The organism is Polaromonas jejuensis NBRC 106434 (genome assembly GCF_001598235.1).
In the GTDB taxonomy this organism is placed as follows: Bacteria; Pseudomonadota; Gammaproteobacteria; order Burkholderiales; family Burkholderiaceae_C; genus Polaromonas; species Polaromonas jejuensis.
Genome location: NZ_BCYO01000004.1, coordinates 112,425 through 168,563 on the forward strand (window position 1 = coordinate 112,425; position 56,139 = coordinate 168,563).

Here is a 56,139-nt window from a genome sequence, read left to right on the forward strand (position 1 = left end):
TCACCAGTCTGCTGGGCGTCGAGCGGCTGGAGGTGATGATTGCCTTGCTGCTGCTGGGCTACGGCTTCCTCGGCCTGGTGCTGCCGACGACGGCCGTGCTGGCGCTGGAGGCGCATGGCAGCATTGCCGGAACGGCTTCGGCCCTGATGGGCACCGTGCAGTTTGTGAGCGGCGCGCTGGTCATGGCTGTGGTGGGCCAGTTTGTGGATGGCAGCGCGCGCCCCATGATTGCCGGCATCGCCGGCTGCGCACTGATGGCGTTTGTCGTGGCGCGCAGCACGCTGGGGCGGGCACGGTCTGCCGGTCTGCGATGACGCCTTGGGGCCCTTGAATGGCAGTTGTCGCCAGCGCAGGCAGAAATGACTCTCTCCGTGATCTTGATGGGCTGATTGGCCTCTGGGGCCTGAGCCGTGGGCGCAAGCAGCTATGAATTTGGTAGCGACTTAGGCCGGGCGGCCTTGTCCATGCGCTGGCCTTTAGCCCAAACCCAGGGCCTTGTACACGCGCAGCGCCGCATAGGCATCGTTCGCCGCATAGACGGCCTGGGCTTCCGACAGGCGGGCGTTGGCCCAGTTGGAGGTGGCGGCCTTTTTGGACTTGATGAAGCGCTTGTTGAACAGCACCGCCACGGCGCCACGCACGCCCATGTCCTTGCGGTAGCCGCGCTCCTTGAACACATGGTTGAGATCCAGCACGCCTTGCGGCTCCACCCCGAGTTTGTGGATGATGCGCCGGCGGTCATCGCCCAGGCCAAAACCCGCCTTGGTGATGGCCGGCGCCTGCAGCAGTTGCGCCACGGCGCGGCGGCAGTCGGCGTCTTCCAGCTGGAAGATATAGGCTTTTTCGAGCGTGGAGAGCTGCACGATATGCGGTCCGCCGGAGGCCTCGTTTTTGGTAAAAGTGGGTTTGGACTCGGTGTCAAACCCCAGGGCCGTGACGCCGGCCAGCGCTTGCAGGGCCGTTGCGGCCTGTTGCGCCGTTGAAATCACCTCGATCTGGCTCAAGCCGAGGCGGTCAAAAGGCTCGAGCAGGGCGATTTGCTCTTTACCGGGGGTCAAATGGCGCTCGGTCATAGGGTTCCATGCATGAAAATAGGGCTAGAGCTTACAGCCCAATGCTGTAGCGTCAGCACGGACAGCACGATCCATCATGGCCACCGCAAAAAGCATCACCACCGACGACTACAAGTTGTTCCCCTCGCCGCGCAACCGGCATCGCACGATTTTCCTGTACCAGGTGTTTGTGCCTTACCCCTACATGCTGATCGACCTGGAGAGCTACGGCTTTCAGGGCAAGTACAGCCTGTTTGCGGCCTGCCGGCTGTCCGACATGAAGATGGGGCAACTGGTCACGCTGGAGCTGCCCGGGGACGAGGCGAAGTTCAAGGCCCAGTTTGTCCCGGATTGAGCATGAAAAGTGCTGCTAGCCCTTATAGGGCGGGCATTTGAAGCTATTGATTCGATAGCGATTCATGCATAGACCAGGCCGCATTCAAGGTGCGGCCCATGACTCAGATTGCTGCCGCCAGCCGCGTTCCCTGGTCAATCGCCCGCTTGGCGTCCAGCTCGCTGGCGCCGTCGGCGCCGCCTATCAGGTGCGGCTTGACGCCTGCGGCGCGCAGCGGCTCCAGCAGTTCACGCAGGGGCTCCTGGCCGGCGCAGAGCACGATGTTGTCGACGGCCAGCATGGTGCCGTCCTGGCGCTTGTCGCCGAAGGTGATGAACAGGCCCAGGCCCGAGCCTTCCTCGCCAATGCGCTCGTAGTTCACGCCGGCGAGCATGTCCACATTTTTCATCTTCAGCGCGGCGCGGTGGATCCAGCCGGTGGTCTTGCCCAGGCCCATGCCCAGCTTGCCGGGCTTGCGCTGCAGCAGCGTGACCTGGCGTGCCGGTGGCGTGATCACCGGGCGCACGACGCCGCCGCGCACCTCGCCCGGGTCGGCCACGCCCCATTCGGCCAGCCAGGCGGGCAGGTCAAGCGCGGTGGAGTGGCCGGTGGGCGTGACCAGAAACTCGGCCACGTCAAAGCCGATGCCGCCCGCGCCAATCAGCGCCACGCGCTGGCCCACGGGCTGGCGGCCCAGCAGCACGTCGATGTAGCTGAGCACCTTGGGATGCTCCTGGCCGGGGATGCGCGGGTTGCGCGGCGTGACGCCGGTGGCGAGTATGACTTCATCGAACTTCTGCGCCAGCAGGTCGGCGGCCTGCACGCGGCTGTTCAGCTGCAGCCTGACGCCGGTGCGGGCGATGCGCTGGCCGAAGTAGCGCAGGGTTTCTTCAAACTCTTCCTTGCCGGGCACGCGTTTGGCCAGGTTGAACTGGCCGCCGATCTGGGCCGCGGCGTCGTACAGCGTCACCTCGTGGCCGCGCTGGGCCATTGTGGTGGCGGCGGCCAGCCCGGCCGGGCCGGCGCCGACCACCGCCACGCGTTTCCTGGCCAGGGCGAAGTTGATGATCAGTTCGGTTTCGTGCCCGGCGCGCGGGTTGACCAGGCAGCTCGCCAGCCTGGCCTTGAAGGCATGGTCCAGGCAGGCCTGGTTGCAGGCGATGCAGGTGTTGATCTCGCTGCTGCGGCCCTGCGCGGCCTTGTTGACGAATTCGGGGTCGGCCAGGAAGGGGCGGGCCATGCTGACCATGTCGGCGCAGCCCTCGGCCAGCACCTGTTCGGCCACTTCGGGCATGTTGAGCCGGTTGCTGGTGATGAGAGGAATCGTGAGGCCGGCGGCGCGCAGCTCTTCCCGTAACTTTTTCGTGACCCAGGTGAAGGCGCCGCGCGGCACCGAGGTGGCAATGGTGGGCACGCGGGCCTCGTGCCAGCCGATGCCGCTGTTGATGAGGGTGGCGCCGGCCGCTTCCACCGCCTTGGCGAGCTGCACGACCTCTTCCCAGCTGCTGCCATCGGGGATTAGATCGATCACCGAAAGGCGGTAGATGAGGATGAAGTCGCGCCCCACGGCCTCGCGCGTGCGCCGCACGATCTCGACGGCCAGGCGCATGCGGTTGGCGTAGCTGCCGCCCCAGTCGTCGCTGCGCTGGTTGGTGTGGGTGACGAGGAACTGGTTGATGAAATAGCCTTCGCTGCCCATGATCTCGACGCCGTCGTAGCCGGCCTCGCGCGCCAGCAGGGCGCAGCGAATGAAGGCGCGGATTTGCCGCTCTATGCCGCCCACGCTCAGTTCACGCGGCGCAAAGGGCGAGATCGGGCTCTGGAGGCGAGAGGGTGCGACGCACAGCGGGTGGTAGCCGTAACGGCCGGTGTGCAGGATTTGCAATGCGATCTTGCCGCCCTCGGCATGCACGGCATCCGTTACCTGCTTGTGGCGCCGCGCCGCGCCCGAAGTGGCCAGCATGCCGGCAAAGGGCTTGGTCCAGCCGGCCATGTTGGGGGCAAAGCCACCGGTCACCATCAGGCCCACGCCGCCGCGCGCACGCTCGGCAAAGTAGGCGGCCATGGCCGGAAAATGCTTGCGCCCGTCTTCCAGCCCGGTGTGCATGCTGCCCATCAGTACCCGGTTTTTCAGGGTGGTGAAGCCCAGATCCAGCGGCGCCAGCAGGTGCGGATAGGGACGCGAAGAAGAGGGTAGAGGCGCGGCCAAATGCAAGTCTCCGGGTCAGGTTTGACTGCATGGTAGTCGCAAGCTGCGCGGTTCGTGGCCGCACCGTGCCCTCTAGGTGACAGCCTCTAGCACGCCTGCGGGCAAACCCTGACAGACCGCCCAGGTCCGCTGGGTACTATGAATTTAATAGCTGCCTGTGCCCGAAAACATTGGGCTAGCGGCTCTTTTTTATTGCAAGCGCGGCTTCGGCCACCAGCTCCGGGCCCTTGTAGATCAGGCCGGTGTAGATTTGCACCAGGTCGGCGCCGGCCTTGATTTTGGAGACCGCGTCCGGGCCGCTGAGCACACCGCCCACGCCGATGATGGGAAAGCCCGCACCCAGTGCGGCGCGCAGCTGGCCGATCACGCGGTTGCTGGCTTGCAGCACCGGCGCACCGCTGAGCCCACCGGTTTCCTCGGCGTGGCGCAGGCCCTTGACGGCTTCGCGGCTCAGCGTGGTGTTGGTGGCGACCACGCCGTCCATGGCGTGGCGCTTCAGGGTGGCGGCAATCACGTCGACTTGGGGCTGGTCGAGGTCGGGTGCGATTTTCACGAAGATGGGCACGCGCTTGCCGTGCTGTGCGGCCAGGGTTTCGCGGCGCTCGGCAATCCGACCCAGCAGGGCATCGAGGGCTTCGTCGCTTTGCAGGGCGCGCAGGTTTTTGGTGTTGGGGCTGGAAATGTTGACCGTGACGTAGTCGGCATGCGGGTACACGCCGCTAAGGCAGATCAGGTAGTCGTCCACCGCGTTTTCAATCGGCGTGGCGGCGTTCTTGCCGATGTTCAGGCCGAGCAGCAGCGGCGCCTGGCCGCCTTGCTTACGAACGGCGGACTTTTGCACATTGGCCAAAAACGCATCCAGGCCTTCGTTGTTAAAGCCCAGGCGGTTGATCAGCGCGTTGGCTTCGGGCAGGCGGAACATGCGCGGCTTGGGGTTGCCGGGCTGCGCCTTGGGCGTCACGGTGCCGACCTCGACAAAGCCGAAACCCATGGCGGCCAGGCCGTCGATGCAGCGGGCGTTTTTGTCGAGCCCGGCGGCCAGGCCCACGCGGTTCGGGAATTTCAGCCCGGCCAGCTCGATCGGGTCGCTGATCCGGCTGGTGCAGTAGGCCATGGCCAGCGGCGTGCCCTGGGTGCGCGCCAGCGACGACATGGTCAGTTCGTGAGCGGTTTCGGGGTCTAGCCCAAATAAAAAGGGGCGGGCCAGGGCGTAGGGGAGCAGGGACATTGGATAATTCGGGCAGATTGCAGTGGATGGCGCGGGCCGGTCAGGCTCTCGGGTCCGCGAGTCATGAGTGCCGATTGTCGCAAAAAGCAGTTCCTCCCTTTCCAACCCTTTAAAGCCTCCTATGACCCAAGACGAACTTAAAACCCTGGTCGGCCAGGCCGCCCTGCATTACGTCGAGGCCGGCAGCATTGTCGGCGTCGGCACCGGCTCGACCGTCAACAAATTCATCGACGCGCTGGCGACCATGAAGGACCGCATTGCCGGCGCTGTCTCCAGTTCGGTGGCCTCGACCGAACGCCTGCAGGCGCTGGGCATCAAGGTGTTTGACGCGACCGAAGTCGATGAGCTGGGCGTCTACATCGATGGCGCCGACGAGATCGATCACGCCGGCCACATGGTCAAGGGTGGCGGCGCGGCGCTGACGCGCGAAAAAATCGTGGCCGCGCAATCGCGCAAGTTTGTCTGCATCGCCGACGAGTCCAAGCTGGTGCAGGCACTGGGCCATTTCCCCTTGCCGGTGGAGGTGATTCCCATGGCGGCCAAGCGCATTGCGCGCCAGTTTGCGGCCATGGGCGGCACGGCCACCGTGCGGCTCAAGAACGGCGCGCCCCTGGTCACCGACAACGGCCAGCACATCCTGGACGTGACCGGGCTGAAGATCACGGACCCGCTGGCGTTTGAGTCGCAGGTCAACCAGTGGCCCGGGGTGGTCACGGTGGGCGTATTTGCACACCAGAAGGCGCAGGTCTGCCTGCTGGGCACGACCGACGGCGTCAAGACCTTGACCTTCTAAGGCGGGGTCGTGATGCAACAGCAACGCTCGCGCGGCACGACACGCAGTGTTGAGGAGTTTTCCAGGCTCACCCACCTCATCTACGAAGCGGCGGCCGAGCCCCAGAAGTGGAGTGAGGTGGTCGGGGCCCTGGCGGATTCCCTCAACGCCTCCAAGGGCTTGCTGTTCACCCCGTATGTGGGGCCCCAGGAAGGCGGGATGGTCTTCCCGTGGAAGATTGCCGAGCAGCAACTGCAGCTGTGGGCCACGCACTACATCGGGCACGACATCTGGTCTGAACAAGCCATGCAGCGCGGCCTGTTGATCGAAGGTACGACGGTGGTGGACGAGGAGATGGTGAGCCGCGAAACCTTGCGTGAGTCGATCTTCTACCGCGAGTTCCTGAGCACGATGGGGATCGGCAGGGTCTGTGTCGGCGTGGTGTTCGAGGGGGCGCCGGGGCTACCTGCAACCAGCTTGTCCGTGTTTCGCGACTTCCACGAGCCCGCGTTCAGCGCGGCTGACAAGGCCTGGCTGCAGTTGCTGGTGCCGCACCTGTCGCGCGCGCTCGGCCTCATGCACCGGCTCAACGCGGCGCGGCTGAAGGAGGCCTCCCTGCTTTCGGCGCTGGACCGCCTGGCCTTCGGCGTCGCACTGCTCAACGAGCGCACCGAAGTCCTGCACCTCAACCTGGCAGCACAGGACGTGCTGGGACGCGGTGACGGACTGGTGCTGAACGCCTTGAAGCAGCTGGAGGCGCCAGGCAGCCATACCAACTCGGCCAGCCTGCCGCATTGGCTGGCCAGCATCGCGGCCCTGGACGCTACCGATCCCACGCATTTTTCCGAAAGCCTGCTGCTGCCGCGCAGCGACGGCGTGAACAGCTATGCCCTGCAGTGTTCCGCGCTGCCGGTTTCCGATGCCTGGCAGGCCGAAGGCGAGGCGGTGCGCTTTGTGGTGTTCATCACCGATCCGGCGGCGGTACAGTTGCCCGACACGGCGCGGCTGCGCAAGCTCTACGGATTCACTGAAACCCAGGCCCGCGTGGCGCGTCACCTGGCCGGCGGGGCCAGCTACAAGCAGGTGGCCAGCGAGCTCAACATGGCCGAGGAGACCGTGCGCGCCCACATCAAGGAAATCTATCCCAAGGCGCGGGTCAACCGCCAGTCGCACCTGGTCCGCATGATCATGTCGCTGGGCCAGGTGGCGGTGTAGCGGGACGTCAGAAGCGGATCCCGGCCGGGTTGGGGCTCGCCGCTGGTTCAGGCATAGGCCGCCCCGGCGCAGGCGACGCGTTGACAGCCGGGACTGTGGCTTCTGCCGGACGCTGGACCGCCACCAGCGGCGCGGCGGCTGGCTGGCGGTAGCCGGACGGCAGACGCGAGGTCTTGGGATAGCCCGCCGCGTCGAGGAACTGGTCCCATTCGGCATCCGAGAAACCCTTGAGCTGCTGGGCGCCAATGGTCAGAAAAGGCAGCGAGTTGTCGCCGCTCAGACGTTGCAGGGCTTGGGCGTCCTCGTTGGTGGACACCGTTTTTTCGGCAAAGGGGATGCCGCGGCTGGTCAGCAGGGAACGGGCCGCGCCGCAAGGGCCGCAGTTGTCGCCCGAGTACAGGGTGACCGGGTATTTGGCGGCGACCTGCCGCAGCTCGAAAGGCAGGCTGGCCGTGGCCGGGCCGCCTGCCGAACCGGCGCTGGTGGCGCTGACCCTGGCGTTGCTGCTGGGCGGCGGAGGCTGGTCTGAAAATGTCACCTTGCCGTCGGGTCCCACGATGCGGTAAACCTGTTGGGCTTGCGATTGCGCCGGGAAAAGACTGCCCGCCATGATCAGAGTCAACAGGGTCAACAGGGCCAAAGGCGCTTGAGGTGTCAAAGATTTAACAAGATTTGAGCTCATGGGTTCCCCAGTCGGTCTTGCGCACAGGTTTTATGTGTTCACGCCATGCCCTGATGGCGCAACAGCGCATCCAGCGAAGGCTCGCGGCCCCGGAAGGCCTTGAAGGACTCCATGGCCGGGCGGCTTCCGCCGGCTTCCAGGATGGCCTGGCGGTATTTTCTACCGGTTTCCACCGTCACAGTCGTTTTGCCGGCATCTCCGCCCACGTCTGTCGTTTTTGCCGCAGCGGCGGTTTCCTCGAAAGCGGCGTAGGCATCGGCGGACAGCACCTCGGCCCACTTGTAGCTGTAATAGCCGGCCGCATAACCGCCGGAAAAAATATGGCTGAAGGTGTGCGCGGTCCGGCTGTAGGCCGGCGCTGGAATCACCGCGACTTCCTTGCGCACTTCATTGAGCAAACCCATCAGGTCGTCCGCAGGGTTGTGCGAGGTGTGCAGCAGCATGTCGAACAGCGAAAACTCGACCTGGCGCAGCGTCTGCATGCCGCTCTGGAAGTTTTTGGCGGCCAGCATTTTGTCAAACAGGGCGCGCGGCAGGGGTTCGCCGGTGTCGACATGGGCTGTCATGTGCCTGAGCACCTCCCATTCCCAGCAGAAGTTTTCCATGAACTGGCTGGGCAACTCGACCGCGTCCCATTCGACGCCGCTGATGCCCGAGACGTCGTGCTCGTTGACCTGCGTGAGCATGTGGTGCAGGCCGTGGCCGAACTCGTGGAACAGGGTGGTCACGTCGTCGTGCGTCAGCAGCGCGGGCTTGCCGCCAACGCCCTCGGCGAAGTTGCAGACCAGATGCGCCACCGGGGTTTGCAGCTGGCCGGTGTCGGGGCGCAGCCAGCGGGCGCGCACGTCGTCCATCCAGGCGCCGCCGCGCTTGCCGGTGCGGGCGGGTTGGTCGAGGTAGAACTGGCCCACCAGCTCGCCATTGCGTTCAATGCGGTAAAACGCCACGCCGGGTTTCCACACCGGCGCCGAGTCCTTGCGGATGGCCACTTCAAACAGGGTTTCCACGATCTTGAAAAGGCCGGCCAGCACCTTGGGCGCGGTGAAGTACTGCTTGACTTCCTGCTCGCTGAAGGCGTAGCGGGCTTCCTTGAGCTTTTCGCCGATATAGGCGTAGTCCCAGGGCTGGGGATCGGGCTGTTTCAGCGTGTCGGCGGCAAAGGCGCGCAGGTCGGCGACGTCTTTTTCCGCATAGGGCCGGGCGCGCCGGGCCAGATCGCGCAAGAACTTGATCACTTCCTCCGGGGATTGCGCCATTTTGGGCACCACCGAGACTTCGCCGAAATTTTTGTACCCCAGCAACAAGGCTTCTTCGAGCCGCAGCGCCAGAATCTCCTGCATCACGGCGCTGTTGTCGAACTGGCTGAATTCGGCCGGGGCCTGGTCGCTGGCGCGCGTGGTGTAGGCCTTGTAGAGGGTTTCGCGCAGCGCGCTGCTCTCGGCAAATTGCATGACGGGCAGATAGCTCGGCATTTTCAGCGTGAGTTTGTAGCCGGCCTTGCCTTCGGCTTGCGCCTGTGCGCGGGCGGTTTGCAGCACGTCCTCAGGGATGCCGGCCACGTCGGCGTCGGTGGCGTAGTAGGCAAAGGCATCCGTGGCATCCAGTGCGTTTTCGCTGAATTTCTGGCTCAGTTCGGCCTGGCGCTCCTGGATTTTGGCAAAACGCTCCTTGGCGGCGCCGGTGAGCTCGGCGCCCGAGAGCACGAAGTTGCGAATGGCGTTTTTATGCGCCTGGCGCTGCTCGGTGTTCAGGCTCGCCGCATCGATGGCTTTGTACTTGGCGTAGAGGCGTTCATCCGCGCCCAGGCGGGTCCAGAACTCGGTCACGCGCGGCAGGGCGGCGTTGTAGGCGGCCCGCAACTCGGGGGTGTCCGCCACACTGTTCAGATGGCTGACGGCACCCCAGGCCCGCCCCAGGTTTTCCGTGGCGACATCCAGCACGCGGGCTATCTCGCCCCAGGAGGCCGGAAATTGCGGCGCGGTAACCTGTTCCAGTGCGGCATCGGCCTTCGCCAGCAACTCATCCATCGCCGGGCCAACGTGCTCGGGCAGGATACGGTCAAACAGCGGAAGGTCAGAAAAGTCGAGAAGTGGATTGGTCATGACGTCTAGCTGTGGGCGGGTGGGGCGAATCTAAAGGGGCCCTAAAGGGCTGTAAAGGCCCGGATGCGCAAAACTGGCCGGTCGAAGTGAGCGGCTCAACCGGCAAGAGGCCTGGTTCAGCCCTGCGAGCGCTTTTTGATGCTGCGCTGCTTGGGCTTGGCACGCTTGACGGTGCCGCCCGGTGTCAGCCGCTGGTTGCCGAGCACGCGCAGCGTCTTGACTTCGGGGCGCTGGCCGTAGCGCGAACTGTTTTTCAATACCTTGATATCGCGCGGGCCGGGCATGCGGTCTTCATTGACCTTTTTTTCCTTTTCCGGCATGGGGCGCCACAGCACCAGCAGCTTGCCAATGTGCTGGATGGGGGCGGCATTCAACTCCTCGGCCAGGGCCTGAAAGATTGCTTCGCGGCCGACCCGGTCATCGGACTGCACCCGCACCTTGATGAGCCCATGGGCGTTGAGCGCCGCATCGGTTTCCTTCTTGACGGCAGCGGTCAGGCCGTCGGAGCCAATCATCACGACCGCATTGAGGTGATGGGCATCTGCGCGGTGTTCTTTGCGCTGGGCGGGGGTAAGTTGTATTTGAGCCATGTCCCAATTATCGGTGGAGTCCGGAAGAGGACAATAGACGCTATGAAAGTAAATGCCAAGACAGACACCAAGCCGAGCACCAAGACCAGCGCGAAGGGCAAAAAGGTGAACAAGGCGTGGCTGCACGACCACATCAACGACCCCTATGTGAAATTGGCCCAAAAAGAGGGCTTCCGCGCCCGTGCGGCTTATAAATTGAAGGAAATCGATGAAACCCTGGGCCTGATCAAACCGGGCCAGTGCGTGGTCGACCTGGGCAGCACGCCGGGCGCCTGGAGCCAGTATGTCAGACGCAAGCTCTCGCCCACCGGGGCCGCCGTCGGCGCGCTCAATGGCCGCATCATCGGGCTGGACATGCTCCCCATGGAGCCGATCGAAGGCGTTACCTTTATCCAGGGCGATTTCCGGGAACTTGACGTGCTCCAGAAGCTCGAACAGGCGCTTGCTTCCGAGAATGGGCCTGTCAAGGTGGACCTGGTGATTTCGGACATGGCGCCCAATCTGTCGGGGATCGAGTCGGCGGATGCGGCGCGCATTGCGCATCTGGTCGAGCTGGCGGTGGAGTTTGCACAAAACCGGATGAAGCCGGAGGGCACGCTCGTCGTCAAGCTGTTCCACGGCAGCGGCTATGACGACCTGGTCAAGTTGTTCCAGGCCTCCTTTAAAGTGGTCAAGCGCATGAAACCCAAGGCTTCACGACCCAATTCGTCGGAAACCTTTCTGGTCGGCATGGGGCTGAAAAGGCGCGCCGAGGTCGCGGAATAGGCCGCAGGACGGCGTGTATTGGGGGCAGGAGGCGCTAAAAATCACCAAAAACCGCTTCAAATCAAGGGGCAGGTTTGTTACATGCTGTTTTTGCCCTTGAAAGGCCTAAAATCAGTCACATGTGCCATCCCATCGGCTTTGGGTTCTTACATCGGAGTAGTCCTTGAATAATCAGTGGTTTTCAAAAATTGCAATCTGGCTGGTGATTGCCATGGTGCTGTTCACCGTATTCAAGCAATTTGATACACGTGCCGGCTCCGGCTCCAACTACCTGGGTTATTCCGAGTTCCTGGAAGAAGTGCGCGGCAAGCGCATCAAGACAGCGACCATTGCGGAAGGCCAGGGCGGCACGGAAATCTCTGCCACCACCACTGACGATCGCAAAATCCGCACCACGGCGACTTACCTCGACCGCGGCCTGGTGGGCGACCTGATCGCCAACGACGTGAAATTTGACGTCAAGCCGCGTGAAGAAGGCTCCCTGCTCATGACCCTGCTGGTCAGCTGGGGCCCCATGCTGCTGCTGATTGGCGTGTGGGTTTATTTCATGCGGCAAATGCAGGGCGGCGGCAAGGGCGGCGCCTTCAGCTTTGGCAAATCCAAGGCGCGCATGCTCGATGAATCCACCAATCCCGTGACCTTTGCTGACGTGGCCGGCTGCGACGAGGCCAAGGAAGAGGTCAAGGAAGTCGTTGATTTCCTGAAAGATCCGCAAAAATTCCAGAAACTGGGCGGCCGTATTCCGCGTGGTTTGCTGCTGGTTGGCCCTCCGGGCACGGGTAAGACCCTGCTCGCCAAAGGCATTGCCGGCGAGGCCAAGGTGCCGTTCTTCTCGATTTCGGGCTCCGATTTCGTTGAAATGTTTGTTGGCGTGGGCGCAGCCCGCGTGCGCGACATGTTCGAGAACGCCAAGAAAAACGCGCCCTGCATCATCTTTATCGATGAAATCGACGCCGTCGGCCGCCAGCGTGGCGCCGGCCTGGGTGGTGGCAATGACGAGCGCGAACAGACCTTGAACCAGATGCTGGTCGAGATGGACGGCTTTGAAACCAATGTGGGCGTGATCGTGGTGGCTGCCACCAACCGCCCCGACATTCTGGACGCTGCCTTGCTGCGCCCCGGCCGTTTTGACCGCCAGGTCTATGTGACCTTGCCCGACATCCGCGGCCGCGAGCAGATCCTCAATGTGCACATGCGCAAGGTGCCGCTGGGCCAGGATGTGAACGCCAGCGTGATCGCCCGCGGCACGCCAGGCATGTCCGGCGCCGACCTGGCCAACCTGTGCAACGAAGCCGCACTCATGGCGGCGCGCCGCAATGCGCGCACCGTCGAGATGCAGGACTTCGAAAAAGCCAAGGACAAGATTCTCATGGGCCCCGAGCGCAAGAGCATGGTCATGCCCGAGGAAGAGCGTCGCAACACGGCTTATCACGAGTCTGGCCATGCGCTGATCGGCAAGCTGCTGCCCAAATGCGATCCGGTGCACAAGGTCACCATCATTCCGCGCGGCCGCGCACTGGGCGTGACCATGAGCCTGCCGGCGCAAGACCGCTACAGCTATGACCGTGAATACATGCTGAGCCAGATCAGCATGCTGTTCGGCGGCCGTATTGCCGAAGAAGTCTTCATGAACCAGATGACCACTGGCGCCAGCAACGACTTTGAACGCGCCACGGCACTGGCCCGCGACATGGTCACGCGCTACGGCATGACCCAGGCCCTGGGCCCCATGGTGTATGCCGAAAACGAAGGGGAAGTGTTCCTGGGCCGTTCTGTCACCAAGACCAACAACATGAGCGAGTCGACCCTGCAAAAGGTGGATGGCGAGGTGCGCCGCATCATTGATGAGCAGTACGCCCAGGCGCGCAAGCTGATCGAGGACAACAAGGACAAGATGCACGCCATGGCCAAGGCCTTGCTCGAATGGGAAACCATTGACATGGAGCAGATCGACGACATCATGGCCGGCAAGGAGCCCCGTCCGCCCAAGGACTGGACACCACGTAACGCCTCCGTGGGCGGCGGTGGCGGCCCCACTGGCGGCACGCCTGCCGTGAGCACCGATCATCCGGCACCGACAGTGGCCTGAAGATCAGGAGACTGCCGCAGCGCATCATGACAACCGGGGCCAGTCCCCGGTTTTTCTTTGCTGGCCGCCATGTGCTGCTGGAACAACGAGTTTTTGAAGGAAGGCCTTTCCGTGATCTGGCAAACCTCACGCTTTCAGATTGATTTGTCGCAGCCGCGCGTCATGGGCATCGTGAATGTCACGCCCGACTCATTTTCTGATGGCGGCAAGCATTTCACCCAGGGCGGCGGATTTTCTGGCGTGCTCGCGCACTGCGAGCAGTTGATCAGGGATGGTGCCGACCTGCTGGACATAGGCGGCGAGTCCACACGCCCCGGCGCGCCGCCCGTGCCGCTGGAAGAAGAACTGGCGCGCGTGCTGCCCGTCGTGCGGCATGCCGCCACGCTCGGCGTGCCGCTGTCGATCGACACCTACAAGCCAGAGGTGATGCAAGCCGTGCTCGATTTGGGCGCTGACATCATCAACGACGTCTGGGCGCTGCGCCAGCCGGGTGCCGTGCAGGCCGTGGCCGCGCACCCGCGCTGCGGCGTCTGCCTGATGCACATGCACCGCGAGCCGCAAACCATGCAGGCGGCCCCCATGGAGGGGGACGTGGTGCCGCAAGTATTGTCCTTTCTGGAACGCGCTGCGCAAGACCTGCAAGCCGCCGGCGTTGACAAGGCCCGCATCGTGCTGGATGTCGGGGTGGGTTTTGGCAAAACCGTGGCGCAGAATTTCGCGCTGCTGGCACGTCAGCCGGTCTTTCTGGCGGCCGGCTATCCACTGCTGGCGGCCTGGTCGCGCAAGTCCTCGCTGGCCGCCGTGTGCGCCAGTCCGGCCGGAGATCCGCTGGACATGGCGGACCGCATGGTGCCCAGCGTAGCCGCAGCCTTGCTGGCGGTTGACCGTGGCGCCCGCATCGTGCGTGTGCACGATGTGCGCGAGACCGTGCTGGCCCTTAAAGTCTGGGCCGCTGCGCGCTGAGCAGCAAGCCTTTCCCGCCCGAAGCATTCACCAGGTCTTGCGCCTGGTTACGCTCGGTGCAGGGCCTTGCCCGGGTTGGCCTTCTAAAATGAGCGCACGCGTGTTGCAAGCACGGAACGACAGAACTACAGACCCCCAGAGGGAACAACTCATGACCCGAAAATACTTTGGCACCGACGGCATTCGCGGCACGGTGGGCCAGGCGCCCATCACGCCCGACTTTGTTTTGCGGCTCGCGCATGCCGTTGGCCGCGTGCTGCGCAAGACCGAAGCGCGCCCGACCGTGCTGATCGGCAAGGACACCCGGATTTCCGGCTACATGCTCGAAAGCGCGCTGGAATCCGGCTTTAACTCCGCGGGCGTCGATGTGGTGCTGCTCGGACCTTTGCCCACGCCAGGCGTGGCCTACCTCACAAGGGCCCAGCGGGCCAGCCTGGGCGTGGTCATCAGCGCCAGCCACAATGCCTTTGCCGACAACGGCATCAAGTTTTTCAGCGCCCAGGGTACCAAGCTCAGCGACGAGTGGGAACTGGCCGTGGAGGCCGCCCTTGACGAGCCGCCGGTATGGGCCGACTCGGCCGCACTGGGCAAGGCGCGCCGGCTGGACGACGCGGCGGGGCGTTACATCGAGTTTTGCAAGAGCACCTTTGCCAACGACCTGACACTCAAGGGCCTGAAGATCGTGGTCGACGGTGCCCATGGCGCGGCCTACCACATCGCGCCCATGGTGTTTCATGAGCTGGGCGCCGAAGTCATTGCCATCGGCTGCGCACCGGACGGCCTGAACATCAACCACGAGGTCGGTGCCACCCACCCTGAGGCGCTGATCGCCGCGGTCAAGGCCCACAAGGCGGATTACGGCATCGCGCTGGACGGCGATGCCGACCGCCTGCAGATGGTGGATGCCGAAGGGCGGCTGTTCAATGGCGATGAAGTGCTCTACCTCATGGTCAACGAGCGGCTGGCGCGCGGCGAGAAAGTGCCCGGCACCGTCGGTACCCTGATGACCAACATGGCCGTGGAAGTGGCCTTGCAGCGCAAGGGCGTCGAGTTTGTGCGCGCCAAGGTCGGCGACCGCTATGTGCTTGAAGAGCTCGAAAGGCGCGGCTGGCTGTTGGGCGGCGAAGGCTCGGGCCACCTGCTGGCGCTGGACAAGCACACCACCGGCGATGGCCTCATCAGCGCGCTGCAGGTGCTGCAGGCCTGCGTGCGCAGCAAGAAAACCCTGGCCCAGCTGCTGGGCGATGTGGTGCTGTTTCCGCAGACGCTGGTCAATGTGCGGCTCAAGCCCGGCCAGGACTGGAAAGGCAGTCCGCAGTTGGCGGCCATGACCAAAGCCGTGGAAGCCGAGTTGGGCGACACCGGCCGCGTGCTGATCCGCGCCAGCGGCACCGAGCCGCTGCTGCGGGTGATGGTCGAGGCGCGCGACGCGGGCCAGGCCAAAGCCTGCGCCGAGCGCGTGGCTGATACGGTGCGCGCCTGAAACTTTTTGGCTGTACCCGCCGCCCCCTTTCCAGACACGCAAACCGCTCGGGCTTGCCCTATCTCGCTTGGGATTTCCCCGGTTTCGCTGCTGCCGTTTGCGCCGTGGGGTTGGGCGTAGGCTCGCCGATCTTCCGGAGCGTGTTGCGGTCCGTATGGTGGAACGGTTCTGCCTGACCCGGGATGACTAACACGGTGTCCTGCTCGTAGGACCACGTTCCATCGGCGTTGATCGAAACCGTGATGGTGTAGCTCTCCGTCCTGAATGCGTACTCCAGAAACGGATTTGACACGATCCCATTCGTCTCGGACCCCCGGACCGCCTGGAGGCGAAATGTCCTCGCGTCAGCCGCAGCGCGACCGACAGCCATCGCCGTTTGTCCGCGCGGTATCGAAAGCGTCAGGAGCACGGTGCCTGTCGCCGGTTCCCATAGCCAATAGCCGACCTGATCGTGAAATGTCTCGACGTCATCAGGTTTGACGATCCGCGTGTGGTAGCGCAATCCGTAGAACAGCTGCGGCCCATTGGTCTGTGCATCGATCGGCTGCAACTCCGTGTGTTCGATGAAAGCCTGCTTTTCGGGGCCGTCAGGCCTCGGGTTGACGTCGAGACCGCGCGTGCCGGTCCAGATGCCTGCCATCCCGGTGAGCGGTCCCAGATTGGCGAGCGTATCGACGTCCGGTTCGGGTTCCGTGTAGATGTCTTTGGGGAAGTTTTTCATGGTTAATCCATAGGCCTAACGCCTAAATTCACCCGACCCTGCGCCGTAGCGAAGCGAAGGCATGGGGGTTGGGTGCAACGCCTTGTTAGGCCGGTTTTTGTGATGCTACGGCGCATGTGGATGCCGTTTTGCGCGCTCTCTTCGCCAGGCCTCAAGGAGCTCTGTGTTGCCGCCTGCGACTTCCAGGAGCATTTGAAGGGACAGGATAGCTCCCGGAACAATGCCCTCTTCATCGACCTCTGCATCCGCGTAGTCTGGGTTGGTTGGAATTTCTACGTTGACCACCCACCATACTTCAATCTTTCGCAGAAGCTCAACTAGAACGTGGAACTGGTCTGTATGGTTGGACTCCGCTTGGCCCGTGACTACCGCGAAGAGTTGGTGAGCGAGAAGATTTCTGGTTTTCTTGAGTAGCTCGAATGTTTTTAGGTCTTCGTCGTTTATTGCTTGGTGCTCAAGCAGCCAGTTGAGAGATGCGTAGACCGTGCTTTTGTTGCGCGCAAGAACATTTGCTTCGTACTTGGGGGACACAGTCGAACCTTCTTCCGACCAACCAATCGAGTAGAAGTCTCGGATGCGATCAACTATTGAGTTCTTGAGAATCTCAAAGGTGGTGATGAACATTGTGGCCATGAAGAGCGACGGCCTGACAACGTCCGGATCGAGGAAGCGTTCCCAGCGTTCTTCGTGCGCGCTCATAAGAGGCCTAACGAGGCTGTAAAAAAAACCGGTTCCTACGCGCGCAACTGTGGCGTTGTCCCGTGCGCGGATCGAGTTTCGTGAATGGGACGTTCATGCCCACAGTGTGCCGCAATTTCGCCTTTCTTTTTTGCCTGCGATGGCAGTTCAGAGCCTTGCTGCGGCCCTATTGATCCTTCTTGCGCCCCAATTCCGTCCTCGCCAACTTCTCGATGTTGTGCACCATGCAGTACAGGTTCCACTGCGTGTTGACCTTGGCTCGCCCTCTGTGGTTCAAGCGGGTCAGGCGCTTGTTGTGCCGGATGTTGGCAAACACCGGCTCCACCGTGCCAATGCGCTGGCTGTAGAGCTGTCGGCCCCGAGGTGAATCGATGGCCTGGCGCATGCGTTCACTCGGATTGGTCGGGTCTTTGGGTTTGGGCTCAAAGCGGGGGTAACTTGGCGGCCCCGTCCATCATTGGGTTTGAGCGCTCCTTTGAGGCACTTGCCACTGAGTTTGCAGGCGTTGCAACCCACCGCATTGGCTGTGTATGTCTGGTAGTACAAACCAGTTGCTGTGGTGTGGATGCTGCCTGGGCTGGTCATCAGCTTGCCCGCCGGGCAGGTGGCGGTGTTGTAGTCGTTGAAGCGCAAGTCCTGGGTCCAAAGCCCTTTATCGGCTTGGACTCACCCGTAGCCTGCTTGTCGTACAGCGGGTCGGGCTTGGGGTGAGGGCCAGCGGCGTATAAAAAGGTCCCGTCTTTTGCATCAGTCGCAGCCCCCATCCCAACCTTCCCCCAAAGGCGGGAAGGCGTAAAAAAAAACGGGAAACATCGCTGTTCAAGCGGCAGGAAGGACTGAGTCGTTACCAACTTTTAAGAAAATAATGGCCGTAGCCCAACAAACACAGTCGCAACAAGCTATCAATTAAATAGCACTTATTGCGGCCCGATTTCACAAGCGCATGACCTTCAGGCCAGCGTGTAGGCGGTCTTCACCATCGTGAAAAACTCCTGCGCATACTTGCCCTGCTCACGCGGGCCATAGCTGGAGCCCTTGCGCCCGCCGAAGGGCACGTGGTAGTCGACACCGGCGGTGGGCAGGTTCACCATGACCATGCCGGCCTGGCTGTGCCGCTTGAAGTGTGTGGCGTACTTCAGGCTGGTGGTGGCAATGCCCGCCGACAGGCCAAACGGCGTGTCATTGGCCATGGCCAGTGCGGCTTCGTAGTCTTTCACCCGGATGATGCTGGCCACCGGGCCAAAGATTTCTTCACGGCTGATGCGCATGGCGGCGGTGCTTTCGCTGAAGAGCGCCGGGGTCATGAAGTAGCCCTCGGCGCCACTGCCGGTGTGGCATTGGATGCGCTCGCCACCGAAGGCCAGGGTCGCGCCTTCGCTCTTGCCGATTTCGACATAGCTCAGGTCCTGCTCCAGCTGCGCCTGCGATGACACCGGCCCGATGTCGGTTCCGGCGGCCAGCGCATCCCCCACCTTGATGCGCGCCATGCGTTCCTGCAGGGCTTTGACGAAGGCGGGGTAAATGCCTTCGGTCACGATCAGCCGGCTGGACGCCGTGCAGCGCTGGCCGGTGGAGTAAAAAGCGCTCTGCGCGCTCAGCTCCACCGCCTGGGTGAGGTCGGCATCGTCCAGGATGACTTGCGGGTTCTTGCCGCCCATCTCGAGCTGCACCTTCTTGAGGTTCTTGGCGCAGGCCTCGGCAATGCGGCTGCCCACACCGACCGAGCCGGTGAAGCTGATGGCGTTGATGCCGGGGTGGTTGACCAGCGCATCGCCAATCACGCGCCCGGGGCCCATCACCAGATTGAAGACGCCGGCCGGAATGCCCGAGCGCGAGATGATCTCGGCCAGCGCCCAGGCGCTGCCGGGCACCAGGTCGGCGGGCTTGAGCACCACACAGTTGCCGAAGGCCAGCGCCGGCGCAATCTTCCAGGCCGGAATGGCGATAGGGAAATTCCAGGGCGTGATCAGGCCGATCACGCCCACGGGCTCGCGCGTGATTTCCACGCCGATGCCGGGGCGCACCGAGGGCAGGGTTTCACCGCTGAGGCGCAGGCACTCGCCGGCAAAGAACTTGAAGATCTGGCCGGCGCGGGCTACTTCGCCTATGCCTTCGGCGCGGGTCTTGCCTTCTTCACGCGAGAGCAAGGTGCCCAGCTCTTCGCGGCGCGCCAGGATTTCACTGCCTATCTTGTCGAGCGCATCCGAGCGCGCCTGGATGCCCGAGGTGGACCAGGCGGGAAACGCTGCCTGGGCCGCCTGCACTGCGGCATTGAGCCCAGTGGCATCGGCCTGCGCGTATTCGCCGATCACGTCGGCCAGGTTGGACGGGTTCAGGTTGGCGCTGGTGCTGTTGCCGGCGACCCATTGGCCGTTGATAAAGTTGTTGTGTTCGCTCATTTATTCAAATCTCGGTTGGTTGGGAAGATCAATACGGTAAAAGTGCAGGGCGTTGCCACACATCACGGCATGCCGCTGCTCAGGGCTCAGAGGGTCCAGCATCCGCAACATGCCATCGACCAGTTCCGGGTAGCCGATACGCAAGCCCGCCACTGGAAAGTTACTGGCGAACATGCAGCGCTGCCAGCCGAAGATGGCCAGCGTGTCGCGCACAATGCGCGCGTTGTCCTGCCAGTTCCAGAGCTGGTCGCGCAAGCCGAATTCGGAGAGCTTCACATGCACGTTGGGCTGGCGCGCCAGCACCTGCATCCAGCCTCGCCAGCGCTTGAGGCCTTCCTCGCTGCGGTCCCAGGCAAAGCCGTGGTGATTGAGAACAATGGGCACCTCTGGAAACATGGCGGCAACTTCCGCTGCTTCGGGCAGATGCCAGGCCGGTACCCGCAGGTCCCAGCTCAGGCCGAATTTCTGCAGCAGCGAGAAGCCGCGCAACCAGGCTTCATCCTGCATGGTGCCGGGCTGGCCGCGCACGCTGTCGGCGCTCGAGCGCGCGGTCACCGGCTTGCTGCGAATGCCGCGAACCAGCGGATAGCGCGAATGCTGCTGCAAACGCTCCTCGGTATCGGGGCGGTCGAACCAGGCATGCGCCACCACCGCGTTGGGAAATCCGTGTTCAGCGTGCAGCTTATGCAGCCAGGCGGTCTCGGCCACTTGTTCGGAGCGGTCGCGCTCGGCCTCCACATGCACCGTAGCGATCACATTGCAGCCCTGGCTTGCCTTGCGGTAGTCCGCCGGCAGGAAGTCGCGGCACAAAGCCTGGTAGTCGCCGAGGAAAAACTCCTGCGGCTTGTAGTCCTGCTGCAACCAGGGATAGCGGCCTTGCGACAGATCCCACAAGTGATGATGTGCATCAACGACAGGCTGTCGGAGCCGCTGTGCATCAAGGGGGAGGGAAGATGTTCCCGCGCTGATCATGGTTGGCTTGTGCCCTGGTCGACTCAATGCTGCCAGACGTAGGACGAATCGGGCTCGCGCAGGGTCTTGATTTCCTGCTCGAACTCGAAGTTGTCGAGGTTGAGCCGGCGCACCGTCTCATCCTGGAACGAGATGTAGACCGCGCGATCCGCCGGGTGAAAGGACAGCGCCAGGGGATTGCTTGGCAGCGCAAAGCAGCGCTGCTCCTTCAGATCGGTGCCGAACACCGATAGCGAGTGCTCGCCGGAGTTGGTGGTCAGCAACAAGTCCTTGCCCTCGGCTCCGCGGAATCGGTAGACCCGGTTCGGGTCGCGCCGGGTCTTGCCCTGGGCCACGACTTTCATGCTGGCCGTGTCCACGGCCACGATGGTGTCGTCACCGCGGTTGGCCACATACAGCAGCGACTCATCCGCCGACAGCACATTGCCTTCAGGCACCGGCCCCGGCATCATCGCCACCGGCGTGAAGGTCGGGTCATTGGGCTTGATCTTGGTGACGGTGTTCGACAGCAGGTTGAGCGCGTAGGCGGTCTGTGCGTCCTTGGTCAGTGCAAACAAATGGGTCTTGTAGCCGCCAGACGCCACGGCCAGGTCCGGCACATGGCGATTCACCGGGTCGGAGAAACGCAGCAGGGTGTTGTGCGCCTCAGACATCACGAACAGACGCCCTTCGGCGTCCACCGTCAGCCCATGCGGGCGGTAAAACGGCCAGAGGTTGAGCGTAGCCACATGTTCGCGCCTGTCCAGATCGATCACGAACACCGAGTGCCCGCCCACATCGCCGAGGTGGCTGGCGGTTTCGATGCCGTAGTGACCGACATAGGCTCGCCGGCGCACCGGGTCGACCGTGAATTCATGCGGAAAGTTGGGCAGCACGATGTGTTTTTCTGCCTCGCCGCTGGCAAGGTTGTAGAAACTGAAAGTATGGGCGCATTTCTGCACCAGCAGGAGTGTTTCGGATTTTGTAGTCATTTGGTTGCCGGTTGGCTGGGTTTTGCGGTGGCGGAAAGTCGATTTGAAAAATGGACGGCGCTCTGTTTGATGGCCAGCATGCGGAATGGCCGCGATTCGACTTTTTCCAGCACTTCTATGCCTTTGCTGCGAAGGTCGGCGATCATGGCGGCTTCATTTTTGCTGTTGAGCGCACGTTGAAAATCGCGGCCAATGACCGCGGCATCGAGCAGGGCTTTTTGATGTGCTGGGGAAAGTGATTCAAAGCGCTTGAGGTTGATCGCCACCATCAAGGCGGTGTAGGCGTGCCTGGTCATGGTCACGTATTTTTGTACCTCGTAGAGCTTGGCGCTGTAGGTAATGGGCAGCGGGTGGTCTTGGGCATCAAGCTTGCCTGCCTTGATGGCGTCATACAGCTCACCCAGCGGCATGCTTGTGGTCACTGCCCCCAATTCTTTGAAATACGCTTCCTGTGTCGAGTTTCCCACCCGCAGGCGCAAGTCCTTGAAGTCGGCTGGGGTTTTGACAAAGCCTTTGTTGCTGGTAATGATGCGAAAACCCACTTCCCAGAACGACAGACCCTTGATGCCCGAGGCCATGGTTTCATTCAGCAGCGCTTTGCCGAAATAAGGGGAGTCAAGCTCTTTCCAGACATCTTGTGGCGTCTGGAAGGAGTAGGGCTGGTCAATCTCGACCAGTCGAGGCGCCAGGGAAACAAAATTGCCGCTGCCGGCCATGGTCATGTCCAGCGTACCGCTTTTGACGTCGGCAATGGATTTGGCATCATTGCCCAGTTCTCCGTTGGGGTAAACGTCTATGCGCAAACTCCCTTTTGTCAGCTCGCTCACCGAACTTGCCATTTTCAAGGCCGCCAGATGCTGGCTGGACGTGGTTGACCCGACATGCGAAAGACGCAAGAAAGTTTGTGCCGCGCCTGCAGCCGTTTGCGCATGGCTTGTGGCGCCGCTTATGACCAACGTCAAAGTCAGTACGAATTTAGAGACGGTTTTCATGTTGCAGGCCTTATTGGTTTTGGTGGCGCGGGTGAATTTCTGAGGCAGAAGCGAAGAGGCCGATTCACGCATCGCGAGCGGCCATTCCCGTCTTTTATTTAACATCGGCACTTAAAAATTGCCGCATTTCCGGCGTTTTAGGGTTGGCGAACAGATCTTGTGACGGACCTGTTTCCCATATTTTTCCTTGGTGCATAAAGACCGTAGTGTTGGCCACCCGCCGGGCAAAACCCATTTCATGCGTCACCAGCACCATCGTCATGCCCTTGCGCGCCAGCGTCTCCATGACGGTCAGCACTTCCTGGGTCAGTTCCGGGTCGAGCGCCGATGTCACTTCGTCGAACAGCATCACGCGCGGCTGCATCGCCAGCGAACGGGCAATCGCAACGCGCTGCTGCTGTCCGCCCGACAGCATGTCGGGATAGGCGTCGAACTTTTCGCTCAGGCCGACCAGTTTCAGCGCCTCTTCCGCTGCCTTGCGGGCTTCGGTGCGTTTCACTTTCTTGACGATGCTGGGCGCCAGCATGATGTTTTCGCCGACCGTCAAATGCGGGAACAGGTTATAGCTCTGGAACACGATGCCGACATCGGTGCGCAAGGCGCGCAGATGCTTGGGGTTGCCGTCGAGGGTATGACCGGCCACCGTGATGCTGCCGGAATCGATCGTCTCAAGACCGTTGATGCATCTCAGCATGGTGCTTTTGCCGGAGCCGCTGCGGCCTATCAGTGCGACTACTTCACCGCTTTTGACCGAGAGCGACGTTCCCTTCAAAACCTGCATCGCGCCGAAGCTCTTGTGAATATTGTTAACCATGATCTCAGGCATGGGATTTCCTTTCCAGCCGGCGGCTGCAATATGAAAGCGGGTAGCAGACGCAGAAGTACAGCGCCGCCACGATTAAAAACACACGGAACGGCTGGAAGGTCACGTTGTTGATCAACTGCCCGGCCTTTGCCAGTTCGACGAAACCGATGATCGATGCGATCGACGAATTCTTCACCACCTGCACCATGAAGCCGACCGTCGGTGGCAAGGAGATACGCACCGCCTGCGGCAGGATGACGTATTGATATTGCTGACGCCGGGTCATCGCGAGACTTTCCGAGGCCTCCCATTGCTGCTTTGGCACCGACTGAATCGAGCCGCGCCAGATATCGCCAAGATAGCCGCTGACGTAGATCGTCATCGACACGCTGGCTGCGACCATTGGCGGCAAGTCGTAGCCGAACAGGCTCAGGCCGTAGTAGGACAGGAACAGCAACATCAGCACCGGTGTGCCTTGCACGACCTGGATATAGGTGGCTGCTGCGGTCCGCAACGATCGTGAGCGGGCGACCCGTGCCAAGGCCACGCCCAAGCCAAGCACGCCGCCGCAGGTGCAGGCGATGGCGGCAAGCAGCACGGTCCAACGCAAGGCATCCAGGAAAAACAGCATGTCGTTCCAGCTCAATGAACGGATCATGGCGCCACCTCTTTCATAGGGGATACGACGCCGATTTCGACCTGACGGGAAGCCGCCCGGCGCCGCGAAAAAATCAGGTGACCGATCAGCGTCAGCACCGCTTTGAACAGCAAGGCGAGCCCCAGATAAATCAAGGTCACGACGGTGTACACCTCAAAGCTGCGGAAGGTTTCGGAATCGATCTGCGCCGCCATCGACGACAATTCCTGGGTCGAGATGGCCGAGGTCACGCTCGATGCCAGCATCATCAAAACGAACTGGCTGCACAAGGCCGGATAAACTTTTGCGACCGCCGGCTTGAGAATCACGTGCCTGAAGATCTGCAGGCGCGTCATGCCCAGCGACAGTCCAGCCTCGACTTGCGAACGATGGATAGCCTCGATGCCGGCGCGGATGATTTCCGTCGAATAGGCACCGAGATTGATGATCATGCCGATCAGCGCCGCCTCGGTCGCGGTGACCCGCAAATTGACCGCCGGCAGGCCGAAATACAGGATAAAGATTTGCACCAGAAACGGCGTGTTGCGCACCACTTCGACATAGGCGTCGATCAGCGTGCGGATGCGGCCGGTTTGCACCGAGCGTAATGCCGCTGTCGCGATGCCGATGGCGGTGCCGAAAAAAATCGCCGCCGACGATATCGCCATCGTCATCAGCACGCCTTCGGCCAGCAGATTGACGTGCGCGAATACCGGCTCGAATTGAAATTGATAAGCCATGGTCCTTTTCCAAGTACCGGCTGGCCGCGCAGCCCTGTGCGCGAGTTCCAGCCGAGTGCGAATATGTCTGTGAAGGAATCGCCGCAAGCGGGTCAGGATTCAGACACGCAGCGGATCGATTCATCAACACTCAGGGTTTGGAGAGGTCGGGCAAGGGATTGCCGGTCCATTTCAGCGAAACCTTGTTCAGCTCGCCGGAAGCGGTCATTTTGACGATGGACTTGTTGAGCCAGTCGCGCATTTCCGGGTCATCCAGGCGGACCGCCATGGCATTCGGCTGATGGAAGAAGGTGAATTTGATCGCCAGCCCGGCATCAGCCTGCTGCTTCAGCACATCCTTGGCGACACCGTCCGGAATGGCGGCGGCATCGATTTGATGCGCGATCAGGGCTTGCACCACGGTCGCATCATCCTGGTAGCGAATGATTTGCAGGCCGGGGATATTCGCGCGCACCAAGGCGGTTTCCTGGCTGGAGCCGCGGTTCACGCCGATGCGCTTTCCGTTGAGATCGGCCAGCTTGTCCAGCGCAGTGTTCTTGGCCGAAAAAATAACCATCTGGAATGCGCTGTAGGGCGCAGTGAACATGACCGCTTTGGCGCGTTCAGGTGTCGCCGCGAGCGTGGCCACCAGAAAATCGATCTTGCCGGCTTGCAGGGCGGGGATGCGGGCCGGCGGTGTCAATGGCACCAGTTCGGCTTTGACGCCGAGATATGTTGCGAGAACGCGCGCCACGTCGATGTCGTAGCCAGCAGGGTTGCCCTTGTCATCGACCGTGCCGTAGATCGGCACGCCGGACAACACGCCAATTTTTACGGTGCCACGTTTGACGATGTCGTCTACCGAAGTCGCGCCAGCGTGCGTCGCAGCGCCGAGTGATACAGCCAGCGTTGTGGCACATACTGCGGCGCATTGAAGTGCTGCGCGGATTTTTTGGAAAATGTTCATTTTTGCCTCTTTGTCTCTATATCTCGTTGGAAAACTTGTTTTGACACACTGAATTGATGAGGTCGTGAAACTAATTCATGCTATTTCCCCCAGCGCAGCACCAGCGGGTCCAGGCGGCGGGCGGTTTCGAGGAGGCCGGCACGCACGGCAGGGTGCATGCTGGGGAAGGGGTGGCGCGGGGCCTCGCAGGCGATCACACCGCCTTCTTTCATCAAGGCCTTGGCCGTCAGGATGCCGCCCTGGCGGTTTTCGTAATTGATGAGCGGCAGCCAGCGTGTGTACTCCGCTACAGCTTCTTCGCGGCGGCCTGCGGCATAGGCATCCATGATGCGGCGTATGCCGTCGGGGTAGCCGCCGCCCGTCATGGCGCCGGTGGCGCCGGCGTCCAGGTCGGGCAGCAGGGTGATGGCTTCTTCGCCGTCCCACGGGCCTTCAACCGCGTCGCCACCCAAGCGGATCAGTTCGCGCAGCTTGGAGGCGGCACCGGCTGTTTCGATCTTGAAATATGAAACCTGCTTGAGCTCTTTGGCCATGCGAGCCAGGAAGGCCGCAGACAGTGTCGTGCCGCTCATGGGGGCATCCTGGATCATGATGGGGATGTCGATGGCGTCTGACAGCGCGGCGTAGAACTCGTAAATCTTTTCCTCGCTCGCCCGCAGGGTGGCGCCGTGGTAGGGCGGCATCACCATGACCATGGCGGCGCCGGCGTCCTGCGCGCGGCGGCTGCGCTCGGCACAAACGCGTGTGCCGAAGTGCGTGGTCGTGACAATCACCGGCACCCGGCCCGCGACATGCTTGAGGATGGTTTGCGTGAGTGTTTCGCGTTCGTCATCCGACAGCAAAAACTGCTCGGAGAAGTTGGCCAGAATGCACAGCCCGTTGGAGCCCGCGTCGATCATGAAGTCGACGCAGCGCTTCTGGCTTTCCAGGTCGAGCTCGCCGGCTTCGTCGAAGGTGGTGGGCACAACGGGGAATACGCCTTGGTATCGGACGTTCTTGGATTGAAGCATGATTTATCTCTGTAAATTGGTAGGTTTTCTGAGGCCGTTTGGATTCGGGAGGGTCATTCTTCGAGCGTGGTGATCACGTAATAACGCTGAGCTGCCATGGCACGAATTCGTTCTGTCCGTAGCCATGCAACTCGCTGCGCGAGCGTTTGCCTGATGCGGTATCGAGCAGCATCTGGAACAACTTTGCGCCCAACTCCTCAATGGAGGCGCCGCCATCCAGCACTTCGCCGCAATTCAGGTCCATGTCGTCGGCTTGGCGCAGCCACAAAGCCGTGTTGGTGGCAAGCTTCACCGAGGGCGAGGGCGCACAGCCATAGGCTGAGCCTCGGCCCGTGGTAAAGCAGATCATGTTGGCGCCGCCTGCCACCTGGCCTGTCGCCGAGACCGGGTCGTAGCCGGGCGTGTCCATGAACACCAGGCCGTGGGCACGCACGGGCTGCGCGTATTCATAGACCTCCACCAGATTGGTCGAACCACCCTTGGCGATCCCGCCGAGTGATTTTTCAAGCACGGTGGTCAGGCCCCCGGCCTTGTTGCCCGCCGAAGGGTTGTTGTCCATAGCCGCGCCGTTGCGTTCGCAGTACTGTTCCCACCATTGAATGCGATCAACCAGTTTCTGGCCGACTTCAGGTGTGACGGCCCGGCGCGTCAGCAGATGTTCCGCCCCATAGATCTCGGGGGTCTCCGACAGAATCGCGGTGCCGCCGTGGCGCACCAGCAGGTCAACGGCAGCGCCAAGCACGGGGTTGGCGGAAATGCCGGAGTAGCCGTCGGAGCCGCCGCACTGCAGGCCGATCACCAGGTGGCTGGCCGGCACCGTCTCGCGCCGCACCTCGTTGGCCTGCGGCAGCATGGCCTTGATCTGCTCGATGCCGTGCGCGATGGTGCGTGTGGTGCCGCCGGTGTCCTGGATCGTGAAGCTGCGCAGGTGCTCGCCGTCGGTCAGTCCCTGGGTGGCGAGCAGCCTGGGGATCTGGTTGGTCTCGCAGCCCAGTCCGATCACCAGCACGCTGGCGAAGTTGGGGTGGCAGGCGTAGCCGCCCAAGGTGCGTTGCAGGACCGCGAGGCCTTCGCCTTCCGGGTCGACCGCGCAGCCGGCTCCGTGCGTGAGCGCGACCACGCCATCGACATTGGGAAAGTCCGCCAGCATTTCGGGGTGGATGTCGCGCCGGAAGTGGTCGGCGATGGCGCGCGCCACCGTGGCCGAGCAGTTCACCGAGGTCAGGATGCCGATGTAGTTGCGTGTGGCAACGCGGCCGTCCGCCCGCACGATGCCCTGGAAAGTCGCCGGCCCGGCTGCGAGCGGCGTGGGCCGGGACTCCGCCGCATGGGCGTAGTCGCGCGTGAAGTCGCCCATGGCCAGGTTGTGCGTGTGCACATGCTGGCCGGGACGGATCGGCTGGCTCGCAAATCCGATGATCTGGCCGTAGCGGCGCACCGCGGCTCCGGGTTCGATGGCGCGCGTGGCCATCTTGTGCCCGGGCGGCACGAGCCCAGCGACGGTCACGCCTTCGCTGGCGATACGGGTGCCCGAGACCAGTTGGTCCAGCGAAATGACGACGTCATCGTCCGCATGCAGGCGGATGACGCGGGCGTGAGGGCGCACCGGCGGCTCGGCGACCTGGGCCAGCGCCTGCTCTTCGGTAGGAGAAAACATGATCAAACTCCGTTTTGGGGTGGGGCACGCCGTGGGGGACGTTCGGGTTCGCGCGCTGCTTGGCGCGTATGACGCAACTCGATGAAGAGCGTCGCGATCACATAGACCAGCGCGCAGGCGCTGAAGAAGGTGATCACGGCATCGAAAGAGCCGGTGGCCTGCAGGAGCATGCCGGTGACGATCGGGATCAGGATGCCGCCGCAGCTGCCTGCCCAGAAGTGGTGGTGCGCATCGACGATCGCGATCGTCGACGGCGCCGTTTCGGTCTGCGCCATCGTTGTCTCCGTTCTCGTTCTCGTTCTTGTGCAGTGCTCGCGCCGCGGCGACCTACTCGATGATCTGGAACTGGTCCAGGTACTCGGTCTTCATGGTGAGGCCCAGGCCCGGCTTGTTGTCGTCAAGCTGCAGGAAGCCGTTCTCGGCGACCGGCTCGCCGTCAAAGATGTAATAGAACAGCTCGTTGCCCACTTCCACATCGAACATCGGGAAGTACTCGCTCATGGGCGAAGCCAGCGTGCTCATGGTCAAGTGGTAGTTGTGCATCTGGCCGGCGTGCGGAATCACCGGCACGCTGTAGGCCTCGCACAGGGCATTGATCTTGTGCGCCGCCGTGATACCGCCGACGCGGTTGGTGTCGTACTGCACCACCGACACGGCTTTTTTGTCGAGCAGCTGCTTGAAGCCGTAAAGCGAGAATTCGTGCTCGCCGCCCGAGATCGGGATGCTGGTGAGCTGATTCAGTTCGGCGTAGCCGTCGATGTCGTCGGCAATCACCGGTTCTTCGAGCCAGCGCGGCTGGAATTTTTCCAGTTTGGGCAGCATGCGCTTGGCATATTCCAGGTTCCAGCCCATGTAGCACTCGAGCATGAGGTCGTTGTCGTAGCCGATGACTTCGCGGATCGCCTCGACCGCCTTCAGGTTTTCCGCCACGCCCTTGGTGCCATGCGCCGGGCCGTAGCCGAAACGCGACTTGAACATGGTGAAGCCCTGGTCCAGGTATTTCTGCGCTTCGTCCTGCATGGCCTTGATGTCGGTGCGGTAGAGCTTGGAGTAGTAGCAGGGGATTTTTTCCTTGGTGCGGCCACCCAGCAGCTTGAACACGGGCTTGTTCACCGACTTGCCCAGGATGTCCCAGATCGCCAGGTCAACCGCCGATATGGCGGCCATGGTCACGCCCTTGCGACCCCAGGCGTGCGTGGCGCGGTACATGCGCTGCCACAGGTATTCGTAGTCCCAGGGGTCCTGGCCCAGCACCAGCGGCGTGAGGTATTGGTCGATGATGGCTTTGGCGATGTGCGGCGCCAGCGCCACATTGCCCAGGCCGATGATGCCGTCGTCGGTTTCAATCTCCACCACCGTCCAGGCATGGAAACGGAAGGTGCTCATGGTTTCCTTGTTGGAATAGAGCAGGTCCATGGCGTTGGAGCAGAAATTGCCTTGCGGTGGAACGGTCTTGCCTTTCCACTCGAACACGCGTGCGCGAACTGATTTGATTTTCATGATGACTCTTGGTGGGTAGTAAATGAAAGGTTGAAAGGGAGGCGCTTAAGCTGCGGGCGGTCGTCGGGCAGCACCCATGCGGCGGGCAATCTGGAAGGCATTGAAGGTGGCATTCACATCGGCCACGCCCTGGCCGGCAATGTCGTAAGCCGTGCCGTGGGCCGGGGTGGTGATGGGCACCGGCAGGCCGCCTTGCACCGTCACGCCCTTGGAAAAGCCCATGAGCTTGATGGCGATCTGGCCCTGGTCGTGGTACATGGTGACGATGGCCTGGTACTGGCCGTCACGCGCCTTCAGGAAGATGGTGTCGGCGGGGAAGGGGCCATCCACCGGAAAGCCGCTGGCGCGCAGTTCGCGCACGGCCGGCTCGATGATGTCGATCTCTTCGCGCCCGCAGACGCCGCCGTCACCGCCGTGCGGGTTGAAGGCCGCGACCGCGACTTTGGGGTGGGCGGTGCCGCTGGCCTGCAGCGACTGGTAGATCAAACGGGCTGCATCCACGATGCGTTCCTTGCTCAGCACGGACGCCGCATCCTTGAGCGGGATGTGCGATGACACGCGCGAGGTCCACAAGTCGCCCAGCGTGTTGAACTCGCAAAAATAGCCGGTCACGCCCAGGTACTCGGCAAAGTGGTGCAGCTCGTCTTCGTGCTTCAGGCCGCCCAGTTTCATGGCCTGTTTGTTGAGCGGTGCAAAACAGATGGCATCGACCTCGCCGCGTTTGGCGCCGTCCATGCAGAGGTCGAGCACCTGCAGCACCGACGCGCCGCAGGCCGCCTGCGCCTGGCTGCGCTGTACCTGCTCCGGGCCAATGGTGTCCACGGCGAGGAAGGCCGGCAGGTGCTGATCGGGGCGCGTGCGCACTTCGGCCAGGCTGGTGACGGGTTGCGTGGCCACGGTCTGCTTTGCCGTGGCCTGGCCGTCCTGCCAGAGCCAGGGGTCGCCCACCAGCACGATGTTGGCGCCGTCCGTGATGCCGGGCTGGCTCAGCAGCCGCGCGATCAGCTCGGGGCCAATGCCGGCGGCGTCGCCCAGTGTCAGGGCAATGACGGGTGTCTTTGTCGGTGTCTGTTGTTGGTTCATGGGTTCAGTCCAGTTTGATGTTTTTCTTGGCGATCAGGTCGCCATAGCGTTTGTTTTCAGCCGCGTGAAACTGCGCAAACTGGGCCTGCGTCATGGGCGTAAGGTCGGCGCCTATGGCCCCCAGCCGGGCTTGCGTCTCAGGCATGGCCAGCACCTTGGAGACTTCGGCATAGACGCGGTCCTGCACCGCCTTGGGCGTCGAGGCCGGCATGTAAATGCCGTACCAGGCGCTCATTTCCACCCCTTTGAGGCCGGCTTCTGCCATGGTGGGCACATTGGGCAGTTGCGGATTGCGTTTGGCGCTGGCCACGGCCAGGGCCTTGATGCGGCCGTTCTTCACCTGGCCGATCACCGACGGCATGGTGTCAAAACTCATTTGCACCTGGCCGCCGACCAGGTCGACCAGCGCCGGGCCGCTGCCGCGGTAGGGGATATGGGTGATGAAGACACCGGCCTTGTCCTTGAACAGCTCGGCCGCGATGTGCTGGGTGCTGCCGGCGCCACTGGTGGCGTAATTGAGCCTGCCGGGCTGGCTCTTGGCCAGCTGGATCAGCGACTGGACCGAATCAGCCGGCACCGAGTTGTTGAGCACCAGTACATTGGGCACGGCGCCGACAAAGACCACGGGCACCAGGTCCTTGTTGTTGTCGTAGCCGAGCTTGAGCAGATGCGGCGCAATCGCGTGCGCGGTGGAGACGCCCATCACCATGGTGTGGCCATCGGTGGCCTTGGCCGTCAGATCGGCGGCCAGCGTGTTGGACGCGCCCGGGCGGTTTTCCACCACCACCGGCTGTTTGAGCAGCGGGCCCAGCCGGTCGGCCACGGCACGGGCCATGGCGTCGGTGCCGCCGCCGGGGGCCGAGCCGACCAGGATGCGCACCGGCTTGGTCGGCCATTCCTGGGCAAAGGCATGGGTTTGGCTGGCCAGCGCGCAGGCGGCCAGCAGCAGGGCGGGGAAGAGTTTCATGATTTGTCTCCGGCTCTCTTGTTGTGAACTAATGCCTTGATGGTAGGGACGGTAACTGTTAACGTAAATTCAAAATATATGATTGTTTGATAATCATTGGTTATCAGTTTCGGTGCCCGGAAATTGACCTGCCGAATGTCTGCATCCACCCTGGGCGTCCGCCATGAACACCCCCAACCCGATTTCCCAATTGCTCAACCGCCTGCGCATCCGGCAGGTGGCCTTAATTAATGTTGGCTGTGGGGTGCACGGTACTCTGCGCAAGGCGCCCGCCGAGCTGGGCATGACGCAACTGGCGGCTGCCAAGATGATCCAGGCGCTGGAGTCAGCCCTCGGCCAGCGCCTGTTTGAACGGGTCGGGGCGGGCCCGCGCGCGGCCCGTAGTCCAACGCCGCGATGAGCTTGTCCGCAGCCGGGTGAGCCATCGCGCGGCGGGTGGTGGTGAAGAGGAGGCAACTGCCTGTCAGTTTTTCAGTTGCAGCTTCGGGATCAGCTGTTTGAAAGAGGCGTTGTCGCGCTCCATGGTGGTGCGGAAAGCGGCGGCGTCGGCATAGGCCCAGCCCAGGTTGGCCTTGGCCAGCGTCTCGCGAAATGCAGGGTCGTTCGCTGCCTGGCGGCTGACGTCGCGCAGCAAATCGATCACCTCGCTCGGCGTATTCTTCGGCGCGGCCAGACCCCGCCAGACTTCCACTTTCAGATCGATGCCGCTTTCCTTCAGAGTGGGCACCTTTTCAAACACGCCGCCCCAGCGCTGGTCGGACATGATGGCCAGCGTCTTGAGCTTGCCGGCCGCCACATACTGCGATACCTCTCCCGGGCTGACGGCCAAGGCATCTATATGGCCGCCAAGCAGCGAGATCACCGCCGGGGCCGCACCGGAAAATGGCACATTGCTGAATTTGACCTGGGCCTTGTCTTCCAGCGAGGCCGCGGCCAGATGCCAGATCGAGCCCTGGCCCCCATTGCCCACCTTGACCTCGCCGGGATTTTTGCGGGCGTAGGCCAGGAACTCACCAATCGTGTTCCAGGGCGCATTGGCCGACACCGTGATGGCAGAGGGGTCGGCGTTCAGGCGGGCGATGGGTGTGAAATCGTCGATCGAAAACCTGACGTTGTTGATATACGGCACGATGGTCAGTTCCGAAATCAGGATGGCGAGCTTGTATCCGTCGGGCTTAGCGCTGGCGACGTCGCCCATGCCGATGGCGCCACTGGCCCCCGGCTTGTTGATCACGGTGAGCGGCTGCTGCGGCAGGTACTTGCGCGCGGCCTCGGCAAAGGCTCTTCCGACCACATCGGTGCCGCCTCCGGCCGTGACGGGAACAATGATCTCGATCGGCCGCGAGGGGTAGGTTTGCGCGGCGGCGGGCAAGGACATCGCTGCAAGCAGGATGCACCAGACTGGCAGGAATGCTGCGATTCTTGAGCCGAGGCTGCGGGCCTGCGTGGCGCGACGGTGATACGGTTTCATGGGTTTGTCTCCAGCTGTTATTAAATGAAGGGTGAACTTGGGAATGCCTGATGGTGAGGACTCAGATTGGTCACGTAAATTGAAAATGCATGATTGTTTGATAATCTGCAGTTATCAATGAAATCCCACGTCATTTACCCATCGCTTGCGTTCGCCCCCGCCATGAGCAACCCCAATCCCAATCCCAATACCATTCCCCAATTGCTTAACCGTCTGCGCATGCGCCAGGTGGCTCTGATCCTGGCGGTGGGTGAGCACGGCACCTTGCGCAAGGCCTCGGCCGAGTTGGGCATGACGCAGCCGGCGGCCACCAAAATGATTCAGGAACTGGAGTCGGCGCTGGGCCAGCGCCTGTTTGAGCGGGTCGGGCGCGGGCAGAAGCTCACCGCAGCGGGCAGCAGCGTGCTGGGCTACTTTCGCGGCATGCGTGGCTCGATGGAGTCGATGACGCGCGAGCTGGCCGAGCTGCAGCTGGGCAGTTCCGGGCGGCTCTCGGTGGGCACCATCATGGCACCGTCGCCGACCTTGCTGACCAACGCCATCATTGCGCTCAAGCAGGCCTACCCCTTGCTGTCGATTGACATCACGATGGACACCAGCGACCGCTTGCTGGAGCTGCTGCGCGAGGGCGAGCTGGACGTAGCGATTGGCCGTATGCGTGATGAACACAGGCAGGACTACAGCTTTACCGCGCTGGAGAACGAGGCGCTCTCGGTGGTGGTAGGCGTGCACCACCCGCTGGGCAGCAAGAAATCGGTACCGTTCATCAGCCTGCAGGGCTACCCCTGGATCTTGCAGCCCACCGGCAGCCCGATGCGCGAGGTGCTGGACCAGGAGTTCCGCATGCTGCAGATGCCGGCGCCCAGGGGCCTGATCGAAACGGCCTCCATCCTGACCACAACCGACCTGATCGACAAGACGGACATGATCGCGGTCATGCCCGAATCAATTGCGGGCACCTATGCCCAACACGGCCTGCTCAAGGTCTTGCCCTGCGATATCCGGCACAAGATGGAGTCGTTTGGCTCCATCACCCGCAAGGACCGGCCGCTGAGCGAGGCGGCGCAGTTTTTCCTCTCGGCGCTGCACCGGAGCGAGCCTTCATCGCCGCGCTGATGAAGGCTTGCAGGCGCTATTGTTTTGATAGCTACTAGCGACCGTCCCTTGCGGGCTGGCAGCCAGTTTCATTTGAGAAGCTCGGGGGCTGCGAGCTAATCTCGGTTGGACATTTTTAGCCAGACAGGCCTTTAGCCCAATCAGTACGGGTGCAGTGTGCTATCAAAATAATAGCGTACTGCGCCCGTACCGCCACTTTACTTGCCGGGCTGCCAGCCGCCGCCCAGCGACTGGATCAAGGCCACGGCGGTGGTTTGGCGGTCGGCCATGGCCTGCACCAGCGCGCGGCGTGCGCTCAGCGCGGTGGCCTGGGCGGTGATGACCTCGGTGTAGCTGACCTGGCCGCTGCGGTAGCGGTTGAGCACCTGCTGCTCCACCTGGTCGGCGGCCAGCGAGGCCTGGCGGCGCAAGTCCTGCTGGGTCAGCAGCACGCGGGTGGCGGCCAGCTGGTCTTCGGCCGCCTGAAAGGCGGCGAGCACGGTTTGCCGGTAGCGCGCCACCGCCTGCGCGTGCGCGGCCTCGCTGCCTTCCACGCGAGCGCCGGTGGCGCCGGCGTTGAAAAGCACCTGCACGGCCGACAGGCCGATCGACCAGACGCTGCTGGAGGCACTGAACAGGTCGGCCACACGGCTGGCGCCGAAACCATAAGACGCGCTCAAGGCGAGGCTGGGGTAGTAGGCGCTTTTGGCGATGCCGATCTGCTCGTTGGCCGCGGCGACGCGGCGCTCGGCGGCGGCAATGTCCGGCCGGCGCTGCAGCAGCGTGGAGGGCAGGCCGACGGGAACTTCGGGCACCACGGGGTTCCAGGCCGCCGGCGCCAGCGAGAAATTGCCGGGCGCCTCGCCGGTCAGCACGGCGATGGCGTGTTCGAGCTGGGCGCGCTGGCGCACCAGCCCGGCCTCGTCGGCCTGCGCATTGGCCAGCTGCGTCTGGGCCTGCAGCACGTCGGTTTTGGCGGCGATGCCGGCGGCATAGCGGTTTTGCGTGATCTCCAGGGTGCGCTGGTAACCTGCAATGGTGCTTTCGAGCAGCGCCTTTTGTGCATCGGTCTGGCGCAGCGACAGGTAGTTGGCCGCCAACTCGCCCTGGGCCGACAGCCTGGCCGAGGCCAGGTCGGCCGCGCTGGCCTGGGCGCCGGCCGTGGCGCTGTCGACTGCGTGGCCCAGCCGGCCCCAGACATCGGGCTCCCAGCTGCCGCCTATGCTGAGCTGGTAGTTGTTGCCGATGCGCCCGCCCGTGCTGGCGCCGCCGCTGCGCGAACGGCTGGCGCCGCCGTCAAGCGTGACCGAAGGAAAGAGCGAGGCCCGCTGCTCGCGCACCAGAGCGCGCGCCTGGGCATAGGCGGCCACGGCGGCGGCCACGTTCTGGTTGGACACCTCCACGCGAGATGCGAGCTGGTCAAGCACCGGATCGCCAAACAGCGACCACCACGGGCCGCGCTCCAGCGCGTCTGCGGGCGCGGCGGGCACCCAACCTGCGGCCTCTTTGAAGGTGCTGACATCGGTCGTGGCCGGGCGCTGGTAGGCAGGGCCGACGGCGCAGCCTGTGACGGACAAGACCAGCAGGGTCAGCGCTGCAGCGCTGAAAAGGGAAGGGGCGGAACTTGGGCGCATGGCTTGACTCATTGCGGTTGCAGCGGGCTACCCGCGGATGGTTCATGGAACGATGGCGCATCGGGATGGCGGCTCAACTGGCGCTCGGACGGGCTGCGGCGGCGTAGCTTGTCCATCAGCACATACACCACCGGCGTGCTCAGCAGCGTGAGCAGCTGGCTGGCGATCAGCCCGCCGATGATGGCGATGCCCAGCGGGCGGCGCAGCTCGGCGCCTTCGCCAAAGCCTATGGCCAGCGGCAGGGCGCCCAGGATGGCGGCCAGCGTGGTCATCAGGATGGGGCGAAAGCGCAGCAGGCAGGCCTCGCGCACGGCCTGCGTGGCGGTGAGGCCGCGCGCGCGTTCGGCTTCCAGTGCGAAGTCGATGATCAGGATGGCGTTTTTCTTGACGATGCCGATCAGCAGGAAAATGCCGATCAGCGCGATGATGGAGAAGTCCAGCTTGAACATCAGCAGCGCCAGCACCGCACCCACGCCGGCCGAGGGCAGGGTGGAGAGCACCGTGACGGGATGCACCAGGCTTTCGTAAAGAATGCCGAGCACGATGTAAATCACCACCAGCGCGGCCAGGATCAGCAGCGGCTGCTGGCCTTGCGACTGCTGGGCATCTCTGGCCGAGCCGGCAAAACTGCCGCGCACATTGTTGGGCAGGCCGATCTCGGCTTCCGCCTGCTTCACGGCGGCCTGCGCATCGCTGAGCGTGCTGCCCTCGGCCAGGTTGTAGGAGATCGTGGTGGAGAGCTCGCCATCCTCGTGGCTGACCGATGCGGCCTTGGCGCTCTCGCTGAAACGCGCAATGGCTGACAGCGGCACCATGGTGGTGGGCGCCGAACTCAGGGCCTGGCCGCTGGACGGGTCGCGCAGCGCCGGGTTCACCGGGATGGTGGATGTCGTGGGCGTGGCCGGCGTGGTGCCGCTGCCGCTTCCACCGGTGTTTTTTGCCGGGACGTAGATGTCCTTGAGCGACTCGGGGCTGCGGGTGAAGCGCGGCGCCACTTCCATGACCACGTGGTACTGGTTCAACTCGGCATAAATGGTGGCCACCTGGCGCTGGCCAAAGCCGTTGTACAGCGCGTTGTCCACGTCGCGTGAGCTGACGCCCATGCGCGCGGCGCTGTCTTTGTCGACCGCGATCATGGTCTCGACACCGTTTTCCTGCTGGTCGGTGTCGACATCGATCAAGGCCTTTTGAAGCTTCATCTGGTCGGCCAGGCGCGTAGCCCAGACGCGCAGGTCGTTGGTACTGTCGCTTTTAAGCGTGTACTGGTAGGTCGAGTTGCTCTGGCGCCCGCCGCCGCGCAGGTCCTGCACCGGGTTGAGAAAGAGGGTCACGCCGGTGACCTTGGCCAGTTGCGGACGCAGCCGGGTGATGACGGCCTGGCCGGACTCGGTGCGTTGCGCCACGGGCTTGAGGTTGATGAACATGAAGCCGCCCCCGGCGCGCGAGCCGCCGGTAAAGCCCACCACCGTGTCCACCGCCGGGTCGCGCCGGATGATGTCGACCAGTTCCCTGAGCTTGCCCTGCATGGCTTGGAAGGAAATACTGCGGTCGGCGCTCAGGCCGCCATTGATTTGCCCGGTGTCCTGCTGCGGGAAAAAGCCCTTGGGCGCCTTCATATACAGATAGACGTTGAGCGCGACGACGGCCAGCAGAATCAGCATCACCAGCCCCTTGCTGGCCAGCGCCCAGTCCAGGCTCACTTCGTAGGTGCGATGCACGCGCAGATAGGCATTTTGAAACCAGCGCGGTATCCATCCGAAGCGCCCGGGCGGCTTGTCATGAATGCCTTCGTGGGTGGGCTTGAGCAGCCAGGCGCACATCATGGGCGTGGTGGTCAGTGAAATCAGCAGCGAAATCAGCACCGCGACCGACAGCGTGACGGCGAATTCGCGAAACAGCCGCCCCACCTGCCCGCCCATGAAAAGCAGGGGAATGAACACCGCCACCAATGACAGGCTGATGGACAGCACCGTGAAGCCGACTTCGCGCGCGCCCAGCAGCGCGGCCTTGAAGCGGTCCATGCCGGCTTCGATGTGGCGGCTGGTGTTTTCCAGCACCACGATGGCGTCGTCCACCACAAAGCCGGTGGCCACCGTGAGCGCCATCAGGCTCAGGTTGTTCAGGCTGAAGCCCAGCAAATACATCACGCCGAAGGTACCCAGCAGCGAAACGATGGTGGCCACGGCCGGAATGACGGTGGCGCGCGCGCTGCGCAGGAAAGCGCTAACCACCAGCACCACCAGCGCAATCGAGATTAGCAGCGTCAGTTCAATTTCGCGCAGCGATCGGCGTATGGAATTGGTGCTGTCCGAGGCCACCTGCAACTGCACGTCTTGCGGCAGCTGGGCCTGCAGCTCGGGCAGCAGCGCACGCACGCCGTCCACCGTGTCAATCACGTTGGCGCCGGGCTGGCGCGTGATCAGCACGATGACAGCCGGGCTGCCGTTGAACAGGCCCAGGGTGTTGATGTTCTCCACGCCATCAACGACTTCGGCCACATCGCTCAGCCGTATCGCGGCGCCATTGCGCCAGGCCACCACCAGGCCGCGGTAATCGGCCGCCTTGAGTCCGCCCGTGGTCGTGTTGGCGCCCGAGTAAATCTGCAGGCGCTGGCCGTTGCCTTCAATCGCGCCCTTGGGCCGGTTGGCGTTGGAGGCCTGCAGGGCGGCCCGCACATCTTCCATGCTGACGCCGTAGCGGTTGAGCGCAAACGGGAGCAGCTCGACGCGCACGGCGGGCAGCGAACCGCCGCCCAGCTCCACATCGCCCACGCCCGGCACCTGGGCGATTTTTTGCTGCACCACATTTGACACTTCGTCGTAGATCTGTCCCGGCGAGCGGGTTTTGGAGGTGAGCGCCAGGATGATGACCGGCGCCGAAGCCGGATTGGCCTTGCGGTAGGTCGGGTTGCTGCGCAGCGTGGCCGGCAGGTCCGCGCGCGAGGCATTGATGGCGGCCTGCACTTCGCGCGCGGCGGCATCGATGTTGCGGTTCAGGTCAAACTGCAGGCTGACGCGGGTCTGCCCATTGCTGCTGTTGGACGTTATTTCGTTGACGCCGGCAATCACGCCCAGCCGCCGCTCCAGCGGCGTGGCGACGCTGGTAGCCATGGTCTCGGGGCTGGCGCCGGGCACCGCCGCGTTGACCGAGATGACGGGAAAGTCGACCTGCGGCAGGGGGGAGACCGGCAGCACGAAGAACGCGCCTATGCCGGCCAGGGCGAGGCCTATGGTCAGGAGGACGGTGGCTACCGGGCGGCGGACGAAGGGCTCGGAGAGGTTCATTTTTGCCCCCCTTGTTTTCCGCCTAGTGCTGGTCTTTTTGAGGTCGGAGGCCGGGACTCGCCCCGGCGGGCGAGGCACTTTTCTTTGCTTCGCCAAAGAAAAGTACCCAAAAGAAAGGCGACCCGCAGTCTGGGTCCCCTGCGCTTCGCTACGGGGCACCTTGCGGTGCTCGGTCCAGGCGGGGTCTCGTGCAAACTCGCTTCGCTCAGACAAGCACGAGCCCTGATCCGCCTGGCCCTGCGCTCCTCAGCCCAGCCAGAACGGGGTGGGAAAGAAATACCAACAGCCGAACTCCGCAAGTACGCGCTTTGGCGCGTACTTGTTTTGGTGTTTGTATTTGGTATCCGTTTTTTTGCCTGTCCCGTCCTGGCTGGGCTGAGCAGCGCAGATGGAGGCGGGATCAGGGCCGCAGTTGTTTGAGCGAAGCGAGTTCTGCGGACCCCCGCCGGAATCGAGCAGCGCAGGTTGCCTGGAGCGAAGCGCAAGGACCCAGACTGCGGGTCGCCTTCTCTTTGCTTACTTTCTCTTGGCGAAGCAAGAGAAAGTGAGTCGCCCGCCGGGGCGAGACCCGGCCTCTGCCTCAAAACTAGCCTGCAGCAATCATCGGACAGACGCCTCACACCGAAACCTCACTCTTCCGCTTCCGCCCAAACCTCCGCCCCATCCGATCAAACGCCAGGTAAATCACCGGCGTCGTGAACAGCGTCAACACCTGGCTCACGATCAGCCCGCCAAAAATCGAAAGCCCGAGCGGCTGGCGCAGCTCGGCGCCTTCACCCCATCCCAGCATCAGCGGCACGGCCGCAAACAGCGCCGCCAGCGTGGTCATCAGGATGGGCCGGAAGCGCAGCAGGGCCGCCTGGTGGATGGCCTCCTGCGCCGACTTGCCCTGGCTGCGCTCGGCGTCAATCGCGAAGTCAATCATCATGATGGCGTTCTTCTTCACGATGCCGATCAACAGGATGATGCCGATGATGCCGATCACCCCGAGGTCGGAGCCGCTCATCATCAGTGCCAGCAACGCACCCACGCCGGCCGAGGGCAGCGTCGAGAGAATCGTCAGCGGGTGGATATAGCTTTCATAGAGCACACCCAGCACGATGTAGACGCAGATGACGGCCGCCAGGATCAGCCACAGCTGGTTGGACAGGGACGACTGGTAGGCCCCGGCCGCGCCCAGGAAGGTCATGGTCACGCTGGCCGGCATGGCGATGTCCTTGGCCGCCTGCTTGATCTCATCGACCGCCTTGCCCAGCGAGACGCCGGGCGCGGTGTCAAAGCCCAGCGTGGTCGCCGGGTACTGGGCCACATGGGTGATTTGCAGGGGCGCGGGCCGTTCGGTGATGGTGGCAATCGCCGAGAGCGGCGTCGTGCTGCCGGAGCCGGTTTTCAGCTGCAGCTCGCCCAGCGAGGCCGGCGTCGTCAGCTGGTCGGGCATGGCTTCGAGGATCACGCGGTACTGGTTGGTCTCGGTGAAGATGGTCGAGACAATGCGCTGGCCGAAGGCGCTGTAGAGTGCGTCGTCAATCGATGAGGTGGTGATGGCAAGGCGCGACGCGGTGTCGCGGTCCACCGTGATGTAGGCGCCGGCACCGCTGGAGCCCGCATCGGAGGCCACGTTGCGCACGCCGCCCAGTGTCTGCATGCGCTGCGCGAGCCGGGTGGCCCATTGCACCACCGTGGCGTTGTCCGCACCCTCCAGCGACACGCGGAACTGCGTCGGGCCGGTCTCGGCATCGATCGTCAAATCCTGCGTGGGCTGCAGGTAGAGCGTCACGCCCGCGACCTGGCCCACACGCGCCTTCAGCCGGGCCATGGTTTCCTGCTGGCTGTCGGCGCGGCCGGGCTTGAGGTTGATCAGCATGCGGCCGGTGTGCAGCATGGTGTTGTTGGCGGCGTCCACCCCGATGAAGGAGCTCAGCGTATCGACATCGGGGTCTTCCAGGATGGCCTGGGCCGCCGCCTGCTGCAGATCGGCCATGCGCGCATATGAGACCGACTGCGCGGTTTCAATGCGGGCCTGCAGCTGGCCGGTGTCCTGCGTGGGAAAGAGGCCTTTGGGAATCAGCACATAGAGCAGCACCGTCAGCAGCAAGGTGGCCAGCGCCACCAGCAAGGTGGCGCCCTGGTGCTTGAGCACCCAGCTCAGCCAGCGGTCGTAGCGGGCAATGACCCGGTCAATCAGCGCCTGCAACCAGGCCCCGGTCTTGCTGCCCTGGCCTTCGGGAATGTGCCTGAGCCATCGTGCCGACATCATGGGCACCAGCGTGAGGGAAACCACCGCCGAGATCAGGATGGTGATGGCCAAGGTGACGGCGAACTCGCGGAACAGGCGCCCCACGACATCGCCCATGAAGAGCAGTGGAATCAGCACCGCAATCAGCGAGACGGTCAATGAAATGATGGTGAAACCGATCTGCGTCGCGCCCTTGATGGCGGCGGCCATGGGTTCCTCTCCCCCCTCGATGTAGCGCGAGATGTTTTCAATCATCACGATGGCGTCGTCCACCACGAAGCCGGTGGCAATCGTCAGCGCCATCAGGCTGAGGTTGTTCAGGCTGTAGCCCAGCAAATACATGGCGCCGCAGGTGCCGATCAGCGAGATAGGCACGGCCAGGCTGGCAATCACCGTGGCGCGCACGCTGTGCAAGAACACAAAAATGACCAGGACCACCAGCAGCACGGCCAGCACCAGTTCGATCTCGACGTGCAGCACCGAGGCGCGTATGCCGGTGGTGCGGTCGCTCAGCACCTCGACCTTGAGCGCGTCGGGCAGGCCGGACTGCAGTTCGGGCAGCCGTTGCTTGATGGCGTCCACCGTGGCGATCACGTTGGCACCGGGCTGGCGCTGCACGTTCAGGATGATGGCGGGTTTCAGGCCGCTCCAGGCGCCGAGCTTGATGTTCTCGGCGCTGTCAACGACCTGCGCCACGTCCTTCACCCGCACCGCCGCACCGTTGCGGTAGGCAATGATGAGGTTGTTGTAGTCAGCCGCGGCCAGCAACTGGTCATTGGCGTTGATGCTGTAGGCGCGGGTCGGCCCGTCAATGCTGCCCTTGGCGCCGTTGGCATTGGCGGCCGAGATGGCCGTGCGCAGCGAGTCGAGCGCCAGCCCGTAAGAAGCCAGGGCGCGGGTGTCCGCCTGGATGCGTACCGCCGGACGCTGGCCGCCGCTGAGCGACACCAGGCCGACACCGCTCACTTGGCTGATCTTCAGCGCCAGCCGGGTGTTGACGAGGTTCTGCACTTCCGTCAGCGGCATGGTGTCGGAGGTGATGGCCAGGGTGAGCACCGGCGCATCGGCTGGGTTCACCTTGGCGTAAATGGGGGGCGCCGGCAGGTCGGCCGGCAGCAGCGAGCCCCCGGCGTTGATGGCCGCCTGCACTTCCTGCTCGGCCACGTCCAGCGTGAGCCCCAGCCCAAACTGCAGGGTTACGATGGACACGCCCGCGGCACTGTTCGAGCTCATGCGCTGCAGCCCGGCCATCTGGCCGAACTGGCGCTCCAGCGGCGCCGTCACGGTTTGCGCCATGACCTCGGGGCTGGCGCCGGGGTAGAGCGTCTGGACCTGGATCGTCGGGTAGTCCACCTGCGGCAGGGCCGACAGCGGCAGGAACTTGAAGCCGACCAGGCCCGCGAGCACGATGGCCACCATCAGCAGCGAGGTTGCCACCGGGCGGAGGATGAAGGGACGTGACGGGCTCATGGCGTGATGCTGCTTGGGGGTTGTTGGCGCGCAGGCGGCTCAACCGGGTGCCGGTTCATGAGCCCTCGGCTTGCGAAGCAGGGCGCCGGCGGCGCGGACTGGAGGCATAGTCCGCAGGCGCGTCGGCTGCGGCGGATGCCGATGCCGATCCGCTAGGTGCGGGCGCCGTGCCCGTCGCGCCGGGGCGCTGGCGCTTGCCGCCTGCGCCACCGCCTGCGCCACCGCCTGCGCCTGCGCCTGCGCCGCCCGGCTGGTCACCGGGCAAGACGATCTTGGCGCCGTCCTTCAGACGGTCCGCGCCCTCGGTGATGACGCGCTCGCCCGCCTGCAGGCCGGAACTGATGATCACTTTGTCGATGGTCGCCTGGCCGCGCTGCACGGGCCTGAGGCTGACGGTCCGCTCGGCGCCGTTCACCACATAGACATAATCGCCGGTGCTGCCATGGCGCAGGGCGGTCACCGGCACCACCACGGCGTTCTCAATGGTTTTGACCAGCAGCTGCACATTGACGAACTGGCTGGGAAAGAGCGCCAGCTGGTTGTTGGCAAAGCGTGCCTTGGCCTTGACCGTGCCGGTCGTCGTGTCGACCTGGTTGTCCAGCGAGGAAAACACGCCGGTGTCCAGCGTGGCCGAGCGCGTCCGGTCGAGCGCGCTGACCTTCATGGCGATGCCGCCGCCGGCGTTTTGCTGCAACTCGCCGGCCTGGTCCTGGGGAATCGCAAACACCACGTCAATCGGGCTGAGCTGCGTAATGAGGGCAATGCCGTTGGCATCGCTACTGCTCACCACATTGCCCACGTCCACCGTGCGCAGGCCGACGCGCCCGCTCACGGGCGCCACCACGCGGGTGTAGGCCAGGTTCAGGCGGGCCATGCCTTCGGCGGCCTTGTCGACCACGACCGTTCCTTCGAGCTGCTTGACCAGCGCGGCCTGGGTGTCCACCTCTTGCCGGGCGATCGAGTCCTGCTCCAGCAGGGTCTTGAAGCGCTGCAGGGTGACCCGGGCGCTGTCGAGTTGCGCTTCGTCGCGCTGGCGTTGGCCGGTGGCCTGCATCAAGGCCATTTCAAACTGACGCGGGTCTATGGTGGCCAGCAGGTCGCCGGCGCGCACCATCTGGCCTTCCTTGAACAGCACTTTCTCCATCACGCCGGACACCTGGGGGCGCACCTTCACGGTGGCCTGCGGGGTGACCGTGCCCAGCGCTTCCAGAATCACCGGGATGCTGCTTCGCTCTGCGGTGGCCACACCGACCGTGGTGGCCGGTGCATTGCGCCGGCCGGCCTGGCCACCGGGACCGCCCGGGCCGGCGGCGGTGCTGGCCGGGTCCGCAGATGGATGGGTCAGGCGCCAGGCCAGCCAGCCGGTGCCGGCGAGCGCCAGAACGGCCACCAGGGCGCCAATGATGGACGCGCGGCGGCTCAAACGTTTACGGGGAGAAATATCGGCGCCGGTTTGCGGCGTTTCGGCTTTCGGGTCCATCAGCTGTCCTTGTTGCCAGCCACGGTAAACGGCGTACCGCAGCATTTATTGTGTTTGATGGGGTGGGTCATATGCGGGGCTGGCCGGGTGCCGGGCATGGCTCAATCCGTACTCACCCGGCGTTCAATAATTATCACCACAACACTGTGGGGACAGGTATACGGCTTGAAAGAGCGACGTAAACGTCCGGTAAAGAGCGCTGGCCGCCCGCCGCTAAAAAACGGCCCTCAGTGGAGGTGCTTAAGGGGGCTTTGTTTGCTATCTTTTTGATAGCGTATTGCGCTCGTGCCGATTGGGCTGGTGCCGTATCTGGCAATAAGAAGGAGAGAAAAGGCGGCGTGACGGGCTTGGTCAGGCCCGGTCAAGCCAGATCAGCGCAGCAAGGCCGCAACTTCCCCATAAGCCGGAATGCCGTCAATCGCGCCGTGCCGGGTCACTGACAGCGCCGCCGCGGCATTGGCCCATTCCATGGCAATGGCCAGCGTTTGGCCACGGGCGAGCGCCGCCGCCAGCGCGCCGGTGAAGGTGTCGCCAGCGCCTATGGTGTCGCGCACGGTCATGCTGCGGCCCGCCAGCGCGACCGGAGCTTGCCCTGTTTGGTACAGCCGGCAACCGGTCGCGCCCAGCGTGACCAGCACCGCGCCAACGCCCTGTGTCAGTAAATGCTGGGCCGCGTCATCGACAGAGCCCGAATGCGCTGGCCCTGCGAGCTGGAGCAACTCGCTTTCATTGGGTGTCAGCACATCCACCAGCGCCAGCAAGGCGTCGGGCAGGGCGCGCGCGGGGGCTGGGTTCAACAGGGTGATGGCATTGGCCTTACGCGCCAGTTGAAAGGCCTGCAGCGTGGCTTCTACGGGCACTTCGCACGAGGCCATGACGACGCGGCAGTTGGCCAGCAGGGCGGCTGCGGCCTGCACCTGCGCTGCGCCCAGGCCGGCGCCGGCACCGGGATGGACGGCAATGCTGTTGTCGCCGTCGTCATAGACCAGGATTTGCGCCACGCCGCTGCGCTCGCCAGGGGCCTGCTCGACATGCTCGGTGGCAATGCCTTCGGCGTGCCACAAATCCATGCCCATGCGGCCGAAATCGTCGTCGCCGATGCGCGCGATCAGCGCCACGCTTGCGCCCTGGCGTGCCGCCGCGACGGCGGCGTTGCTGCCCTTGCCGCCGGGGCTGATGCTAAAAGAGCGGGCCATCAGCGTCTCGCCGCGGGCGATGGGGCGCGCCACCTGCGAAATCAGGTCGGCATTCCAGCTGGCCACGCAGACTACGTCGGCCATCAGGCTGCCCTTTTGCCGCTGGCGGCATCGAACCAGTGCACGCATCCGTCGCGTGGGCGCAGGGCAACCTGGTCTGCCGGTCGCGCGTTGACGCGGCTGTGCACCGTGGCGAGCAACTGCTGCTCGCCCAGCCGGCACGACAACATGGTGTCGGCGCCGGCGAACTCCACCACCTCCAGCGTGACAGGCCATGCGCCCGGCGTGCCTGAAGGAACGATCTCGAGGTGCTCGGGACGCACGCCGACGATGCACTCTGCGGGTACCGCCGCGGGCACGGCGTCCAGGCTGCCGCTGCCGGCCAGGCTCACGCCGTTCGCGCTGCGCTGGCCGGGCATCAGGTTCATGGCCGGCGAGCCGATGAAGGTCGCGACGAAGGTGTTGACGGGGCGGTCGTAGAGCTCGGGCGGGGTGCCGGTCTGCTCGACGATGCCGTCGCGCAGCACCACGATGCGGTCGGCCATGGTCATGGCCTCGATCTGGTCGTGTGTCACGTAAATCGAGGTGGCGCCCAGGCGCTGGTGCAGCGCACGGATTTCGGTGCGCATCTGCACGCGCAGCTTGGCGTCCAGATTGGACAGCGGCTCGTCGAACAAAAAGACCGCCGGGTCGCGCGCCATGGCCCGCCCCATGGCGACGCGCTGGCGCTGGCCGCCCGAGAGCTGGCGCGGGTAGCGGTCCAGCAGCTTGTCCAGGCCGAGAATGCGCGCCGCCTCGGCCACCTTGGTGCGTATGGTTTGCGGCTCCACCTTGCTGATCATCAGGCCGAAGCCCATGTTCTGGTCCACCGTCATGTGCGGGTACAGCGCATAGTTCTGGAACACCATCGCAACATCGCGCTCCCTGGGCGGCAGCGCGTTGACGACCTTGCCGCCTATCACGATGTCGCCGCTGGTCGGCTGGTCCAGGCCCGCGACCATGCGCAGCAGCGTTGACTTGCCGCAGCCGCTGGGCCCGACGAAGACCACGAACTCCTTGTCGTTGATCGCGATGTCGACGTCACGAATGACCTTGACTTCACCAAAGTCCCTGCGAATATTCTTGAGTTGAATCGAAGCCATGATTAACCGCCTTTGACGCCGCCGGCCGTGAGGCCGCCAACGATTTCTTTTTGAATGACAAGGGTCAGCAGCAGCACCGGCGCGGTGACCAGCAGCGCCGCCGCGGCCAGCGGCCCCCAGGCGATCTGCTCGAAGGTCAGCACGTTGTAGATCGCCACCGGCAAGGTGCGCGTGGCGCGGCCTGCCAGCACCGCACCGAACACAAAGTTGTTCCAGGAGAAGATGAAGGCCAGGATCGCCGCCACCGTGATGCCGGGGCGGGCCAGCGGCATCGCCACATAGCGAAAGCGCTGCCAGGTGCTGCAGCCATCCATCAAGGCGGCTTCTTCAAGCTCGCCGGGCAGGGTTTCAAAGTAGCCCGAGACGATGTAGACGATGATGGGCAGCGTGATCACCATGTGCGTGATGATGATGGGCGTGAGCGTGCCGGTCAGGCCCAGCGCCTGGAACAAGGTGAAAAGTGGAATCAAAAAGCTGATCGCCGGCGTCATGCGCGCTATCAAAATCAGCAGCAGCAGCTTGCGTGCCTTGAGCCGCGCAATGCCGTAGGCGGCCGGTACGCCGATGGCCAGCGCCAGCAGCGTTGCCAGGCCCGATACCGTCACGCTGTTCAGAAAGTAGCTGAAGAAGGGCGTGCCTTCGAACACCGCGCGGAAATTGGCCAGCGTCGTGCTGCTGGGGATGAACACCGGCGGGTAGGCCAGGTTGTCGGTCTCGGTCTTCATCGACAGCGACAGCATCCACAGAAACACCGACGCTGCCGGCGTTACCAGCACCAGCACCAGGAAGGTCAGACCGATCCGGTCGAGCAGTTTTTTCATGATGTCAATCGTTCCATTTGGAGCGCTCGCGCATCCAGAACAGGGTCAGCGACAAGGCCACCACGATCACGAAGAACACCACCACCACGGCCGAAGCCTTGCCGACCTGGTAGAACGAGAACGCCTGCAGGTAGAGGTAGAGGTTGATGGTCTCGGAGGCGGTTCCGGGGCCGCCTTGCGTGATGACGTAGATGGTGTCGAAGGTCTTCAGCGCATCGATCAGCCGCACCACCGCCGCAATCATGATGAAAGGCAGGATCATCGGCAGCGTGATGTGGCGAAAGGTCTGCCAGCGGCTTGCGCCTTCCATATAGGCGGCTTCGAAGGGGTCGACCGGCAGCGATGCCAGGCCGCCCAGCACGATCAGCATCACCAGCGGCGTCCATTGCCAGATGTCCACCAGCACCAGGCAGGGGATCGCGAGGCGCGGCGAGTAAACCCATTCCGAGGGCCCGATGCCGACCAGCGACAGCAGGTAGTTCAGCACACCTTGCTGCGGATGGAACATCATGGTCCAGACCAGGGCAATGGCCACCGGCGTGGCCATCATCGGCAAGGTGAACAGGCCGCGCATGAAACCGCGCAGCGGGAACTTGTGGTTGAACACCAGCGCGGCCAGCGTGCCCAAGACCAGCGGTCCGGCCACCGCCATGGCCGTGAACAGCAGCGTGTGCCAGATCGACTCGAGAAAGCGCTGGTCGCTCGCCAGAGAGGTGTAGTTGCCCAGGCCGATGAAGGTCTGGCCCGAGCCTATTTTCCAGTCGAACAGGCTCATCCAGAGCGTAAAGGCCCAAGGGAACGCGATGATCGCGACGATGGCGATCAGCGCCGGGACAATGAACCAGTACAGCGCGGAACGGTTGCTGTTGAACATGGCAAGACGACTCAACTCTTGCCTTCGCTTTTGTTCAGCACGGGCTGGAACTCGGCGGTTGCCTTCTTCATCTCCGTGGCCACGTCGGCGCCGGTCAGGATGTTGTTGAGCGCAATGCCGAAGGTGTCGCGAAACTCGTTGACCGGCTCAATGACAGGCAGTCCGGGGCGGGAGATGCGCAGCGAGTCCGCCACCGCCTGCAGCCAGGCCACGGGCAGCTTGAGCGCGGCCAGCGCCTCCTTGTTGGCATAGGCCGAGGTGCGCACCGGTGCGCCCATGCCGTCGGCCAGCATGCGCTGCTGCATCAGCTTGCCGGTCGCCCATTGCACGTAGTACCAGGCCGGCCCTTTCTTCTGCGTGAAGGCCGAAACGCCGACACCATCGCCGAACATCGAAACCAGATGCGCCTTGGGCCCGGCGGGGATCACGCCATAGCCGACCTTGCCGACGACCTTGGACTTGGCGGTGTCTTCCAGCGGCAGCGCAAAGCCGCTGCCGTCTATCCACATGGCTGCCTTGCCTTGCAGGAACAGGCTTTGGGACTCGTTCCAGTTGAAACCCGCGATGCCGGCCGGGCCGTTGCTCTTCAACAGGTCACGGTACAGCGTGGCCGATGCAATGGCCTCGGGGCCATCGGTCAGGAGCTTGCCCGATGCGTCGGTGAAGCTGCCGCCGTAGCCCAGGAAGAAGGTGGTCCACAAGGGCACGTTGGCGTTTTTCAAGCCGCGGCCCACCATGCCATACACGCCGTTGGCGGGATCGTGCAGGGCCTTGGCGGCTGTCAGCATGTCGGCCATGGTTTTGGGCGCCTGTATGCCCTTGGCGGCGAACAGCTCCTTGTTGTAGTACAGCAGCCACGGGTCGAGGTTCAGCGGCAGGCTGTCGATGCGTCCGTCGGTCTGCGTGGCGTAGAACATGCCGCCGGCGGCGAAGTCCTTGAGGTCGAAGTCGGTTGCTGCCTGGCTCGCGAAGTAGGGGCGCAGATCCTCCAGCCACTTGCCTTTGGCGAACTGGCGTTTCTGCACGTGGTAGGAGAGATGGATCACATCAAAGCTGGTCTTGCCCGAGTTGAACTCGATCACCGCCTTTTGCCGCGACTGCTGCTCGGGGACCTGTTCCGAGCCGACCGTGATCCCGGTCATGGTCTGGAACTCCTTTTCGTACTTTTGCAGCAGGTCGGCGCGCGGACTCTTGACCAGATGCACCTCTATGCTTTGACCTGAATAGCGCTTCCAGTCGAAACCGGCCTGCGCGAAAGAGGCTGGCAGCAGCCCGGCCAGTCCAAGACCGCCGGCGCCCTGAATGAGCATGCGCCGCTGATTGTCGATGCCGTGTGTCATGGTTTGTCTCCAGTACGTTGTTGAATGGCCAGGGTGATCTTTGAACTTGTCGGTGTTTGAATGGCCGCAGTGTCAGTCGGTCTTGGCGTCGATGCCAAAGGTGCGAATCTGCTCTGACAATGCATCGTACGCACTGTCGCTCATGGCCACCAGCGGCGGCCGCACGCGCAGCCAGGCGGCGTCGCCGCTGAGGAGCGCCATCACGCCCTTGAGCGCGGGGATCAGGGCGTAACCGCCCAGAATGGCCAGCAGCTCCTTGACGCGCGCCAGATCTTGAACGGTGCCCGGTTCGTCGGGCTGCGTGACCAGGCGGTGCACCAGCTGCGGAAGGAAGTTGGCCAGGCCGCTGATGGCGCCGGTGCTGCCGCGCCGCCCCAGCGCCGGCAGGTCTGGCTCGTTGCCCACGTAGACGGTCAGCTGCTGCATGAACGCGTCGGCCAGACCCAGCGAATGCTGCAACTCGCAGGAGCTGTCCTTGATGCCGACGATGGTCTGCGGGTACAAATCCCTGAGCGTTGCAATCACGTGGTGTGACAGCCCGACGCCCGTCACCTGCGGGATGTGGTACAGGTACAGCTTGAGCCGATCGTCGGCCAGGCCGTCAATCACATAGCGGTAGCAGTCGATGATGCCCTGGTCGGACACGCCCTTGAGGAAGAAGGGCGGCAGCATCAGGCAGCCGTGCGCGCCGGCGTTTACCGCGTGGCGCGTGAGTTCCAGGGTTTCGGGCAGGGCGGCGCAACTGGTGGACACCATGATCTGGCTGGCCGGAATGCCGTTTTTGATCAGCTGTTCGATCGCTTCCTTGCGCTCGGCCAGGGAAAAGGACGGCCCTTCGCCAGTGGTGCCAAAGGGCGTCACGCCGGGGCAGCCGCGGGCGATCAGCGATTTGCAATGGGCCGCCAGTTTGGCGTGGTCAATGCTCAGGTCGGCATTCAGCGGCGTGAGCAGGGCGGGCCAGATGCCGCGGAAGGCGGCCGGGTTGGTCGGGGAAGCGGAAGTCGTCATTCAGGGGTCTCCAAAGACCACGGCATATCCGGCCGCGGCAGTCCGAGCACGCGACGGTGCGCACTCTCGATGTGGTGGCTCAGGCGATCGACCACGGCTTGCGCGTCGCGTCGCTTGAGGGCGTCTATAAACCAGAGGTGCTCTTCCATGGCGGGAATCAGCACGTCCGCGGAAAGGGTCGAGCCTTCCAGTCTGATGAGGCGCACGCGCAGGCTGTTGATGCGGTACACCTCGGAAATCAATTCGTTGCCCAGCGCATCGATCATCAGGTCATGCAGACCCCAGTCCACCGCGGTCGCCTCCTTGAGCAGGGCTGCGTCAATGGGGCCCTTGCGCGCGCGCCGCACGATGTCCAGGTGTGCCTGCTCAATGGCGGCCAGGTCGCGATCGGACACGGTGGTGACAAAGCGGCTGGCCGCCTCGCGCTCTAGCAGCTGGCGCAGCTGAAAGGCGTTGTTGATCAGTTTCAGGTCCACATGGGCCACTTGCAGGCCGCGCTGCGGCACGGTCTTGAGCAAACCCTCGGCCTCCAGGCGGGGAATCAGCTCCCGCACGGCGCCCAGCGGCATGCCCAGCAACTGCATCAGCTCGCGCTGCGAGATGAACTGGCCGGGGCGGATGTTGGCATCGACGATCTGCTGCTGAAAGCTTTCGTAGGCCTGCGCGCGCAGGCTGGTGGGGGCGGGGTGGTGGGTGCTCTTCATCGTGCAATCACTCGCCATACTGGGCAATGACACCCTTGCGCAGCAGGATATTGCCGTACTTGCGCGCCTCGCCGCTGCGCAAGACCACGAAGGCCGACTGCGCGCGCCGGTAAAAATCAAAACGCTCCAGCGAGACGGCCGGCTGTTCACCGGCTTGCCGCAGGGCAGCGGCAAACTCGGCCACCGGCTCCGGGACGGCGCTGGCATCACCCACCACCTGCATGGTCCAGGCCGCCTCGGGCACAAAATTATCCAGCGGCAATACCTGCAGCACGGCTTTCAAGGCCTCGGTTGCGCTGGCGCCGGCCAGCTGTACCAGCCGGGCGCCGCCTTGCTGCGCAATGCGGGCCGCCGGAAAATTGGCATCGACAATCGCCACCTCATCGCCATGGCCCATGCTGGCCAGCGCATGGAGGGCGTCGGGGCTCAGCAGTGGCGGGACATTTTTCAGCATGAAGGCGGTGGACAGGGGGCGTTTCTTCTGTGCGCCTGCGTCTCGTAAGTCTCTGAAAGCAATTTGAAGAAACCACGGGATTTCCCCGTGTCGATTGCTGACATGTTAGTTATACGATGGGTGAACTTTTATTAGTGCTTACCCTGCCATGACGTATTTTTTTCCTTCTTGCTCGGGCAGCGGCCTGCGGCTGGGCCTGGGCGGTGCGCCGCTGGGCAACCTGTTTTCCGCCGTCAGTGACGAAGACGCCCGGGCGCTGGTGGAGGGGGCCTGGGCCAGCGGCTGCCGCAGTTTTGATACGGCGCCGCACTACGGGCATGGCCTGTCCGAACGACGGCTGGGTGATGCTCTGCGTCGCCACCCGCGTGATGACTATGTGTTGTCCAGCAAAGTGGGGCGTGTACTGACGCCGGACGCTGCGGCGCTCACTGCCCAGCATGGCTATGTGGACATACTGCCCTTCAATCAATCGTGGGACTTCAGCATCGCAGGGACCCGTCGCAGCGTGGAGGACAGCCTGCAGCGCCTGGGCCTGCCCCGGCTGGACGTGGTGTATGTGCATGACCCCGATGCGGCAACCCACGGCGCCAGAGCGCCCGAGGTGCTGCGGCAGGTAATTGACGAAACCCTGCCTGCACTGCAGCAGCTTAAAAAGGAAGGCCTGGTGCGCGCCATTGGCCTGGGCACCAACGATGTGGCTGTCGTGCTGCAGGTGCTCAGCGAAGCCGAGCTGGATGTACTGATGCTGGCGGGCCGCTACAGCCTGCTGGACCACAGCGCGCTGCCCGAGCTGCTGCCGCAGTGCGTGGCGCGCGGCGTGCGCATTGCCCTGGGGGGCGTCTTCAACTCGGGCATTCTTGCCACCGGCGTGCGTGATGGAACACCCAGCTTCAACTACGCGCCGGCTGCGCGGGAATGGGTTGAGCGCACCGCGCGGATCGAATCGGTGTGCGAAGCCCACGGCGTGCCGCTGCGCGCGGCGGCGCTGCAATTTCCGCTGGCGCATCCGGCGGTGGAGATCGTGATGCTGGGCGCCCGCCAGGTGGCCGAGTGGGACGATGCACAGGCCATGCTGCAGCATCCCATTGCACCGCAATTCTGGGAGTCGCTGCGTGCACAGGGCCTGCTGCCCGCCGGGGCGCCCACACCATGAGCATCGACGCGCACTTTCATTGCTGGCAGCTGGCGCGCGGCGACTACGGCTGGCTCACGCCCGCCCTGGCGCCGATCTACCGTGACGTGACGGTGAGCGACTGGCAGGCCCAGGCCATCCCGCACGGCGTGACCGGCGGCGTGCTGGTACAGGCCGCGCCCACCGAGGCCGAAACCGGCTTTCTGTTGGCGCAGGCCGATGCGAACCCGGCCGTGCTGGGCGTTGTGGGTTGGGTGGATTTGCTGGCTGCCGATGCGCCTGCCCGCATTGAAAAGCTGGCGAGCCACCCCCGCCTCAAGGGCTTGCGGCCCATGCTTCAGGACATGGATGACGCCCGATGGATATTGCAGCCTGCGCTGGCGCCCGCCTTGCGTGCCATGGCCGCGCGCGGCCTGGTGTTGGACGCGCTGGTCAAGTCCGTTCACCTGCCGCATATGTTGACGCTGGCACGGCGCCACCCTGATTTGCAGCTGGTGATCGACCACGCGGCCAAGCCCGGTATCGCGGGCGGTGAGTGGCAGCCCTGGGCCGACGGCATGGCTCGGCTGGCTGCAGAAACCGGTGTGATGTGCAAACTCTCCGGCCTGATGACCGAGGCCGGCTCCGCACCCGCGCCCGGCGCCGTGCGGCGGTGGGCCGAGCATGTGCTGGCCTGCTTTGGCGCAGACCGGGTGGTGTGGGGCAGCGACTGGCCGGTGCTGGAGCGCGCGGGCAGCTATGCGCGGTGGTGGGGCGAAACCAGACAGCTGCTGGCCTCTCTGCGTCCGCAAGAACAGGCCGCCATCATGGGCGGGAACGCACGGCGCCTGTACCGGCTTTAAGCAGTGAGGTCTCCGGCGACGTCTTTAAAATCAGGCCTTCTTTGTTCATAGAGAGAATTGCGTGACTGACCTTGCCCCTTCCCGCTTGCGCATTTGCCGGGCCGATTACCACAACCCTGAGCATGCCGGCGCGCTGGTGCTGCTGCTGGACGCCTACGCGCAGGACCCGGCCGGCGGCGGCGAGCCGCTCAGTGATTTCGCCAAAAGCCACCTGGTGAAGGAGCTCGCCGTGCGGCCCCAGGCTTTCAGCGTGCTGGCGTTTGACGGCGATGCGCCTGTAGGGCTGATCAATTGCATTGAGGGCTTCTCTACTTTTGCCTGCAAGCCCCTGATCAACATTCATGATGTGGCCGTGATGGCCAGCCACCGCGGCCAGCGCGTGGGCGAGCAGATGCTGGCGTTGGTGGACGAGATCGCGCGCGAGCGCGGCGCCTGCAAGCTCACCCTGGAGGTGCTGCAGGGCAACCACAGCGCGATCAGGCTTTATGAGCGCGTGGGCTTTGCCGGCTACCAGCTGGACCCGGCCATGGGCCAGGCCCGGTTTTTTCATAAATGGCTGGACTGATGCCCTCCACGAGGTCCAGCGTCCAGTTGAGAGAGTTACAAGTCTTGGGCATTTCGGCTTTGGGGATGCGCATCAGGTCCTTCTCCTCAACAGGTCCATGAATCCCGGCTGGGCGGGCAGCTTGCTCGCCAGGTCGATGAACGCGCGCGGCTTGGGCAGCGTCTGCGTGCGCTTGGGGAAGTAAAGATACAGCCCGGCGTTCGCTGGTATGAAAGATTTGAGGACCTGTTCAAGCCGGCTTGCCTGCAGGTCGGGGCCCACCTCGAAATCGGCCATTTAGGCCAGCCCCAAGCCCTGTCGCGCAGAAGCCAACAAAGAGGCTCGGTCACTCACATGATCTTGCCTTTGATATCAATCAGGATTTCGCGCTTGTCGCGCTCGAACTCCCAGCGGTGGGCGACGCCCGATGCGACAAATCGCCACCCAGGGCGGCAAAGGCCGCCCCGATTTCTTCGGTTGCCGGGCGCAATCGGGCATACAGGCTTGCGCCTGCTTCCGTCAGTGCCAGCCGCCGGGTCGTGCGCTGAAACAGGATGACCGCATGCCGCTGCTCCAGGTGCCGAATGGCCTTGCGGACGGCGATAAGTGTTACGTCCAGTTTCGCAGCCGCCGTGGTGAAGCTCTTGTGTTCGGCCACGGCAAGGAAGAGGATTAAGCCATCAGGCAGTTTTTTTGCATGATCGTTTCATGAATCAGTGGTACATAACAAACGCGCCGAGATCGTATTGATCAAAGCAATAAGCACGCGCTTGATACCTTCCGAAGATTTTGCCAAGGCGGCCTTTTCGCCTTTTACGCCATGAACTTCACCGCTAACCCGGAGAAAACACCATGAGGCTCTCCAGCGACCGACTGACTGCGGAAGGGATTCAGAGAGGGTCGAGAGTCTTGCAGGCGTCAAGGATCCGGTGGCACACCGCCGCCGCCGTGGCTTGCTTTGCCTTGTCCGGCTCGTTGCACGCGCAGGGCGCTCCAGAGCCCGGCGCCGCCGGCGATGGCGGCTGGCGCGAGATCTACTCGGTACTGACGCATCCGCGCTGCCTGAACTGCCACACCACAACAGGCTATCCGCGCCAAGGTGACGACCGGCATCGACACAAGTTCGGTGTGGTGCGGGGGCATGAAGGGAAGGGGGCGCCGTCTGCGCTGTGCATGGCGTGTCACCAGGCGAGCAACAACGCGTCCAGCGGTGTCCCGGGTGGCCCAGGCTGGCATCTCGCACCGTTGAGCATGTCGTGGGAGTCAAGGCCTGGTGTGGCGATGAGCAGCGCCGCGTTGTGTTCGACCCTCAAGACGCGTGCGAAGAACGGCAACCACAGCCTCGCCGAACTCGTGGAGCATCACCAGAAGGAGCCGCTCGTTCTGTGGGCCTTTGAGCCGGGCATGCGGTCCGATGGCACGCCGCGGGCGGCACCGCCGATGACGCATGAGCAATTTGCCAAGACCTTCGCCGCATGGGTCAAGGCCGGGGGGCCGTGCCCCGGGCCCGACAAGACCGCGGCCGCAAGCAAGTGATTCGGCCACCCCCGGCTAATCGCCTCCAATTCAGGAGAACACAACATGATTTCGCTTCGAGTCAACGGCCGCACCGTCCAGGTCGACGCAGAGCCTGATACGCCTCTCCTGTGGGTCATCCGCGAAAACCTCAAGCTGACAGGAACCAAGTACGGCTGCGGGGTGGCGGCCTGCGGCGCCTGCACGGTCCACGTCGGTGGCAACGCCGTACGGTCCTGCTCGCTGCCGTTGTCTGCAGTGGGCAATCAGCCCGTCACAACGATCGAGGCCATCGGTGCGGATCGCGTTGGCAA

Annotated in this window: 51 protein-coding genes and 2 pseudogenes (2 of these 53 running past the window's edge); 15 read left to right on the top strand and 38 right to left on the bottom strand. The window is 63.6% G+C overall.

What is annotated here, in order from left to right; genetic code table 11:
- Positions 1–314 carry the final stretch of a multidrug effflux MFS transporter gene (locus PJE01S_RS06735; protein WP_068832387.1) on the top strand. 883 nt of this gene lie to the left of the window's left edge, so the window shows 314 of its 1,197 coding nt (coding positions 884–1,197); its start codon lies off the left edge, out of view; the stop codon is at positions 312–314.
- Positions 315–476: 162 nt separating this feature from the next.
- Here PJE01S_RS06735 and PJE01S_RS06740 read toward each other — a convergent pair whose 3' ends face one another.
- Positions 477–1,073, bottom strand: coding sequence for a 3'-5' exonuclease (locus PJE01S_RS06740; RefSeq protein ID WP_068832388.1), 597 nt, complete (start codon positions 1,071–1,073; stop codon positions 477–479).
- Between the two features lie 76 nt (positions 1,074–1,149).
- Here PJE01S_RS06740 and PJE01S_RS06745 point away from each other — a divergent pair, with 76 nt between their 5' ends.
- Positions 1,150–1,407: a hypothetical protein gene (locus PJE01S_RS06745; RefSeq protein WP_068832389.1), complete on the top strand. Its 258-nt coding sequence runs from the start codon at positions 1,150–1,152 to the stop codon at positions 1,405–1,407.
- Positions 1,408–1,510: 103 nt separating this feature from the next.
- Here PJE01S_RS06745 and PJE01S_RS06750 read toward each other — a convergent pair whose 3' ends face one another.
- Together PJE01S_RS06750 and PJE01S_RS06755 are read right to left on the bottom strand one after the other, a co-directional pair.
- Positions 1,511–3,595 (bottom strand): oxidoreductase, encoded by a 2,085-nt coding sequence (locus tag PJE01S_RS06750; protein ID WP_068832555.1) that lies wholly within the window; start codon positions 3,593–3,595, stop codon positions 1,511–1,513.
- A 175-nt stretch (positions 3,596–3,770) separates the two neighbouring features.
- Complete coding sequence (locus tag PJE01S_RS06755; RefSeq protein ID WP_068832390.1) at positions 3,771–4,823, bottom strand: quinone-dependent dihydroorotate dehydrogenase; 1,053 nt, start codon at positions 4,821–4,823, stop codon at positions 3,771–3,773.
- Positions 4,824–4,944: 121 nt separating this feature from the next.
- Between PJE01S_RS06755 and rpiA the strand changes: the two genes are divergently transcribed.
- Both rpiA and PJE01S_RS06765 read left to right on the top strand, forming a co-directional pair.
- Positions 4,945–5,616 (top strand): ribose-5-phosphate isomerase RpiA, encoded by a 672-nt coding sequence (gene rpiA, locus PJE01S_RS06760; RefSeq protein WP_068832391.1) that lies wholly within the window; start codon positions 4,945–4,947, stop codon positions 5,614–5,616.
- 12 nt (positions 5,617–5,628) lie between these two features.
- Positions 5,629–6,810 carry a helix-turn-helix transcriptional regulator gene (locus tag PJE01S_RS06765; RefSeq protein WP_068832392.1) on the top strand — a complete coding sequence of 394 codons (1,182 nt, stop codon included), beginning with the start codon at positions 5,629–5,631 and terminating at the stop codon, positions 6,808–6,810.
- A 7-nt stretch (positions 6,811–6,817) separates the two neighbouring features.
- Here the strand turns inward: PJE01S_RS06765 and PJE01S_RS06770 are convergent, their stop codons facing one another.
- The 3 genes from PJE01S_RS06770 to PJE01S_RS06780 all read right to left on the bottom strand — a co-directional run bounded on the left by PJE01S_RS06770 (position 6,818) and on the right by PJE01S_RS06780 (position 10,184).
- Entirely contained in the window at positions 6,818–7,492 is a 675-nt protein-coding gene (locus PJE01S_RS06770; RefSeq protein WP_068832393.1) for a glutaredoxin family protein, read from the bottom strand.
- A 38-nt stretch (positions 7,493–7,530) separates the two neighbouring features.
- Positions 7,531–9,594 (bottom strand): M3 family metallopeptidase, encoded by a 2,064-nt coding sequence (locus PJE01S_RS06775; protein WP_068832394.1) that lies wholly within the window; start codon positions 9,592–9,594, stop codon positions 7,531–7,533.
- A gap of 116 nt (positions 9,595–9,710) precedes the next feature.
- Positions 9,711–10,184: a YhbY family RNA-binding protein gene (locus PJE01S_RS06780; RefSeq protein ID WP_068832395.1), complete on the bottom strand. Its 474-nt coding sequence runs from the start codon at positions 10,182–10,184 to the stop codon at positions 9,711–9,713.
- A 42-nt stretch (positions 10,185–10,226) separates the two neighbouring features.
- Between PJE01S_RS06780 and PJE01S_RS06785 the strand changes: the two genes are divergently transcribed.
- The 4 genes from PJE01S_RS06785 to glmM all read left to right on the top strand — a co-directional run bounded on the left by PJE01S_RS06785 (position 10,227) and on the right by glmM (position 15,484).
- Positions 10,227–10,949, top strand: a complete 723-nt coding sequence (locus tag PJE01S_RS06785; protein WP_068832396.1) for an RlmE family RNA methyltransferase — start codon at positions 10,227–10,229, stop codon at positions 10,947–10,949.
- 163 nt (positions 10,950–11,112) lie between these two features.
- Complete coding sequence (gene ftsH / locus PJE01S_RS06790) at positions 11,113–13,038, top strand: ATP-dependent zinc metalloprotease FtsH (protein WP_068832397.1); 1,926 nt, start codon at positions 11,113–11,115, stop codon at positions 13,036–13,038.
- A gap of 111 nt (positions 13,039–13,149) precedes the next feature.
- Positions 13,150–14,001 carry a dihydropteroate synthase gene (gene folP, locus PJE01S_RS06795; protein ID WP_068832556.1) on the top strand — a complete coding sequence of 284 codons (852 nt, stop codon included), beginning with the start codon at positions 13,150–13,152 and terminating at the stop codon, positions 13,999–14,001.
- A gap of 151 nt (positions 14,002–14,152) precedes the next feature.
- A complete protein-coding gene (glmM, locus tag PJE01S_RS06800) occupies positions 14,153–15,484 on the top strand; it encodes a phosphoglucosamine mutase (protein ID WP_068832398.1) in 1,332 nt (443 codons plus the stop codon).
- Positions 15,485–15,542: 58 nt separating this feature from the next.
- Here the strand turns inward: glmM and PJE01S_RS06805 are convergent, their stop codons facing one another.
- From PJE01S_RS06805 to PJE01S_RS06885, 17 genes and pseudogenes are all read right to left on the bottom strand, one after another.
- The gene (locus PJE01S_RS06805; protein ID WP_068832399.1) at positions 15,543–16,205 is read right to left on the bottom strand and encodes an FABP family protein; all 663 of its coding nucleotides are present in this window, start codon (positions 16,203–16,205) and stop codon (positions 15,543–15,545) included.
- Between the two features lie 105 nt (positions 16,206–16,310).
- Complete coding sequence (locus tag PJE01S_RS06810) at positions 16,311–16,904, bottom strand: hypothetical protein (protein ID WP_068832400.1); 594 nt, start codon at positions 16,902–16,904, stop codon at positions 16,311–16,313.
- Between the two features lie 166 nt (positions 16,905–17,070).
- Positions 17,071–17,292 (bottom strand): annotated as a pseudogene (locus tag PJE01S_RS06815) (transposase); the annotation flags it as partial.
- Positions 17,293–17,854: 562 nt separating this feature from the next.
- Positions 17,855–19,303, bottom strand: a complete 1,449-nt coding sequence (locus PJE01S_RS06820) for an aldehyde dehydrogenase family protein (RefSeq protein WP_068832402.1) — start codon at positions 19,301–19,303, stop codon at positions 17,855–17,857.
- Entirely contained in the window at positions 19,304–20,275 is a 972-nt protein-coding gene (locus tag PJE01S_RS06825) for an amidohydrolase family protein (protein WP_068832403.1), read from the bottom strand.
- A 23-nt stretch (positions 20,276–20,298) separates the two neighbouring features.
- Positions 20,299–21,246, bottom strand: coding sequence for a YncE family protein (locus tag PJE01S_RS06830; RefSeq protein ID WP_068832404.1), 948 nt, complete (start codon positions 21,244–21,246; stop codon positions 20,299–20,301).
- Positions 21,243–22,310 carry a DctP family TRAP transporter solute-binding subunit gene (locus tag PJE01S_RS06835; RefSeq protein ID WP_068832405.1) on the bottom strand — a complete coding sequence of 356 codons (1,068 nt, stop codon included), beginning with the start codon at positions 22,308–22,310 and terminating at the stop codon, positions 21,243–21,245. The genes PJE01S_RS06830 and PJE01S_RS06835 overlap by 4 nt, the downstream gene beginning before the upstream one ends.
- 22 nt (positions 22,311–22,332) lie before the next feature.
- Positions 22,333–23,064 (bottom strand): amino acid ABC transporter ATP-binding protein, encoded by a 732-nt coding sequence (locus tag PJE01S_RS06840; protein ID WP_068832406.1) that lies wholly within the window; start codon positions 23,062–23,064, stop codon positions 22,333–22,335.
- Entirely contained in the window at positions 23,057–23,701 is a 645-nt protein-coding gene (locus tag PJE01S_RS06845) for an amino acid ABC transporter permease (RefSeq protein WP_068832407.1), read from the bottom strand. Before PJE01S_RS06845 ends, PJE01S_RS06840 begins: the two co-directional genes overlap by 8 nt.
- The gene (locus PJE01S_RS06850) at positions 23,698–24,507 is read right to left on the bottom strand and encodes an amino acid ABC transporter permease (protein WP_339374663.1); all 810 of its coding nucleotides are present in this window, start codon (positions 24,505–24,507) and stop codon (positions 23,698–23,700) included. Before PJE01S_RS06850 ends, PJE01S_RS06845 begins: the two co-directional genes overlap by 4 nt.
- A gap of 43 nt (positions 24,508–24,550) precedes the next feature.
- Positions 24,551–25,366: a transporter substrate-binding domain-containing protein gene (locus tag PJE01S_RS06855; protein ID WP_068832409.1), complete on the bottom strand. Its 816-nt coding sequence runs from the start codon at positions 25,364–25,366 to the stop codon at positions 24,551–24,553.
- Positions 25,367–25,446: 80 nt separating this feature from the next.
- Positions 25,447–26,376 (bottom strand): dihydrodipicolinate synthase family protein, encoded by a 930-nt coding sequence (locus tag PJE01S_RS06860; protein ID WP_068832410.1) that lies wholly within the window; start codon positions 26,374–26,376, stop codon positions 25,447–25,449.
- Positions 26,377–26,449: 73 nt separating this feature from the next.
- Positions 26,450–28,033, bottom strand: a complete 1,584-nt coding sequence (locus PJE01S_RS06865; protein WP_084389402.1) for a UxaA family hydrolase — start codon at positions 28,031–28,033, stop codon at positions 26,450–26,452.
- Between the two features lie 2 nt (positions 28,034–28,035).
- Positions 28,036–28,308, bottom strand: a complete 273-nt coding sequence (locus PJE01S_RS06870; protein ID WP_068832411.1) for a hypothetical protein — start codon at positions 28,306–28,308, stop codon at positions 28,036–28,038.
- Between the two features lie 52 nt (positions 28,309–28,360).
- Positions 28,361–29,533, bottom strand: coding sequence for an L-rhamnonate dehydratase (locus PJE01S_RS06875; protein WP_068832412.1), 1,173 nt, complete (start codon positions 29,531–29,533; stop codon positions 28,361–28,363).
- 45 nt (positions 29,534–29,578) lie between these two features.
- Complete coding sequence (locus PJE01S_RS06880) at positions 29,579–30,616, bottom strand: 4-hydroxythreonine-4-phosphate dehydrogenase PdxA (protein WP_068832413.1); 1,038 nt, start codon at positions 30,614–30,616, stop codon at positions 29,579–29,581.
- A gap of 4 nt (positions 30,617–30,620) precedes the next feature.
- The gene (locus tag PJE01S_RS06885) at positions 30,621–31,583 is read right to left on the bottom strand and encodes a Bug family tripartite tricarboxylate transporter substrate binding protein (RefSeq protein WP_068832414.1); all 963 of its coding nucleotides are present in this window, start codon (positions 31,581–31,583) and stop codon (positions 30,621–30,623) included.
- 163 nt (positions 31,584–31,746) lie between these two features.
- Here PJE01S_RS06885 and PJE01S_RS06890 point away from each other — a divergent pair.
- Positions 31,747–31,950, top strand: a pseudogene (locus tag PJE01S_RS06890) (helix-turn-helix domain-containing protein); the annotation flags it as partial.
- A 96-nt stretch (positions 31,951–32,046) separates the two neighbouring features.
- On the opposite strand, the gene PJE01S_RS06895 reads toward PJE01S_RS06890, so the two are convergent.
- Positions 32,047–33,054 carry a Bug family tripartite tricarboxylate transporter substrate binding protein gene (locus PJE01S_RS06895; RefSeq protein ID WP_084389404.1) on the bottom strand — a complete coding sequence of 336 codons (1,008 nt, stop codon included), beginning with the start codon at positions 33,052–33,054 and terminating at the stop codon, positions 32,047–32,049.
- A gap of 162 nt (positions 33,055–33,216) precedes the next feature.
- Here PJE01S_RS06895 and PJE01S_RS06900 point away from each other — a divergent pair, with 162 nt between their 5' ends.
- Entirely contained in the window at positions 33,217–34,170 is a 954-nt protein-coding gene (locus PJE01S_RS06900) for a LysR family transcriptional regulator (protein ID WP_068832558.1), read from the top strand.
- Between the two features lie 197 nt (positions 34,171–34,367).
- Here the strand turns inward: PJE01S_RS06900 and PJE01S_RS06905 are convergent, their stop codons facing one another.
- The 12 genes from PJE01S_RS06905 to PJE01S_RS06960 all read right to left on the bottom strand — a co-directional run bounded on the left by PJE01S_RS06905 (position 34,368) and on the right by PJE01S_RS06960 (position 51,792).
- The gene (locus PJE01S_RS06905) at positions 34,368–35,783 is read right to left on the bottom strand and encodes an efflux transporter outer membrane subunit (protein WP_245660659.1); all 1,416 of its coding nucleotides are present in this window, start codon (positions 35,781–35,783) and stop codon (positions 34,368–34,370) included.
- Between the two features lie 8 nt (positions 35,784–35,791).
- Positions 35,792–39,067 carry an efflux RND transporter permease subunit gene (locus PJE01S_RS06910; RefSeq protein WP_068832418.1) on the bottom strand — a complete coding sequence of 1,092 codons (3,276 nt, stop codon included), beginning with the start codon at positions 39,065–39,067 and terminating at the stop codon, positions 35,792–35,794.
- Between the two features lie 616 nt (positions 39,068–39,683).
- The gene (locus PJE01S_RS06915) at positions 39,684–42,773 is read right to left on the bottom strand and encodes an efflux RND transporter permease subunit (RefSeq protein ID WP_068832419.1); all 3,090 of its coding nucleotides are present in this window, start codon (positions 42,771–42,773) and stop codon (positions 39,684–39,686) included.
- A 55-nt stretch (positions 42,774–42,828) separates the two neighbouring features.
- Positions 42,829–44,253 carry an efflux RND transporter periplasmic adaptor subunit gene (locus PJE01S_RS06920; RefSeq protein WP_068832559.1) on the bottom strand — a complete coding sequence of 475 codons (1,425 nt, stop codon included), beginning with the start codon at positions 44,251–44,253 and terminating at the stop codon, positions 42,829–42,831.
- Positions 44,254–44,624: 371 nt separating this feature from the next.
- Positions 44,625–45,533: a ribokinase gene (locus PJE01S_RS06925; RefSeq protein WP_245660661.1), complete on the bottom strand. Its 909-nt coding sequence runs from the start codon at positions 45,531–45,533 to the stop codon at positions 44,625–44,627.
- Entirely contained in the window at positions 45,533–46,591 is a 1,059-nt protein-coding gene (locus tag PJE01S_RS06930) for an ABC transporter ATP-binding protein (protein ID WP_068832421.1), read from the bottom strand. Before PJE01S_RS06930 ends, PJE01S_RS06925 begins: the two co-directional genes overlap by 1 nt.
- 2 nt (positions 46,592–46,593) lie before the next feature.
- A complete protein-coding gene (locus PJE01S_RS06935; RefSeq protein ID WP_068832422.1) occupies positions 46,594–47,412 on the bottom strand; it encodes a carbohydrate ABC transporter permease in 819 nt (272 codons plus the stop codon).
- Positions 47,413–47,416: 4 nt separating this feature from the next.
- Positions 47,417–48,286, bottom strand: coding sequence for a carbohydrate ABC transporter permease (locus PJE01S_RS06940; RefSeq protein ID WP_084389405.1), 870 nt, complete (start codon positions 48,284–48,286; stop codon positions 47,417–47,419).
- Between the two features lie 11 nt (positions 48,287–48,297).
- Positions 48,298–49,626, bottom strand: a complete 1,329-nt coding sequence (locus PJE01S_RS06945) for an ABC transporter substrate-binding protein (protein ID WP_068832424.1) — start codon at positions 49,624–49,626, stop codon at positions 48,298–48,300.
- A gap of 72 nt (positions 49,627–49,698) precedes the next feature.
- Entirely contained in the window at positions 49,699–50,634 is a 936-nt protein-coding gene (locus PJE01S_RS06950; RefSeq protein WP_068832425.1) for a dihydrodipicolinate synthase family protein, read from the bottom strand.
- Positions 50,631–51,338: a GntR family transcriptional regulator gene (locus tag PJE01S_RS06955; protein WP_068832426.1), complete on the bottom strand. Its 708-nt coding sequence runs from the start codon at positions 51,336–51,338 to the stop codon at positions 50,631–50,633. Before PJE01S_RS06955 ends, PJE01S_RS06950 begins: the two co-directional genes overlap by 4 nt.
- A 7-nt stretch (positions 51,339–51,345) precedes the next feature.
- On the bottom strand, positions 51,346–51,792 hold the full coding sequence (locus PJE01S_RS06960) for an RbsD/FucU family protein (protein ID WP_068832427.1): 447 nt from the start codon (positions 51,790–51,792) through the stop codon (positions 51,346–51,348).
- Positions 51,793–51,940: 148 nt separating this feature from the next.
- Between PJE01S_RS06960 and PJE01S_RS06965 the strand changes: the two genes are divergently transcribed.
- From PJE01S_RS06965 to PJE01S_RS06975, 3 genes are all read left to right on the top strand, one after another.
- Positions 51,941–52,945 carry an aldo/keto reductase gene (locus tag PJE01S_RS06965; protein WP_068832428.1) on the top strand — a complete coding sequence of 335 codons (1,005 nt, stop codon included), beginning with the start codon at positions 51,941–51,943 and terminating at the stop codon, positions 52,943–52,945.
- Positions 52,942–53,766, top strand: coding sequence for an amidohydrolase family protein (locus PJE01S_RS06970; RefSeq protein ID WP_068832429.1), 825 nt, complete (start codon positions 52,942–52,944; stop codon positions 53,764–53,766). Before PJE01S_RS06965 ends, PJE01S_RS06970 begins: the two co-directional genes overlap by 4 nt.
- A gap of 61 nt (positions 53,767–53,827) precedes the next feature.
- Positions 53,828–54,331, top strand: a complete 504-nt coding sequence (locus tag PJE01S_RS06975) for a GNAT family N-acetyltransferase (RefSeq protein ID WP_068832430.1) — start codon at positions 53,828–53,830, stop codon at positions 54,329–54,331.
- Positions 54,332–54,403: 72 nt separating this feature from the next.
- Here the strand turns inward: PJE01S_RS06975 and PJE01S_RS25730 are convergent, their stop codons facing one another.
- Together PJE01S_RS25730 and PJE01S_RS25735 are read right to left on the bottom strand one after the other, a co-directional pair.
- A complete protein-coding gene (locus tag PJE01S_RS25730; protein ID WP_068832431.1) occupies positions 54,404–54,607 on the bottom strand; it encodes a type 2 periplasmic-binding domain-containing protein in 204 nt (67 codons plus the stop codon).
- Positions 54,608–54,686: 79 nt separating this feature from the next.
- Positions 54,687–54,998, bottom strand: coding sequence for a LysR family transcriptional regulator (locus PJE01S_RS25735; RefSeq protein ID WP_339374665.1), 312 nt, complete (start codon positions 54,996–54,998; stop codon positions 54,687–54,689).
- 164 nt (positions 54,999–55,162) lie between these two features.
- Between PJE01S_RS25735 and PJE01S_RS06990 the strand changes: the two genes are divergently transcribed.
- On the top strand, positions 55,163–55,846 hold the full coding sequence (locus tag PJE01S_RS06990) for a hypothetical protein (RefSeq protein ID WP_068832433.1): 684 nt from the start codon (positions 55,163–55,165) through the stop codon (positions 55,844–55,846).
- A gap of 45 nt (positions 55,847–55,891) precedes the next feature.
- Positions 55,892–56,139: the 5' portion of a (2Fe-2S)-binding protein gene (locus PJE01S_RS06995; RefSeq protein WP_068832434.1), read on the top strand. The gene runs 211 nt beyond the window's last position; 248 of the gene's 459 nt are visible here — the first part of the coding sequence; it begins with the start codon at positions 55,892–55,894; its stop codon lies beyond the right edge, outside the window.

What these genes read in the sequence shown, in the direction of transcription:
- PJE01S_RS06740 (WP_068832388.1), bottom strand. Translation starts at nt 1,073, where the DNA reads ATGACCGAGCGCCATTTGACCCCCGGTAAAGAGCAAATCGCCCTGCTC.
- PJE01S_RS06745 (WP_068832389.1), top strand. Translation starts at nt 1,150, where the DNA reads ATGGCCACCGCAAAAAGCATCACCACCGACGACTACAAGTTGTTCCCC.
- PJE01S_RS06755 (WP_068832390.1), bottom strand. Translation starts at nt 4,823, where the DNA reads ATGTCCCTGCTCCCCTACGCCCTGGCCCGCCCCTTTTTATTTGGGCTA.
- rpiA (WP_068832391.1), top strand. Translation starts at nt 4,945, where the DNA reads ATGACCCAAGACGAACTTAAAACCCTGGTCGGCCAGGCCGCCCTGCAT.
- PJE01S_RS06765 (WP_068832392.1), top strand. Translation starts at nt 5,629, where the DNA reads ATGCAACAGCAACGCTCGCGCGGCACGACACGCAGTGTTGAGGAGTTT.
- PJE01S_RS06770 (WP_068832393.1), bottom strand. Translation starts at nt 7,492, where the DNA reads ATGAGCTCAAATCTTGTTAAATCTTTGACACCTCAAGCGCCTTTGGCC.
- PJE01S_RS06775 (WP_068832394.1), bottom strand. Translation starts at nt 9,594, where the DNA reads ATGACCAATCCACTTCTCGACTTTTCTGACCTTCCGCTGTTTGACCGT.
- PJE01S_RS06780 (WP_068832395.1), bottom strand. Translation starts at nt 10,184, where the DNA reads ATGGCTCAAATACAACTTACCCCCGCCCAGCGCAAAGAACACCGCGCA.
- PJE01S_RS06785 (WP_068832396.1), top strand. Translation starts at nt 10,227, where the DNA reads ATGAAAGTAAATGCCAAGACAGACACCAAGCCGAGCACCAAGACCAGC.
- glmM (WP_068832398.1), top strand. Translation starts at nt 14,153, where the DNA reads ATGACCCGAAAATACTTTGGCACCGACGGCATTCGCGGCACGGTGGGC.
- PJE01S_RS06805 (WP_068832399.1), bottom strand. Translation starts at nt 16,205, where the DNA reads ATGAAAAACTTCCCCAAAGACATCTACACGGAACCCGAACCGGACGTC.
- PJE01S_RS06810 (WP_068832400.1), bottom strand. Translation starts at nt 16,904, where the DNA reads ATGAGCGCGCACGAAGAACGCTGGGAACGCTTCCTCGATCCGGACGTT.
- PJE01S_RS06820 (WP_068832402.1), bottom strand. Translation starts at nt 19,303, where the DNA reads ATGAGCGAACACAACAACTTTATCAACGGCCAATGGGTCGCCGGCAAC.
- PJE01S_RS06825 (WP_068832403.1), bottom strand. Translation starts at nt 20,275, where the DNA reads ATGATCAGCGCGGGAACATCTTCCCTCCCCCTTGATGCACAGCGGCTC.
- PJE01S_RS06830 (WP_068832404.1), bottom strand. Translation starts at nt 21,246, where the DNA reads ATGACTACAAAATCCGAAACACTCCTGCTGGTGCAGAAATGCGCCCAT.
- PJE01S_RS06835 (WP_068832405.1), bottom strand. Translation starts at nt 22,310, where the DNA reads ATGCGTGAATCGGCCTCTTCGCTTCTGCCTCAGAAATTCACCCGCGCC.
- PJE01S_RS06840 (WP_068832406.1), bottom strand. Translation starts at nt 23,064, where the DNA reads ATGCCTGAGATCATGGTTAACAATATTCACAAGAGCTTCGGCGCGATG.
- PJE01S_RS06845 (WP_068832407.1), bottom strand. Translation starts at nt 23,701, where the DNA reads ATGATCCGTTCATTGAGCTGGAACGACATGCTGTTTTTCCTGGATGCC.
- PJE01S_RS06855 (WP_068832409.1), bottom strand. Translation starts at nt 25,366, where the DNA reads ATGAACATTTTCCAAAAAATCCGCGCAGCACTTCAATGCGCCGCAGTA.
- PJE01S_RS06860 (WP_068832410.1), bottom strand. Translation starts at nt 26,376, where the DNA reads ATGCTTCAATCCAAGAACGTCCGATACCAAGGCGTATTCCCCGTTGTG.
- PJE01S_RS06865 (WP_084389402.1), bottom strand. Translation starts at nt 28,033, where the DNA reads ATGTTTTCTCCTACCGAAGAGCAGGCGCTGGCCCAGGTCGCCGAGCCG.
- PJE01S_RS06870 (WP_068832411.1), bottom strand. Translation starts at nt 28,308, where the DNA reads ATGGCGCAGACCGAAACGGCGCCGTCGACGATCGCGATCGTCGATGCG.
- PJE01S_RS06875 (WP_068832412.1), bottom strand. Translation starts at nt 29,533, where the DNA reads ATGAAAATCAAATCAGTTCGCGCACGCGTGTTCGAGTGGAAAGGCAAG.
- PJE01S_RS06880 (WP_068832413.1), bottom strand. Translation starts at nt 30,616, where the DNA reads ATGAACCAACAACAGACACCGACAAAGACACCCGTCATTGCCCTGACA.
- PJE01S_RS06885 (WP_068832414.1), bottom strand. Translation starts at nt 31,583, where the DNA reads ATGAAACTCTTCCCCGCCCTGCTGCTGGCCGCCTGCGCGCTGGCCAGC.
- PJE01S_RS06895 (WP_084389404.1), bottom strand. Translation starts at nt 33,054, where the DNA reads ATGAAACCGTATCACCGTCGCGCCACGCAGGCCCGCAGCCTCGGCTCA.
- PJE01S_RS06900 (WP_068832558.1), top strand. Translation starts at nt 33,217, where the DNA reads ATGAGCAACCCCAATCCCAATCCCAATACCATTCCCCAATTGCTTAAC.
- PJE01S_RS06905 (WP_245660659.1), bottom strand. Translation starts at nt 35,783, where the DNA reads ATGCGCCCAAGTTCCGCCCCTTCCCTTTTCAGCGCTGCAGCGCTGACC.
- PJE01S_RS06910 (WP_068832418.1), bottom strand. Translation starts at nt 39,067, where the DNA reads ATGAACCTCTCCGAGCCCTTCGTCCGCCGCCCGGTAGCCACCGTCCTC.
- PJE01S_RS06915 (WP_068832419.1), bottom strand. Translation starts at nt 42,773, where the DNA reads ATGAGCCCGTCACGTCCCTTCATCCTCCGCCCGGTGGCAACCTCGCTG.
- PJE01S_RS06920 (WP_068832559.1), bottom strand. Translation starts at nt 44,253, where the DNA reads ATGGACCCGAAAGCCGAAACGCCGCAAACCGGCGCCGATATTTCTCCC.
- PJE01S_RS06925 (WP_245660661.1), bottom strand. Translation starts at nt 45,533, where the DNA reads ATGGCCGACGTAGTCTGCGTGGCCAGCTGGAATGCCGACCTGATTTCG.
- PJE01S_RS06930 (WP_068832421.1), bottom strand. Translation starts at nt 46,591, where the DNA reads ATGGCTTCGATTCAACTCAAGAATATTCGCAGGGACTTTGGTGAAGTC.
- PJE01S_RS06935 (WP_068832422.1), bottom strand. Translation starts at nt 47,412, where the DNA reads ATGAAAAAACTGCTCGACCGGATCGGTCTGACCTTCCTGGTGCTGGTG.
- PJE01S_RS06940 (WP_084389405.1), bottom strand. Translation starts at nt 48,286, where the DNA reads ATGTTCAACAGCAACCGTTCCGCGCTGTACTGGTTCATTGTCCCGGCG.
- PJE01S_RS06945 (WP_068832424.1), bottom strand. Translation starts at nt 49,626, where the DNA reads ATGACACACGGCATCGACAATCAGCGGCGCATGCTCATTCAGGGCGCC.
- PJE01S_RS06950 (WP_068832425.1), bottom strand. Translation starts at nt 50,634, where the DNA reads ATGACGACTTCCGCTTCCCCGACCAACCCGGCCGCCTTCCGCGGCATC.
- PJE01S_RS06955 (WP_068832426.1), bottom strand. Translation starts at nt 51,338, where the DNA reads ATGAAGAGCACCCACCACCCCGCCCCCACCAGCCTGCGCGCGCAGGCC.
- PJE01S_RS06960 (WP_068832427.1), bottom strand. Translation starts at nt 51,792, where the DNA reads ATGCTGAAAAATGTCCCGCCACTGCTGAGCCCCGACGCCCTCCATGCG.
- PJE01S_RS06965 (WP_068832428.1), top strand. Translation starts at nt 51,941, where the DNA reads ATGACGTATTTTTTTCCTTCTTGCTCGGGCAGCGGCCTGCGGCTGGGC.
- PJE01S_RS06970 (WP_068832429.1), top strand. Translation starts at nt 52,942, where the DNA reads ATGAGCATCGACGCGCACTTTCATTGCTGGCAGCTGGCGCGCGGCGAC.
- PJE01S_RS25730 (WP_068832431.1), bottom strand. Translation starts at nt 54,607, where the DNA reads ATGGCCGATTTCGAGGTGGGCCCCGACCTGCAGGCAAGCCGGCTTGAA.
- PJE01S_RS06990 (WP_068832433.1), top strand. Translation starts at nt 55,163, where the DNA reads ATGAGGCTCTCCAGCGACCGACTGACTGCGGAAGGGATTCAGAGAGGG.